This is a genomic window from Pseudomonas sp. NPDC089530 (assembly GCF_050280705.1).
Lineage (GTDB): Bacteria > Pseudomonadota > Gammaproteobacteria > Pseudomonadales > Pseudomonadaceae > Aquipseudomonas.
Window position 1 is genome coordinate 1 of sequence record NZ_JBNNVU010000013.1, and the last position, 55,699, is coordinate 55,699.

Here is a 55,699-nt window from a genome sequence, read left to right on the forward strand (position 1 = left end):
CGGTTGAGCTTGGGAAAGATCGCCTCGATCAGTTCGGCCTGGCTGTCGGCGATACCCTGGGCGCAGCGGTAGACCTCACCGATGCGGTCGTCGCGCTTCAAAGGCATCCTCAACGGTGACTACGACCACCTGCCAGAACAAGCGTTCTACATGGTCGGCGGCATCGAAGAAGCGATCGAGAAAGCCAAGAAACTGTAATCCCGGCGCCCGGCAACGGGCGCTAATTTAGGTTGAGGCAAGCAAATGGCTATGACAGTCCATTGCGATATCGTCAGCGCGGAAGGAGAAATCTTCTCCGGTCTGGTCGAGATGGTGATCGCACACGGCGAGCTTGGGGATCTTGGTATCGCCCTGGGCCACGCTCCGCTGATCACTAACCTGAAACCAGGTCCGATCCGCTTGATCAAGCAGGGCGGGGAAGCCGAGGTGTTCTACATCTCCGGTGGTTTCCTCGAGGTTCAGCCGAACATGGTCAAGGTTCTTGCCGACACCGTGCAACGTGCTGCCGACCTGGATGAAGCCTCCGCTCTGGAAGCCGTCAAGGCTGCCGAGAAGGCCTTGCATGAAAAAGGCTCGGAGTTCGATTACGGCGCCGCTGCCGCACGTCTGGCCGAAGCCGCAGCCCAGCTGCGCACCGTCCAGCAGGTCCGCAAGAAATTCGGCGGCTAAGCCGTGGGATTTCTGCGTGATTGATTAAAAAGGGTAGCCTCGGCTACCCTTTTTCCTTTTTGCAATTCACCCCTTGGTCGCACCGCTGACCCTCCCAGATTGGTAGCCAGTCATGTCTCTTGAAATCGTTATCCTCGCTGCCGGTCAAGGCACTCGCATGCGTTCGTCGTTGCCGAAGGTTCTGCATCCGGTGGCGGGCAACTCCATGCTTGGCCATGTTATCCACAGCGCCCGGCAACTCGATCCACAGCGCATTCATGTCGTTATCGGCCATGGCGCCGATGCGGTTCGCGAGCGCCTGGCGGCGGATGACCTGAATTTCGTACTGCAGGACAAGCAACTGGGGACTGGTCATGCCGTGGCCCAGGCCGTGCCTTTCATTACCGCCGACACCGTGCTGATCCTGTACGGCGACGTGCCGCTGATCGAAGTGGAGACCCTGCAACGCCTGCTCAAGCAGGCAGGGCCTGCGCAACTGGGGCTGCTCACCGTCGAACTGGCCGACCCGACCGGTTACGGCCGTATCGTGCGTGACGCCGCCGGCAAGGTGGCTGCCATCGTCGAGCAGAAGGACGCCAACGAAGCCCAGCGCGCGATTACCGAAGGCAACACCGGTATTCTCGCGGTCCCGGCCAAGCGCCTGGGCGACTGGATGGGCCGGCTGTCGAACAACAACGCCCAGGGCGAGTACTACCTGACTGATGTGATCGCCATGGCGGTGAGCGACGGCCTGCTGGTAGCCACCGAACAACCCCACGATGCGATGGAAGTGCAGGGCGCCAACGATCGCAAGCAACTGGCCGAACTGGAGCGTCATTACCAACTGCGCGCGGCGCGTCGCCTGATGGCCCAGGGCGTGACCCTGCGCGATCCGGCACGGTTCGACGTGCGTGGCGAGGTCAGTGTCGGCCGTGACGTGCTGATCGACATCAACGTGATTCTCGAAGGCCGGGTGGTCATCGAGGACGACGTGGTGATCGGTCCGAACTGCGTGATCAAGGACAGCACCCTGCGCAAGGGCGTGGTGATCAAGGCCAACAGCCACATCGAAGGCGCGGTACTGGGCGAGGGCAGCGATGCTGGCCCGTTCGCCCGCCTGCGCCAGGGCACCGTGCTCGAAGCCCGTGCCCATGTGGGTAACTTTGTCGAGTTGAAGAACGCTCACCTGGGCGAGGGCGCCAAGGCCGGTCACCTGACCTACCTGGGCGACGCGGACATCGGTGCGCGGACCAACATCGGCGCCGGCACCATCACCTGCAACTACGACGGTGCCAACAAGCACCGGACAGTGCTGGGCGAAGATGTCTTCATCGGCTCCAACAACTCCCTGGTGGCGCCTGTGGATATCCAGGACGGCGCGACCACCGCGGCGGGTTCCACCATCAACCAGACTGTGGAAAAAGCTCAACTGGCTGTGGCCCGTGCTCGGCAGAAGAACATCGACGGCTGGAAACGTCCGGTGAAAATCAAGAAGAGCTGAGTTATCCACAGTACGGTGCTCTTTGAGAGTGCTGTTGTGGGCAAGTTGGATCGCCGCCGGTTGATCCGGCTTGCCTGCGCTGTTTGGTCAGATTTTTCTTACTCTGGCTTGACGAAGATTCGCCATTAGGTTTTGATTGCTTCCGTTATCTTTCGAATCGAAACTTAAGTGCTCATGTCGAAACGCAACACCCCCCAACGCCGTCACAACATTCTTGCTTTGCTCAACGAGTTGGGCGAGGTGAGTGTGGACGAGCTGGCCAAACGTTTCGAAACCTCGGAAGTTACGATTCGTAAGGACCTCGCGGCCCTGGAGAGCAACGGCCTGTTGCTGCGACGCTACGGCGGCGCGATCACCATGCCGCAGGAACTGGTCAGCGATATCGGCCATCCGGTGTCCCGCTACAAACAAGCCATCGCCCGCGCGGCGGTGGCGCGGATTCGCGAACACGCCCGCATTATCATCGACAGCGGCAGCACCACCGCGGCCATGATTCCCGAACTCGGCCAGCAGCCGGGCCTGGTGGTCATGACCAATTCGCTGCACGTGGCCAACGCCCTGAGCGAACTGGAGCACGAACCGGTGCTGCTGATGACCGGCGGCACCTGGGACCCGCATTCCGAGTCGTTCCAGGGCCAGGTCGCCGAGCAGGTACTGCGCTCCTACGACTTCGACCAACTGTTCATCGGCGCCGACGGCATCGACCTGGTACGCGGGACCACCACCTTCAACGAGTTGCTCGGCTTGAGCCGGGTCATGGCCGAGGTGGCGCGGGAAGTCGTGGTGATGGTCGAGGCCGACAAGATCGGCCGCAAGATTCCCAACCTGGAGCTGCCCTGGAACAGTATCCATACCCTTATTACCGATGATCGCCTGCCTGCAGAGGCCCGCGACCAGATCCAAGCCCGCGGCATCACGCTGATTTGCGCGGCAATCATCTAGGAGAGAAACCATGTGCGGAATTGTTGGCGCCGTTGCTGAACGGAATATCACCCCCATCCTGCTCGAAGGCCTCAAGCGTCTTGAATACCGCGGCTACGACAGCGCTGGCGTGGCGGTCTTCACCAACGGCGGCCAGCTCGAGCGCATGCGCCGTCCGGGTAAGGTCAGCGAGCTGGAGCAGGCCCTGGTCGGTGAGCCGCTGGTGGGCCGCCTGGGGATCGCCCACACCCGTTGGGCCACTCACGGCGCGCCGTGCGAGCGCAATGCCCACCCACATTTCTCCGGTGATCTGGCGGTGGTGCACAACGGCATCATCGAGAACCATGAAGTCCTGCGCGAGCAGCTCAAGGGCCAGGGTTATGTGTTCACCTCGGACACCGACACCGAAGTCATCGCCCACCTGCTGAACCACAAGCTCAAGGACCTGGGCGACCTGACCGTGGCCCTGAAAGCCACCGTCAAAGAGCTGCATGGCGCCTATGGCCTGGCCGTGATCAGCACCAGCCAGCCGGACCGCCTGGTCGCGGCCCGCAGCGGCAGCCCGCTGGTGATCGGCCTGGGCCTGGGGGAGAACTTCCTGGCCTCCGACCAACTGGCCCTGCGCCAGGTAACCGACCGTTTCATGTACCTGGAAGAAGGCGATATCGCCGAGATTCGCCGCGACAGCGTGCAGATCTGGGATGTCGACGGTAAGGCCGTGGAGCGGGAAACCGTGCAGTACCGCGACGGTGCCGAAGCTGCCGAGAAGGGCGAGTTCCGCCACTTCATGCTCAAGGAAATCCACGAGCAGCCAGCCGTGGTGCAGCGTACCCTCGAAGGCCGTCTGAGCCCGAACCAGGTACTGGTCCAGGCCTTCGGTCCGCAGGCCGCCGAGCTGTTCGCCAAGGTGCGCAATGTGCAGATCGTTGCCTGCGGTACCAGCTACCACGCCGGTATGGTCGCCCGTTACTGGCTGGAAGAACTGGCCGGGATTCCGTGCCAGGTCGAAGTGGCCAGCGAGTTCCGCTATCGCAAGGTGGTGGTGCAGCCGGACACCCTGTTCGTGACCATTTCCCAGTCCGGCGAAACCGCCGACACCCTGGCCGCCCTGCGTAATGCCAAGGAGCTGGGCTTCCTCGCCAGCCTGGCGATCTGCAATGTCGGCATCAGCTCGCTGGTGCGCGAATCCGACCTGACCCTGCTGACCCAGGCCGGTCGCGAGATCGGCGTGGCCTCCACCAAGGCGTTCACCACCCAGCTGGTCGGCCTGCTGCTGCTGACTCTGGCCCTGGGCCAGGTTCGCGGCACCCTGGGCGCCGGCGTCGAAGCCACCCTGGTGGAAGAACTGCGGCGTTTGCCGGCGCGCCTGGGCGAAGCCCTGGCAATGGACGGCACGGTGGAGAAGGTCGCCGAGCTGTTCACCGAGAAGCACCACACTCTGTTCCTCGGGCGTGGCGCACAGTTCCCGGTGGCGATGGAAGGGGCGCTCAAGCTCAAGGAAATCTCCTACATCCACGCCGAAGCCTACCCGGCCGGCGAGCTCAAGCATGGTCCGTTGGCCCTTGTGGATAACGACATGCCAGTGGTCACCGTGGCGCCGAACAACGAGCTGCTGGAGAAGCTCAAATCCAACCTGCAGGAAGTCCGCGCCCGTGGCGGCGAGTTGATCGTGTTCGCCGATGAGAAGGCCGGCATGAGCAACGGCGAAGGCACGCATGTTATCCACATGCCGCATATCCACGACATCCTGTCGCCGATCCTCTACACCATCCCGCTGCAGCTGCTGTCGTACTACGTGGCGGTGCTCAAGGGCACTGACGTCGACCAGCCGCGCAACCTGGCCAAGTCGGTGACGGTGGAGTGAGTTATCCACAACCTGGCTATGCAGGTGTATCCGACGCCTGATTTGCCGGGTCTTGATGGGCTATGCCTGCGCTGGCCCCCAATCGCGTTTCCGTGCTGCTGGCATGGGGGGATTCGAAGGGGATGCCAGCGCCGGTTCGAAGGGTTGCCGTCGCTCTGGCGGCAAGCCCGACGTTCGGGGCGTGGGTTGAGCGACCAGCCTGGCCGCTCGATTCAAGCTGGCGTTACCAGAGAATAAAGGCCGATGCCGTCGTCTGATTCAGGTTGATGTTGCCGACCTCCAGCACTTCATATTCGGCGCGGATACCGATGTTGCGAAACACATCCAGTTCAACACCGGCACCGTAGGTCAGATCCACTCCCGTATCGTCATCGCTGGCATTACCGTCAGCGTCCCAGGCATGCGCGCCGACACTACCGAAAATCCGTACCCGCTCCCCCAGCGGAAAGCCGAGATGGGCACTGGCCTGAACGGATTTACCATCGAAATCAAGATTCTTGTCCTCGAATTGGCCTAGATCCACGAAGGCGCCCTCGAAGGCCAGATAACCGTTGAGGCGATAGCCTGCAAAAACCTTATAGCTGGAGTCTTCATCGCTCAGGTGGGATTTGTCGGTCTCGATGCTGCTTACACCAGCTCCAAGATACAAACCCTTGTCATCGGCGAGTGCCTGAAAAGACAGCAACGAAAGCAGTGAAACGAAGCCAAGGTTTCGAAATAGCATGGGCGGTGGAGTCCTTTTACTGGTTGTCGATTGTGAAGTGCTTATTGAGAACTTGAGCGGTCGCGAAGACGGGGGGAAGTTGCTGCTAGTTATTAGTAGCAGTCAATCAACCAGGCTAACGCCACACCGCATAAATAGGCGGCAAGGCAAAACAAGACTTTCTGTTTGAGCGACAGTGCATTCAATCGATAGCGCATGCTTATCCCCTTGAGTTGGAAATAATCGATGTTGGCAATTCAGGAGGGCGGATGAAAATTATTGATTGTTATTTCTTGAGCCTGGCGCTTATCGAAGGTACTGCGTATGGCGCTAAGCGGTTTTTTCAGGCGTCGATGCCAATGACTCCGGTATAAGCGCCAATGCCGCTGAAAAGACGTATCTATCGCTCGATGGCAAATCCAGGTCTTGAAGTTTGCATGGCGCGACTTTCGCACCAAAGATCGCGGTTTTCTGACGCGTTGGCGCGATGGCCGTGGCATCGAAGGCGCAGTAATCATCGATCGGATAGTCCGTGCAAATCTTATAACTGGACTTTGCGTCGCTCAGCGTCTCGTTGCCGCTTTCAATAGGCGTCAGGTCGGCGCTGTAAAGTTCCTTGTCTTTGGCCAGGGCCTTGAGAGCAAGCACTACCCCAAAGGATAGGGTTGCGAGATTTTTTAGCAGCATTGATATGCACTCCTTATCAAGGATTGTTCAGGCAGAACACGGAATCAGCCGCATCAATGATCAAAGTACGATGAGCGAAAGGTCGAGAATCTCATCGGTAGTGTTTTGCGGCGGGGAAGGAGGGAGAGAATCGATCGCCCCTTCATCGTCATGGCGTTCATTCTCGGAGTAAATTCTAAGTTGCGACAATTTCAGTTTCTGATTCGGAGTCAGTTCTATTTGATAGAGTTCGATCTCCGTACTGCCGGTGGAATATTCATCGTGCGCCAGCGAATAAATGGGCATTGCAGCCAGGGATAGCGCTGCCAGGATCCTGGTTATCATCGATTTGACGACTCGCAAAAAATGTATGTTTTCACCTGGCATCCAGGAGAGTTCTCTGAATGCGCGACTTATGCCGAGTGACGACAGGCACGGCTCCGAGCGCCATGATGGGGAGATCCTGGCGGGGAAGGGACGTCTGATTCAAATCAGTGATTATTATTTTTCTGTCTGAATCGGCGTTAGGGAACAAGGGGCATCGAGCCCTGTGTCCGGCACACACTCATGTGCCGGCCTGGGGATGGTTTAGTGACTCATGCAGCGCAAGCGGCCAAGTTCGTGCACATAAACGCACATGGTGTTTTTATCGGAGGTAGGGATCAGTTCGTAATTCAGAACAGCGCCTTCTTGCAGAACGTATTGGCGTCGGAAAAAAAGATCGGGTGTCTTTTCAATGGCAAACAGCTCGCTGTCCTGGCTGAGTTTGACGTTGCTGACTTTTATCTGAACGTGATGATTGCTTTCCCGGATGACATCCGCCGATATGGTCGCGTTACGAATCTTTCCGTTCAGGCTCTCCAGCGTGGTTTGTGTAAGCCGGCCGTGTCCGATGGTCAGATACTCTTCCGTATTGAGTTGATTCGAATCTTCGAGCCATTGTCGGGTGATTGTTTGATAGCTGGTGTTTTCCATGTAATGGGATGGCGAATAGGTCAGGGAAAAAATACAGGCGGCGTTGATGATCCCAAGCACTATCCAATGAGCAGTCGGCGATATTGCTAGCTTCATAGGGTGGCTTCCAAACATTGGCGGATCATCGGCGCGAGGTCTTTCTGATCGCTGCTCAGTTGCAGGTTTGCAGTGCTCAGATCCGGGCGCACGCACGAAACCGAATAGTTTGATTTGAAGAGATTCAGCCAGACCTGGCCTTTCAAGTTTGGCGAAAGCGATTGCACCTGTTTAACCGAAAGATCCCTCAGGGCTTGAGCCTCGGCGAGGCTGTTGGCGACTGCATGGATGACCAGCTCGTTCTGTTTGATGCTGGAAACTTCTATTTTCTGGGTGTCGAAGCCGGACTGGAAACCGGTGAAAGCGCATACGCCCAAGGTCAAGACATAACCGATCAGCTGGGCTTTTGTTAGGCGAGCCGGTTTTGTGGTTTTTTCCGAAGGCAACACAAGTGGATCATTTCCGCTGGCGGGAAGCTCCTCGATGACGGGCATGGCAGGTTGCGCGGCTTCATCTGCCGGCATCGGCAAGTCTGCCTGGGGATCGACTACATAGTGACGGTTGAAGCAATAGCCTCTTCGCGGAACCGTCATCAGAATCTCGTGATCCCGGCTGTCGTTGAGAATGTTTCGAAGCGAGAAAACAGCCTGATTCAAACTGCCGGAGGCAACGACACGGTCATTCCAGGCGTAGTCGATGATCTCCTCCCGGCTTTTAGTCTGACCCGGTTCCCTAAGCAGCAGGCCCAGTAGACGCGATTCAGCTCTGCCTATCGTGGAGTTCTGAACATCGCCATGAGGTGTGGTGATAGAGAGCAAGGCAGTATCTGGGTCGAAAAGCACCATGGAATCGTTTTTCAACTTGAACGCGTAGCGCATGCGAATCCTCCGTTCAGGTGGTTCTGGCTGAGTATAGGGACGGCCTTGCCGGGCTGGATCTGAGGCGATACATGCTGTCGGGGGAGATGAACGGCTATGCGTGGGCAAGAGCCCAAGGTGCAGAGGGAGTCATTGGACAATGCTGGAACAACCCATCAAAAGTCTCACTGGAATCAAGCAAGGGTAATCCACGGGGTTTTAGACGGCTTGTCATTCAAACACAAGCTTGCGACCCGGCGATATCCGCGCCGTGTATCGAGGCGAAAGGCTGGACACGGAGGCAGGCTGGAGGGAGAAGGGAAGACGGGCATTGCTTCAGGGGGAAGGACGAGCTTACAGGCATTCCAATGCAGTACGTTGGATCGATTCCATCATCTGCATCAAGAATGCCTGCGCCCGGTAAAGGAACGGCTGGATCAAGGCTGAACGTTGTAGCCACGCTGTTGCAGGCAACTGCTGTACACGGAGTTATTGGCAGTGATGTTTTGCTCGGTGGTTTTACGGTCCTGCCTGCGTTCCTGGCGCTGTCTCGATGCACCGACCACTGCGCCAGCCGCCGCGGCGCTGCGGGCATTGTTCTGGCGATAGTCTTGCTTGATATCGTCGTCGACATGGTCATAGACGTTTTCATGTTGCCGGCCCCGAACCTCCGCGGCAGTGGCCCCGGCGACGGCGGCGGTGGTAGCGCCTTTTACCCGGCCACCGGACGGTACGGTGTTTTGTATCGGGAACTGGGCATTGGCCTGCGACTGGCAGGCACTGATGTCTTGCTGGATCGTCTGGGAAGTCTGGCCCTTGAGGGGGACCACCGTTGCCGCCAACGCACCGGAGCTGGCGAGCAATACACAGGCTGATAAGGTAAAGCTCTGTATTTTCATCAAGTCGGACTCTCGTTGGACGTCGTTACGTGGCCTGGCGGTTTGTTGTTGGCAAACGCCGTGTGACGGTCGTTCTGAAACCCAAGTCTTGCGATGCAGTGCAACGTTCGCACTGAGTATCCTGCGGTTGTTACTGCCTGGAAAGCAGTGTCTGCATGTCATTCGTCATGCTTTTGAGGGCGACCTTGAAGTCATTGGCGACTATAGGCTGGCTGGCGTTTTCCAAGGTCTCGCCGAACACCTTGCGTACCATCTTGGCCACCGGCAGACCGGTCTTGGCATCGATCAGGTCGGCTTCCAGATACAGCTCGGCCGTCTGATCGCGATGGCCGGTGGCGGCCTGGGTGGCGCCGATGATTGCGGCGATGGGGACCACCTCGTACCAATGCATGCTCTCGTTGCTGGCGCTGACGTCGGTGATCGCCGCCTGCAGGATCAAGGTCCGCGAATGGGCCGGGGCCTGCTGTGCATTCGAAACGATGGTGTAGGACGGCGCGAAGGCGTTCCTGACGCTGTTACTGGTCATGATCTGCAGGTCTTTCAGGGTTTGCAGGCTGACGCGCTCGGTCGGTTTCGGCGCCGGATACAGCACCACCTGCTTGAACACGACAGTGGCATAGGCGCGTGGATCGAACCCGGGCGCCACCCAGCGCAGCACCTTCTGTTCGCTCGGCGTCGTCTGTTCTTCCAGCCCCTGATAGTTGGCCAGGAAGCCCGAATATTGCTCTTGCTGCGCCACTTTCGAGACACAGCCGACCTGGAATATGCAGCTCAAGGCAATACCCAGGATCCATTTCTTCGACATGCACATGTGTTCTGTTCCCAAGTGATGAAAATTGTCATTCGGGTTCCGACCTGGCCCCCGGCATGACCTGGGCGACGCCACGCAAGTGTCGGTACGTCGCTCGATGCAGGGCGGATGCTGCCCGCGGAGGCTGGATAATCCGAATCAATAATCCTCAATAACGATCAAACCTCAGCGCCAGGGCGCCTCCGGCCCCATGGCAGGGCCCTGCGCGATCGTTATCCAGGGGCAGGCATCCTGGCTCGCAGCCTCCGGTGGCCGAGCCATTGCGGTGGTGGGACGAGATGGCTTGATCGCAATTTTTCGGGCGGTTCGACGGCTCTGGGCAACGGGCCTGTATGGCCTGTTGCCTTATTCCCGGATTGTTCAAAACAATATGATGAAACGATATAGCAACTGATTTGCATCACGAAAAAGGCTGATCTATACCTCCATGCCACACATTGATGAGGTGTGTGGTAGTAAGGGTTCACGGAGCTTGAACCCCTGCATAACAAGGGATAGATACAGCGTTTCAAGGATGATTCAGCCATGCATGCGAATCGGTATTTCGGTCGTTGTACCGTTGTTCAATACAGACAGGACTCCTCGGCCCAGCTTGCTCACGGCAGCGACCGGCAGGCGGTTCGGCCCGACTCCCCCCACACAGGCCCCCAGTGCGGCCCTATCTTTTCTACTCACCGCCCCGCGGTGGCGTTCCGGCGCCAATCGCCAGGCGGTGTGTGGCTTGAAAGGTCCGGATATTCCATCCGGATGACCCCGGGCAACAGCCCGAACGGATCCCGCAAGGGCCATCCGTTGTTCTGAGGCAATCCCGCCTCGAGTGAATTGACGCGAATGCGGACCTGATCGGTTCACCCCTGGGTGATCCGAGGAGGATCCCGTGTAGTCGTTCGTCCAACCTTTTCATGACGCAGTACCCACTTTTTCCAGGATGGAGATTGTTATGACTGTTCTCAGAGTTGGCATCGTCGGCCTGGGCGCGCAGATGCAAGAAAATCTGCTGCCTACGCTTTTGCAAATGCCGGATATCCGTATCGTGGCCGTGTGCGACAGCGACCTGACCCGCGCCGGGCAGATCCACCGTTTCATTTCCGATGTGTCGATCACCGATAACTTCGACGACATGCTCGACACCGCTGCAGTGGACGCAGTGGTCATGGCCTGCCCGCCCCAGGCGCATCGCGACCTCGCCCTCAAGGCCATGGCCAAGGGCGTGCATGTGTTCGTCGAGAAGCCACCGTGCTTCACCCTGTCCGAGCTCGAGTACCTGATCGGCGCGGCCCGCCAGGCCCAGGTCGTCACCGGGGTGGGCATGAACTTCAAATATGCCAAGCCCATGCGCCAGCTGCGCGACATGACCCGTACCGAGCAGTTCGGCAAGGTCGTGCACATCCAGCTCAACCACTATGCGAGCAAACCCACCGCGCCGCTGTGGGGGCTGGATTCCACCCTGCGCTCGTTCCTGCTGGCCCAGGCGATTCACACCATCGATCTGGGCGTGACCTTCGGCGGCGGCGAGTTGCGCGAGATCGAGTCCCGGGTCCAGCGCCACGAGGACTCGTTGCTGGTCAGCCTGGAGCTCGGCTTCAGCTCCGGCGCGACGGTCAGCCTGCTCAGCGGGACCATGTTCCCGTACTTCGAGTTCGACATGAAGATCGTCAGCTCCAACTCGATGATGGTCGAGCTCAACAACCTGTGGAACATCACCGTGCACGAACCGGTGCATGGCACCAGCGCCACCGGTACCGCCAAGCGCTGGCGCGGTGCGTGGCAGCCGGGGCCGCTGGACTCGGGGTATGAGCGCAGCGGGTATTTCGGCGAACTGGAGAAGTTCTTCGACGCGGTACGCAACCGTACGCCTTACGAGGCCAGCTTCGAGAGCCTGTTGCCGACCTTCCGGGTGATCGAGCAGATCTGTCATGCCGACAGCGCCCGCTCCGACGCCCCGGTGATCGCCCTCCACCCGACGCATGCCGCCAAACCCGCCGCCTTTCTCGGAGCCCAGACCAATGTCCTCTAATCTCACCAGCGCCGCCCGCATTACCGTTTCCGACAAATACCGCCCGGTGTATGCCGACGATCTGCTGACCTTGCAAAACACCCTGGAGCGGCCGCTGTCCGGCACCAGCGAAGTGGTGGGCGAGTACGAGACCAAGCTGGCGGCCTGGTTCGAGGCGCGGCATGCGATCGCCCTGTCCTCGGGCGGCGCGGCGCTGAGCGTGGCGATCTACGCCGCCGGCGTCGGTCCCGGCGACGATGTGCTGCTGACGCCGAGCTGCCCGCTGTGCACCATCTATCCGATCATCGCCGCCGGGGCCAACCCGATCTTCGTCGACACCCGCCGTCACGGTTTCGGCGCCGACCCGGCCTCGATCAAGGCCCGTATCACACCGCGCACCAAGGCGCTCATCGATATCCCGATGTGGGGGTACCCGACCGAGGTCGACGAGCTGCAAAGCCTGACCCGCGAGCTCAAGATCAAGCTCATCCTCGACCTGGCCCATTCCCATGGTTCGACCCTCAACGGCCGGCCGCTGTCGGCCTATGGCGACCTGTCGTGCTTCAGCACCCACGAGCGCAAGCCGCTGGCCACCGGGGAGGGCGGCTTCATCCTGACCGACGATGACCCGCTGGCCCAGCGCTGCCGCGACTACAGCCGCTTCGGCAACCTCAACGGCAAGGACTTCGGCCTCAACTACAAGTTGGCCGCGCTGCCCGCCGCGCTGGGCGCCAACCGCCTGGACTCCCTGGCCGCGCAGATCGAGCAGCGCCGGGCCAATGCCGCGTATTTCCTGCAGAAGCTCGACCACAGCAAGGTGCGGGAAAAGGTCATCATCCAGGGCGGCCGGACCAACTATTACTTCCTCAACCTGGAGCTGCACTTCGCCGACAACCGGGCCTTCATCGATTACCTGGACGAGGCGGGCATCCCGTCGGACATCAAGCGCTACGGCTGCAAGGCCCTCTACGAGTTCCCGGCGCTGGCCCGGTACCGCAACGAGTGCCCGAACGCCGAGGCCCTCCTGGCCAGCATGACCACCATTCCGGTGCATCCGGACATCACCCACGCCGAACTGGACTACATGGCCGAGCGGATCAACCAGTACGGAGCGCCATGATGATGGACGCTCCCGATCGTTCGACCCTGGACCGGCATTTCACGGCCTCGGCGTTCGTGTTGAACCCGGACCGCAAGATGCTCCTGCTGCACCACCGCAAGCTGGGGGTCTGGTTGTACCCGGGCGGCCATATCGAACAGGGGGAAACCCCCGATGTGGCGGTGCTGCGGGAAATCTACGAGGAAACCGGGATTCGCGCGGTCCTGCTGGGCGAGCGCGACCTGGAACTGGCCGATGCCGAAACCGATGTCACGGTGCTGCACCAGCCATATCGGATCCTCTGCGAGTACATCGACGACAAGCGCGGGCCGCACTACCACCTGGACCTGATCTACCTCACCGCCACCGACCTGCGGGTTTGCCCGCCGGAGCGCGAGGTGGAGAACGCGCGCTTTTTCAGTCGCCAGGAAACCGCCGAACTGAAGATGTTCCCCAACTTCCGGCGCCTGGTGGACCGGGTGTTCGCCGATGCCGAGGTGTGGGACAGGGTCGGGAAGGTGGCGTCATGAACCAGGCCCTGGCTCCCTCCGCCCGGCTCATCGCGGATAAATGCGCCCACGACACCCCCGACGATGTGCCCGAGTTGCAGCGTGCCCTGGCGACGGGGCTCACCGGCACCTCGCCGATAGTCGAGGACTATGAGACCGCGCTGGCCGTGCTGTACGGCGTGCGTCATGTGATTGCCGTGTCGTCGGGGGCCGCGTCGGTCACCGCGGCCCTGGCCGGCGTGCGGTTCCAGCCGGGGGACGAGGTGATCGTCGCGCCCACGTGCCCGATCTGCACGGTGCTGCCGATCCTGTCGCTGGGCCTGGTCCCGGTGTTCTGTGACGTGGCGCCGGACAGCTTCGGCCTCGACCCGGACGACCTGCAACGCTGCCTCGGCCCGCGGACCTGCGCGATCATCGAGGTGCCGATGTGGGGCTACCCGATCGCCTCGCATGCCACCTGGGCCGTAGCGCAGCAGGCCGGCATCCCGCTGATCCAGGACCTGGCCCACGCGCACATGACCCGGCTGAACGGCACCTGGCTGGCGCACCACGGCGACATCAGTTGCTTCAGTACCCATGACTGCAAGTTCATGTCCACCGGCGAGGGCGGTTTCGTCATGACCGATGACGACGAGCGCGCCAGCCGGATCCGGGCCTACACCCGCTTCGGCAACCTCACCGGCGAAACCCTGGGCATCAACCTCAAGCTCGGCGGCCTGCAGGCGGCCCTTGGACTGGCGCGCTCGCGGCAGCTGGAAAACCGTTTGCACCAGCGCCAGGACAACCGCCGGCGGCTGCTGGAGCGCCTGGACAACCCGGCGATCTGCGAGCTGCCGCTGACCCGCGGCGGCGAGGTCAATGCCTACGCCTTGCTGTTGCAGGCGGTGGGGCACGACGGGCGCGAGCTGGTGCATTACCAGCAGCGCCATGGCATCCCCTCGGACATCGGCAAGTACGACAACCAGCCGCTGTACCAGTTGCCGCTGCTGGCCCGGTACCGCCGCGATTGCCCCAACGCCGCCCGGTTGCTGCGTTCGTTGACCACGGTGCCGCTGCACCCGGGCCTGACGGGCGACGATCTGGCCTACATCGCACAGGTGCTCAATGACTACTCTCCAGCCTGAAACCGCGGCTCGCGGTCGCCATGCCGTGGTCATTGGCGGCAGCGTCACCGGCTGCCTGACCGCGGCCGTCCTGGCGCGGCGTTTCGAGCGGGTTACGGTGATCGAGAAGAGCGACTTCTTCGACGAGACCGGCCCGCGCCAGAGCCTGCCCCAGGAGCATCACGTGCATCTGTTGCTGTTGCGCGGCAAGCAGATCATCGAAGGCATCTTCCCCGGGATCCTGGACGCCCTGGAGCAGGGCGGCGCGCAAGTGGCCGACCTGGGCCACGACGTGAAGTGGTACCAGGGCGGGCGCTGGAAAAACCGCTACCGCAGCGGCATCTACGCCCATTACTGCAGCCGGCGTCTGATCGACAACCAGCTGCGCCGGGCCCTGCTCGGCGTGCTGAATGTCGAGGTGGTGTCCAGCACCCGGGTCACGCGGATCGAGTTCGCCGGGGCCGGGCCGTCCCGCCGGGTCGAGGCCGTGACCGTCGATGACGGGCGCAGCGAGCGCACCTTGCGCTGCGACCTGCTGGTGGATGCCAGCGGGCGTGGCACGCGCTTGCCGACCTGGCTGAAAGAGGCCGGCTTCGGCGAGGTCGAGACCAGCGTGGTCAAGACCGAGCTGGGCTATGCGTCGCGCATCTACCGGCGCATTCCGGCCTATGCCGAGCAATGGCAGGTGCTGCTGGTGCTGCCCAAGGCGCCGTTGCAGCGTTCCATGGGAGTGATCAGCCCGATCGAAGGCGACCGCTGGATGGTCACCACCGGTGGCTGGTTCGGCCATTTTCCCGGCAACGATCCACAGGAGTTCCTGCAGGCGCTGGCGGCGCTCCCGGTGCCGGACATCCACGCCGTGATCCGCGATGCCGAGCCGTTGTCGCCGGTCCACACCTTCAAGATGCCCGGCAGCCGCCGCACGCACTTCGACCGGGTCGAACACTGGCCCGCCGGCTTGCTGGTGGTGGGCGATGCCCTGAGCAGCATGAACCCGCTGTACAGCCAGGGCATGACCATCGGGGCGCTGGAAGCCGACTGCATCGACCGCCAGATCGATGAGGTACTGCGCGGCGGCCAGAGCTTCCGCCAACTGCAGGGCCAACTGTGCGGGGTGGTCGATGGCGCCTGGAACATGGCCACCACCGAGGACTTCCGATTCCCCGAAACCGTCGGCGAGCGCAGTTGGCGCACGCGTTTCCATCACTGGTACGGCGCCGGCCTGGGCCAGGTGTCGGCGAGCAACCGCCGGGCCCTGGAAACCCAGATCGGCGTGACCAACCTGGTGATGGACCCTAGCCGGCTCTACACACCGGCGATTGCCTCGCGCATCGCCCTCAATGCCCTTCTTGCGGAGAAAACCCGACCATGATGGACGATCGACTGCACTTCTCGGGTATCAAACACCTGGTTTTCGACTGGAACGGCACACTGATCGACGACATCGCCCTGGCGGTGAGCGCGGTCAATCGTTGTGGCGAGCGCTATGCGGTGCCGCCCATCGATACCGCCCGTTATCGTGCGCTGTTCGACTTTCCGATTGCCGACTTCTACGCCGCCCTCGGCTTCGACCTGCAGCGCACACCCTTTGCGAAAATCGTCGAGCACTACCTGGAGCACTTCGACAGGAATGTCGCCCACTGCCCGTTGCACGACGGCGTCTTCGAGGTCCTGGAAGCCGCGCGGGAGGCGGGTATCGGGGTCTCCATCGTCTCCGCCTCGCATTGCGACGTGCTGCTCCACACCCTAGACGCCAAGGGCCTGTACGGGCGCTTCGAACATGTCGTGGGGTTGAGCCACAACCAGGCCACCAGCAAGACCGCCGAGGCCGTGTTGCTGCAGAAGCGGCTGGGCACGCCGGCCAACCGCACCCTGTTCATCGGCGACACCCTGCACGACTACGACGTGGCCCGGGCCGTGGGCTGGAAGCCACTGCTGGTCAGCACCGGGCATCAGGATGCCAGCCGCCTGCAGCGGGCCGACGCCCCGGTGTTCGGCAGCCTGGGCGAGCTGCTGGGGTATTACGCCAGCGATACGCGACGCTGCGTCGCTCATGAGGAGGTCTGATCATGGATACGGCCCATGGAGTCCTGCTCGGGCTGGTTGTGCTGTCGTTGCTGCTGCGGGCGCTGGTGACCTTCTATTACCGGGATACGCAGCGGGTGTTGCGCCTGCTCAAACTGATGCCGCGCCTGGACGGTCGGCGGGAGCATTACTACCGCCCGCTGGATGCCTGGCTCGCGCCGCTGCCCTTTGTCTGGACCTGGCTGGACATAGTCGCCGCGGTGCAGGCGGCTTCGCTCTACTCCTCGCCGCTGGCCTGGCTGGCGGTGCTGCTGTGGAGCGGCGGGCGCATGCGCGCGCTGCAGGAGTTCGGGCACAACGCGGTGCACTTCGCCCTGTGTCGCCACCATGGCTGGCAGTGGTGGCTGAGCAACGTGTTCTACCAGTTCCCGATGTTCAAGCGCGACATGCGCAGCCGGCACCAGACCCACACCCTGGAGCACCATCGCCATCCCAACCATCCGCAACTCGATCCCAACCGGGCCCGGGTGCAGGCCGGCGGCTATGTGGCCGGCCTGTCGCCGGGCAGCTTCTACGGCCTGTTGCTGTACCCGCTGACCCCCCGCGGAGCCTGGGTGAATCTCACCACCCTGGTGCGCAGCAGCCTGCTCAACCATTCCCGCCTGACCACAATGGTGCGCTGTGTGTGCGTGGTGGCGGTGGCGGCGCTGCTGTATGCCTTCGGCGGCTGGAAAGGCGTGCTGTTCGGCTGGGTGCTGCCGTTGCTGAGCTCCTATCCGGTCTTTGCCTGGGTCTCGCTGCTGACCGAACACCGCTGGTTCATCGAAGGCAGCCCGCGCGACCGGCGCGACCTGGAATACCTGGCGGGCCGGCCCACCGATTACTTCGGGGTCTCCGGCTGGCTGGTGCGGGTGTTCATCGCCCCCACCTCCGACGCCTATCACCTGGCGCATTCCCTGTACCCCGGCGTGCGCTGGAACTACCTGCCGGCGATCGATCGGCACCTGAAGATTCACGAACCGCGCTACAGCACCAATGCCAGCGAGGGGCTGCTGCTGCCTCGCGGCAATGCGCCGACCGCTTTGTCCGAGCTCTATGAGCGCCTGGTGCGCACCGAACACGAACCCTCCCCCCTGAAGACGCGAGGTAGCCTGTGACTTTGTCCAATCCATCCCAGCACGTTCAACGTATCGGCATCATCGGCGGCAGTGGCCTGCAACAGCTGCCGGGTCTCGAAGACGTGCATCAGGTCGAGTGCGCCACCGCCTTCGGCACACCGTCGTCGCCGCTGACCCTGGGCACGCTCAATGGCGTGCCGGTGGCCTTTGTCCAGCGGCATGGCGTGGGCCACGTGATTCCGCCGGCCTCGATCAATGTCCGGGCCAACATCGCCGCGTTGCGCAGCGTCGGCTGCACCCAGCTGCTGTCGGTCAGCGCGGTGGGCAGCCTGACGCACGACGCGCCGCCGGGCAGCTTCGTGCTGATCGACCAGTACATCGACCGCACCATCCAGCGCGAAAAGACCTTCTTCGGGCCCGGGCTGGTCGGCCACGTGCCCTTCGGCGAACCGGTCTGCGCGCGCATGCGCGGGGTCCTGGCCGAGAGCGCCGAGGCCAGTGATATCCAGGCGCGCAACGGCGGCACCTACGTGGTCATGGAAGGCCCGCAGTTTTCGACCCGCGCCGAGTCCCACCTGTATCGCCAGTGGGGCGGCACGGTGATCGGCATGACCGCGATGCCCGAAGCCAAGCTGGCCCGCGAGGCCGAGCTTTGTTACGCGATGATCGCCATCCCGACCGATTTCGACTGCTGGCACGAATCCCACGAACCGGTGAACGCCACGCTGGTGGCGCAACGCATGGCGGACACCTTCAACCTGACCCGGCGCCTGGTGACCGAAGCGGTGACCCGCCTGGGCCGGCATGCCGGGGCCTGTCCCTGCGGTTGCGACCGGGCCCTGGACACAGCGGTGATGACCGCGCCCGAGCAGCGCGACCCGCGCATGGTGGAGCGCCTGCTGAGTGTCGCGCCCAATGCCACCCATCTGGCCGGGAACAGGGAGTGACGCGATGAACCAGGCCATCCTCACCAGGGACCGCGTGCGGATCCAGCAGGTCGAAGTGCTCTCGGACAACTGGTACGTGCTGCGCAAGACCACCTACGACTTTCAGGGCCGCGACGGCGTCTGGCGCACCCTCGATCGGGAAACCTACGACCGGGGCAATGGCGCCACCATCCTGCTGTACAGCAAGGCCAAGCAGACGGTGGTGCTGACCCGGCAGTTCCGCTTTCCGGCCTTCGTCAACGACCACGACGGCATGCTGATCGAAACCTGCGCCGGCCTGCTGGACAAGGACGATGCGCGCACCTGCATCCACAAGGAGACGGAAGAGGAAACCGGCTACCGCATCCGCGAAGTGCGCAAGGTGTTCGAAGCGTTCATGAGCCCGGGCTCGGTCACCGAGCGCCTGCACTTTTTCGTCGGCGAATATTTCGATGAAGACAAGCAGGGCGAGGGCGGCGGCCTGGCCCACGAAGGCGAGGAAATCGAAGTGCTGGAGCTGCCGATCGACCGAGCCCTGGCGATGATCGACAGCGGCGAGATCTGCGACGGCAAGACCATCATGCTGCTGCAATACGCCAAGCTGCATCAGTTGCTGGAGGTCGCCAATGACTGAGCTCCTGGCCATCAGCTCGATGGAACACGCCGAGCTGGCCGAATTCATCGCCGGCATCGGCCAGCACATCGGCATGCCGGTGCGCCTGACCCGCTGCTCCACGTCGGAGCTGGTCGAGCGGTTGCACCACGGCAATGCCGGCGCCTGGGACCTGTTGCTGGGCACGGCGGCCACCGCCTTGCTCGATCCGGCGCTGGCCTGGCAGTTGATGCCGCTGACGGCCATGGATTTCTCCAGCCTGCCGGGCCCGGCGGTGGCCACGGACCGCCGCTGGTTCGCCGCCTCGGGTTTCGTCCCGGCCTTCTGCTACGACCCCGAGGTCCTCGCGGGCGAAGGCCTGGCGGTGCCGGGCAGTTGGCAGGAACTGGCGGACCCGCGGTGGGCCGGGCGCATCGCCTTGCCCGACCCCGGGCGTTCCGGCGCCGGCTACCTGCACCTGGCGGCGCTGCTCGAACACTACGGTGAAGCGGCCTGGCCGCTGCTGGCGCGGATCGCCGGGCAAGGGGGCGAGGTCAGCGGTTCCTCCACGGCGCCGATCGAGGCGCTGGTGCAGGGCCGGGCCTGGCTCGGGGTGACGGTGTCGACCGCCGCCACCCGCGCCGCCGAACAGCACCCGCAGTTGCGCTGGTGCGTGCCCGAAGATGCGCGGTGCTACGAGGACGAGGTTTTTGCCTGCCGGGCCGGCTCGCCCAATGCCGCCCAGGCGCAGCAGGCCCTGCAATGGATGCTGACGCCCGCGGCGGCGGCGATCAGCCAGCGCTATGGCAAGGTCGTGCCGGGGCAGGCCCATCCGGTCGGTGCGCTGCGGCCCCTGCCAGCCTTGCCGGCCAGCCGGGACAAGGCCGAGCGCTGCCGGCAATGGCAGGCGCTGTTCACCCGGGAGGCCGCCCATGACTGAAGCGACCCCTGGCCAGGCGCTGGCGCATGAGGCTCAGGCCAGTGAGGCGCGGCCGTGGTTTCTTTACCTGCTGTTCGGGTTGTTCGGCGCCCAGCAGGGCTTGCTGGGCCCGATCATGCCGTTCCTGCGTGAAACCCTGGCCCTGGACCTCAGCTGGGCCGGCCTGCATTTCGCGGCCTATGCCGCGGGCCTGGCGCTGATCGGCTGGCCCTATCGCTGGCTCGAGCGGCGGCTACGGACCACGAGCATGGCCACTGTCGCCTGTGCTTCGGTGATAGTCGCCAGCAGCTTGCTGGCCCTGGCCGGGTACTGGTCGCTGACCTTGCTCGCCGCCGGGGCCATGGGCCTGTCCGGCGGGTTTGTGATGGCGGTGGGGCAGGCGGCGCTGGGCGAGCGTTATCGCGAACAGGCCGCGTCCAGGCTGGTGGAGGCGCACATAGTCGCGGGTTTGTGCGTACTCGGTGGCGCCTTGCTGGTGGGTGGGATCACCGGCCTGGGACTGTCCTGGCGCCTGGTGCCGGCCAGCATCGCCGCAGTCGCGGTCCTGCTGACCTTGCTGGCGCTGCGCCGGCGAGAGGCGCCGTCGCTCCAGGCCCTGGCGAACCCGCTGGACCACAACCGCCCTCCATCCATGACCCGGCGCCTGCAGGCGAGCCTGTGGGCGTTGGTCCTGCTGGGGATCGCGGCGGAATGGGGCGTCGGGTTCTGGGGCGCGGAATACCTGACCGTGCATGCCGGGGTCAGCGCCTCGACCGCCGCGACCCTGATGAGCCTGTATTTCGCCGGCACGGTGTGCGGACGCCTGGCCAGCCGCTACGCCTTGAGCCGAGTCCGGCCGTTGCTGCTGCTGGTCGGCGTGATGTTCGGCGCCATCGCCACCCTGCTGGTGCTGTTCTTCAGCGAAACCCGGCTGCTCACGGCCCTGTTCATCTTTGTGCTGGGGGCCTGCCTGGGCAATTTCTTTCCATTGATCCTGGGTTCGGCGATGCAGGTCGCCCCCGGCGCCAGCTCGGCCATCAGCGCCCAGGCCTCCCAGGCGGTAGGCGTGGCCCTGCTGTTGGCGCCGTTCCTGCTGGGGCTGCTGTCCTCACGGATCGGCGTGGAAGCCGCCTTCAATCTGTTGCTCGTCTATCCCTTGCTCATGCTGCCGATCGCGCGCGGCCTGCATCACCCTGGAGTACGCCCTTGAAGCTTTCTGCCCTGCTGTTCGATCTCGACGGCACCCTCATCGATACCGACGACCTGCACCTCAACGCCTACAACCAGTTGCTGGCCGGCTGGGGCCGGTCGATGACCCTGGAGTACTACAAGGCTCACGTGATGGGATTTCCCGACGACATGATTTTCTCCGGCCTGTTTCCCCAGGTGCCGGCGGTGCACTACCAGGAGCTGGCGGCGCAGAAGGAGGCGATGTTTCGCGCCCAACTGCGGGAGACCCACCCGGTGCCGGGTGTGCTGCGGATCCTGGAGTTCGCCCAGATCGCCGGCATCCCCACGGCGGTGGTGACCAACGCCCCCCGGGAGAACGCCGAGGCCATGCTCCAGGGCCTGGGGATCGACGAGCGCTTCGATGCCCTAGTGATCGGCGGCGAATTGGAACGGGGCAAACCCGATCCGCTGCCCTACCTGACGGCCCTGGCGCTGCTGGACGCCAGGGCCGACCGGGCGCTGGCTTTCGAGGACTCGCTGGCGGGCGTGCGCTCCGCGGCCGCGGCGGGTATCCATACCTTCGGCATGTTATCCGGGTTGCAGGAAACCCAGCTTCGCGAGGCGGGCGCCCGGAGTATCATCCGGGACTTCAACGACGAGGCCTTGTGGCAGCGACTCCAGGTCCCTGCCTGAGCCCGGGCGGTCCATGGGGGACGGTGCCGGCGCAGGCCAAGGACCGCCATGGACCGATTCCAGGAAATGCAGGTGTTCATCAGCGTCGCCCAGGAGCAGGGTTTCGCTGCCGCGGCGCGGCGCCTGGGGCTGTCCGCGCCCAGCGTGACCCGGGCGGTGGCGGCGCTGGAGCAGCGGATCGGCACGCAGTTGCTGACCCGCACCACGCGCAATGTGCTGCTGACGGAAGCCGGCCAGCGCTACCTGGAAGACAGCCGGCGCATCCTCGCCGAACTGCAGGACGCCGAGGCCTCGGCCGCCGGCATCCATGCCCGGCCCCGGGGGCAACTGACGGTCACCGCCCCGGTGCTGTTCGGCGAGCTGTTCGTGACCCCGCTGATGGTGGATTACCTGGAGCGCTTTCCCGAGGTCAGCATCAACGCCCTGCTGGTGGATCGGGTGGTGAGCATGGTCGAGGAGGGCGTGGACGTCGCGGTGCGCATCGGCGAGCTGCCCGACAGCGGCCAGCATGCGATGCGGGTGGGCGAGGTGCGGCGGGTCGTCTGCGCCTCCCCGGCGTTTCTCGCCCGCCATGGCCGGCCACGGCATCCCCAGGAATTGCGCCAGGCGCCGGTGATCGCCCCGTCGTCCATTGGCCAGCCCCGAAGCTGGTTGTTCGACGATGGCGGCACGCCCTTGAACGTGCGTCCGGAACCGCGGCTGGTGGTCACCGCCAACCAGGCGGCGATCAGCGCCGCGTGCCGGGGCCTGGGCCTGACCCGGGTGCTGTCGTACCAGGTCGCGGGCAAGGTGGCGGCCGGCGAGCTGGAGATCGTGCTGGCGGCATTCGAACTGCCGCCGCTGCCGATTCACGTGGTGTATCAGGGCGGGCGCAAGGCGCCGGCGCGGGTGCGCAGCTTCGTCGATTTCGCGGTGCAGGCGCTGCGCGAGCATCCGGCGTTGCAGCCTGCGTTGTAACCGGAGGATGGATCATTGCGCTGGCTGAAATGATGGATTGTGTTTTCTGGTGATTCTGTTGTTTTGCCCCGAGGGGGAAGATGGCCTCCGTCAGTGCGGCTCCTGGGAGCCGCACCCCTGCCAGCGGAGCCTGCCATGCACACCATCAAGGTCTACAGCTTCCCCCGTTCCGGTCATGCCCATCGCGTCGAACTGATGTTGTCGCTGCTGGGGCGACCTTTTGAGTTGATCTTCGTCGATCTGGCGAAAGGCGAGCACAAACAGCCGGACTTCCTGGCGTTGAACCCGTTCGGCCAGGTGCCGGTGATCGACGACCAGGGCGTGGTGCTGGCCGATTCCAACGCGATCCTGGTGTACCTGGCGCAGAAGTATGGCCAGGGCCGCTGGCTGCCCAGCGATCCGCTCGGCGCGGCGCGGGTCCAGCGCTGGTTGTCGGTGGCGGCGGGACCGATTGCCTTCGGCCCGGCGGTGGCGCGCCTGATCACCGTATTCGGCGCGCAGCGCGACGCCGAGGAGGCCATCACCCGCTCCCACGCGTTGCTCAAGGTGGTCGAGCAGGAACTGACGGCCAGCCCTTACCTGGCGGGCAGCGAACCGACCATCGCCGACATCGCCGGCTACAGCTATATCGCCCACGCCCCCGAGGGCAACGTGTCGCTGGCGGATTATCCACAGGTCCGCGCCTGGCTGGCGCGCATCGAAGCCTTGCCCGGTTTCATCGGCATGCCGCGCACCCCGGTGGGCCTGCAAAGCGCCTGAGCCTGTCGAATGCTGCGTCGGCGACGCAGGGGAGAAAGCAACATGAGTACCCATTCCCCCTGGCATGCGGGCGAAAGACGTTTGCAGGCCCATATTGGCGTCGCCGAGCGCATGGAGGCCTTCGGCCGCAAAGTGATCCGCGGCGAGATGCCTGAGCAGCACCGGCAGTTTTTCCAGCAACTGCCGTTCATGCTGCTGGGGGCTGTGGATAACCAGGGCAACCCCTGGGCCAGCCTGCTCGAAGGGGTGATCGGTTTCGCCCATTCGCCGAGCCCCGGGCTGTTGCGCCTGGACAGCCTGCCGGCGGCCGAGGACCCGGCCCGAATCGCTCCGGACGCGGCCGTCGGCCTGCTGGGCATCGAACTGCACACGCGGCGGCGCAACCGCCTCAACGGGCGCATCCTGCAGTTGGACGAGCGTGGCTTTGTCCTGGGCGTCGAGCAGTCCTTCGGCAACTGCCCGCGTTATATCCAGTTGCGCCAGTTCGAGTCGGTGCCCCTGGCGGCGAACCGGCCGGTGCAGCGTCTGAATGCGCTGGATGAGGCGGCCAGGGCCATGATCGGCGATGCCGACACGTTTTTTGTCGCCAGTTATGTGGAGGTCGAGGGACGGCGCTGGGTCGATGTTTCCCACCGGGGCGGCCCGGCCGGTTTCGTGCGGGTCGAGGGCAACCGGCTGAGCATTCCGGATTTTGCCGGCAACCTGCACTTCAACACCCTGGGCAACCTGCTGCTCAACCCCCGCGCCGGCCTGTTGTTCATCGACTTCAGCCGCGGCGACCTGCTGCAGCTCAGCGGCCGCACCGAAATCGTCCTCGACGGCCCGCAAATCGCGACCTTCCCCGGCGCCGAGCGCCTGTGGCATTTCGAGGTAGAGCATCTGGTGCGCCGGCCCGCGGCGCTGGCCCTGCGCTGGCACCCGGCGTAAACCAATCGTTCACGCAATTGTAGGAGCGAGGCTTGCCCGCGATAGGGCCGTGTCTGACCCACCGCGGTGCTTGCATCGCGAGCAAGCTTCGCTCCTACAAGGTGCTGCCGTGTTCACGGAAATGCAGGAGTGAGCTGCGTCAGGCGTAGGACAGGGCCTTTTCCTCCAGCAGCTCCTGATACAGCGCGTTCCACTTGCGGCCCATCTCGTCGGCGGTGAACAGCTGCCGATAGCGGGCTTCGGCCTTGAGCCCCATTTGCGCGGCCTGTTCGGGGTTGTCCCAGAGCTGGCCCATGGCGGCGCGGAAGGCCGGGGGATCGCTGGGCGGCACCACCAGGCCGGTTTCGCCGTGGATATTGATGTAGCTGGTGCCGGTACCGATTTCGCTGGAGATCATCGGCTTGCCGTACATCGCGCCTTCGAGCAAGGAGATGCCGAACGCCTCGGAGCGCAGGTGCGAAGGGAAGACGATGGCATAGCTCAGTTGCAGCAGGGCCACCTTGTCTTCATCCCCCAGGCGCCCGAGGAAATGCAGGTTGCGCAGGCCCAGCGCCGCGGCCTGGGCATGCAGCTCGGCTTCGAGCGGGCCGGCGCCGACTATCACCACCGGGTAGTCCACGCCCTTGAGGGCGTCGAGCAGGATGTGCAGGCCCTTGTAGTAGCGCATCACCCCGACGAACAGGAAAAACCGTTCGCCCAGGCGCTGGCGCCAGTGAGCCATGCGCTCGCTGCCGGGCTGTGGATAACCGGCCTTGTCCAGGCCGTAGGGGATGACCCGAGTCTTGTCCCGGAAGCGTTGCAACACATCGCTGGTGTGCAGGTAGTTCGGCGAGGCGGCGACGATCCGGTCGACGCTGCCCAGGAAGCGGATCATCAACGGCCGGTACGGCTTGAGCAGGTGGCGTTGGCGGATGATGTCGGAGTGGTAGGTCGCCACGCAGGGCTTGTTCATGCCACTGATGAAATGCACCAGGTCCATGAACGGCCAGGGGAAGTGGTAATTGACCACATCGGCCTCGGCGGCCATTTCGCGAAACTGCTTGAACACGCTGTAGGAAAAACCGGTGGAGGCGAACTGGATGTCGAGCTTGGCCCGGTGCACCTCATGTTGGCCGAGCTGGAGCACCGCGGGGTGCGGGTCGGCGCTCAGAGTCAGCACCTGGCCTTCGGTGCCGTGCTGGATACCGCTTTCGCACAGTTGGAAGATGACCTGTTCGATACCGCCGACCGAGTCAGGCAAGTAGGTCTTGAAGAAATGTAGGACCCGCATTCAGCCTCCTATGGCCTGGCGGTAGGCGCGCGCGGTGATCTGCGCGCAGTGCCTCCAGGAAAACAGCCCGGCCCGTTGCAATCCCGCCTCGCGGCATACCTGCCAATGGGGCTCATCGTCAATCAAGCGCAGCATCGTGTTGTACAAGCCATCCAGGTCGCCGGGCTCGACATAGTTGCCCGCGTCCCCCGCGACTTCCGGCATGGCCGAACGCCGGGTCAGCACCACCGGGGTGCCGCTGGCCATGGCTTCCAGGACCGGCAGGCCGAACCCTTCGTACAGCGATGGAAAAACCAGGGCCCTGGCTCCGGCCACCAGTTGCGCCACCTGCTCGTCCGGCAGGTAGCCCAGCAGGCGCACATGGCCGCTGGCCAAGGCCTTGTGCAAGACGTCGCTGAACTGTCCCTGTTCCCAGCCCGCCATGCCGGCAATCAGCAACGGATAGTGCTGGCGCAGCGCGGCCGGCAGCCGTTGGTGCGCCTCCAGCGCCTGGGACAGGTTCTTGCGTGGCTCCAGCGTACCGACGCAGAGGAAATAGCCGCGAGGTTGCAGGCCATGGGGGGCGAGGCTGGGCGCCAGCTCGGCGGGCTGCCGTGGATGGAAGCGCGGGGCGAACCCCAGGGGCGCCACCACGAAGCGATCGCGGGGCAGGCCGAAATAGTCCTGGGCTTCATCGGCGACGAACTGCGAATCCGTCAGGATCAGCCGCGCCTGCTCCACGCCTGCGCCCAGGCGCCGCTCGATTTCCCGCAAGCGTGCCGCCGGCTGAGTGCCGGGGTAATGCAGGTGAGTCAGGTCATGCAGGGTGATCACGGTCGGGCCGTCGAATTCCAGCGGCCACAGGCTGGGTTCATGGTAGAGGTCGATTGCCGGGTCCTGCCCGCGGTCGAAGCGTCGCTGCTCCAGCCAGCGCCGGGCCTGATAGGCCCCGGGTATCCGGCGCAGCCAGGGGGCCAGCCGGGAATAGCCCGGCATGGCCGCCGCCGGCAGTTCGCGGCTCCAGCCCCAGCCATGGAACAGCGACAGCTCAAGTTCCTGTTCGTCCGCCAGGGCCGCGGCCAGTTCGGCCACGTACTGGCCAATGCCGGTCCGGGGGGCCTGGAGAATGCGTGCGTTAAGGGCTATCCGCATCGTGCGTCTCCATGACCGCGGGGGCGTGGTGGCGGTGATGCGTGATGCGCTCGACCAACTGGGTACTGGCTTCGCGCCAACCCAGCCAGCGCCACTCATCGACATGCCGGGCCGCGGGGAACACGCCGCTGGTTTCATGCCGGATGACCAGGTCGGCCAGGCTTTGCGGGTCGTCCAGCTCGAAGTACGCCATGAACTCGCCGCCGATTTCGCGGAACACCGGGATGTCGCTGCCCATGGCGGGCAGGCCACGCTGCATGGCTTCCACCAGGGGCAGACCGAAGCCTTCGACATAGGACGGGAACACCAGCGCCGTGGCCTTGGAATAGGCGTACTCCAGGCTGTTGTCGTCCAGGCTGTTGAACATGAACAGGCGCCGGTTCAACTCCGGGTGCCGGCGAATCCGCTCGATCAGCGCCTCGCACTTCCAGCCGATGCGCCCGGCGATGCACAGCCGGGCCGGGGAGCCGCTGGCCCAGACGCGCTCGAAGGCATCGATCAGGTAACCGTGGTTCTTGCGCGGCTCGATGGTGCTGACCATCAGGAAGACCGCTGCCGGGTCCTTGAACAGCTGCGCCAGGTCCGGGTCGATCCGCGGGTTTGCGTTGCACTGGTCGAGTTCCGAACCCAGGTGGAAATAGTCGAACCAGCGTTGTGCCACCTGGTCGCGACCGACCCGGCGCAGCATCTCGTCGCGAACCTGGTCGCGGATGGTCGCGGAAATGGCGATATAGCCGTCGGCGGTGCGTGCGATCCAGTCGAACCAGTGGTTGAACACCCGGACCAGCCCGGCGTCGCAGAACTGCGGGTGGGTCAGGGGGATCAGGTCGTAGATCACCGAGACGATGCCCACGCCGTCGCGCTTGAGCTGTTCGGCCAGGGGGAAGAAGTCGGCGTGCCAGGACGAGTCCAGCAGCACCAGCTGGTCCCCTGGCCGATGTTGCAGCGGTGCGCAGCGCTGGGGGATTTCGTCCACGTTCACCAAGCGGTTGCACAGGCGCAGGGGAATGCTGAGAAAGGCGAAGGCTGCCAGGCGGCACGCCACATAGAGCAAGCGCCGCAGGATGGCTGAATCGGCAAAGGGCTGGCGCCGCTCCAGGGTCCGGTGGCGCAGCCAGAAGACATGGGCCATCTGTTCCAGGCGCACCCGCAGCCCCATCAGGTTCCAGCGTTTGGTTTTCAACGGCTTCAGGCTCAATACCCGGTAGAGCTTGCCCTTGAGCATGACCACCGGGATGCATTCCACCCAGGCATCGGCCGCGGGCAGTTCCCGGATCACGTTGCGCACCACCCTCTGGATGCCCGAGTTGGTCTCGGGGTGTTCGAACACATAGGTGCATTCAATCAACAGTCGGGTCATGGCGCTGCTCGCCGAGTCATGGATCGGGTGGGCTGCCGGGGCGAGCGCTCGATACGGGTCTTGGCCTGCAGCCAGGAGCAGCCGACGAAGTCTTCCTGACGGTTGTTGATGACATGGAACACCAGGCCGTAGTCGCGCCATTCGAAGTTGCGGTCCAGGTGCGAGTCCAGCCGCGACAGGCTCAGTGCCACCGAGTAGTTGCCCTTGCCCAGGCCCATGGTGAAGGCAAAACGGAAGGTGACCCGTTCACCGGCGCCCAGGTCGGTCAGGGCCTGGTCCAGGCGATGGGTGTTGATGCCATACATGGGCTGGCCGAGACGGTCCTTGATCATGAAGCCCAGTACCAGCCGCTCGATGTCCTGGCGCACCTCGACCTGCACCTCCAGCACTACTGGCTGGCCGACTTCGGCCACCTCGATCGAACGCTCGCGCTCGTCGCGCAGGTGCACACTGAGGATCCCGGCTTCGCCGGTGCCGGAAATGGTCCGTACCTGACCGTTGGCCAGCATTTCCTGGCGTACCGTCTGGCCTTCGCGCTCGGCGAGCATGGCGTTGTAGTAGTCCATCACTTCTTCCGGCTTGCCGTGCATGGCCACGCGGCCCTGTTCCAGCAGGATCGCGGTGTCGCAGATCGACTGGATCGCCGAGCGGTCATGGGACACGATCAGCAGGGTGGTGCCGGCACGGCGGAAGCTGCGGATACGCTCGAAACTCTTGTGCTGGAAGTAGGCGTCGCCCACCGACAGCGCTTCATCGACGATCAGGATGTCCGGGCGCCGTGCCGTGGCCACGCTGAACGCCAGGCGCATCTGCATGCCGCTGGAATAGGTGCGCACCGGCTGGTCGATGGCCTCGCCGATTTCGGCGAAGGCTTCGATGTCCGGCATCAGGCCTTCGATGTCCTCCACCTGCATGCCCAGCAACTGGCCGGCCATGACCACGTTCTGGCGCCCGGTGAAGTCCGGGTGAAAGCCCATGCCCAGTTCCAGCAGGGCCGCGACCCGGCCCCGCAGCTGGATCTCGCCGCAGGTGGGCTGGGTGGTGCCGGTGATCATTTTCAGCAGGGTGCTCTTGCCGGCGCCGTTGACCCCGACTATGCCCACGGCCTGGCCCGGTTCGATCGCGAAGTCGACGCCCTGCAGCACCCAGTGCAGTTGATGGCGCGGTCTGGAAAACGGGATCAGCCACTCGAACAGCCGGCTCCAGCGGTTCGGGTACTGCTTGTAGGCCTTGCCCAGGCCGGTGACGCGTATCTGTCCCATCAGAGCTCATCCACCATTTCACCGACGCGCTGGCGGAATAGCCGCAGCCCCATGCCACAGAACAACAGGCTGATCACCAGCATCGGGATCAGCGAACTCCACTGCGGCCACTGGCCGTACAGGAACAGGTTCTGGTAGCTGTGCATCAGCGCGGTCAGCGGGTTGAGCGCCAGCAGGCGCTGGATCGCTTCGGGCAGGATGCCGATGGGGTAGACGATGGGCGTCAGCCAGAACCAGAACTGCAGGACGATGCCGTAGAACTGCGCGACATCGCGGAAGAACACGTTCAGCACCCCGAGAATCATCCCCAGGCCGGCGCAGAACAGCACCTGCAACAGCAGCAGGGGCACCAGCGCCAGCAGGGCCAGGCCCGGCAGCCGCCCGGTGATCAGCAGGAAGCCGAGGAACAGGCCGAGGATGATCGCGAAGTTGATGCCGGCGTTGAGCAGCACGATCACCGGCAGGCAGATGCGCGGGAAGCTGATCTTCTTCAGCAGGTTGGCGTTTTCCAGGAACATGCTCTGGCTGCGCAGGGTCAGCTCGGAAAACAGGCCCCAGGTCAGCAGGCCGGCGCACAGGTAGACGCTGTAGGCCAGGCCGTCCTCCACGCCCGGCAGGCGAGCGCGCATCACCTGGGAAAAGATCACCGTGTAGACGACGATCATCGACAGCGGGTTGAGCACCGTCCACAGGGCGCCGAACAGCGAGTTGCGATAACGCGCCTGGAACTCGCGCTGCACGCTGCCGAGGATGAAGCCCCGGTAGCTGCGCAGCGAGCGGTACAGATTGAGCAGCATCAGGCCGTCCTGCCGTATTGGTCTTCGAAGCGGACGATATCGTCCTCGCCCAGGTATTCGCCGCTCTGCACTTCGATGATGACCAGGTCGATCACCCCGGGGTTCGCCAGCCGGTGCTTGTGCCCGGCGGCGATGAAGGTGGATTCGTTGCTGTTGACCAGATGCGAGCCATCGCCGTTGTTGGTGACCATGGCCGTGCCCTTGACCACCACCCAGTGTTCGTTGCGGTGGTGGTGCATCTGCAGCGACAGCGCCGCGCCCGGCTTGACCACGATCTTCTTGATCTTGAAGCCCGGGCCTTCCTCCAGCACGGTGTAGCTGCCCCAGGGCCGGCTGACCGTGCGGTGCAGGCGGTAGGCTTCGTGATTGCGGTCCTTGAGCTGGCGGGCCACCTGGCGCACGTCCTGGGCGCGGTCGGCGTGGGCCACCAGGATGGCGTCGGCGGTTTCGACCACGATCAGGTTGTCGACGCCCACCGTGGCGATCATGCGGCCTTCGCTCTGCACGAAGTTGCCGTGGCTGTCGATGAACAGCGCTTCGCCGCTGGCGCGGTTGTCCTGGGCATCGGCGTCCACCAGGGCACTGATGGCGCCCCAGGAGCCGATGTCGCTCCAGTCGAAGCGGGCCGGAACGACGGCCACCTGGTCCGATACCTCCATCAACGCGTAGTCGATGGATATATCCGGCATTTCGGCGAAATGCTCCGCCGACAACTCATGCTGGGTAATGCGGCCGGTCTCCACTGGCGTGCTCGCGGCCAGGCAGGCGCGTCCCTGCTCCAGCAGCTCGGGGGCATGCTGTTGCAGCTGGGCCAGCAGGGTGGCGACGGTGAAACAGAACATGCCCGAGTTCCACAGGAAGCGGCCGCTTTCCAGGTAACCCAGGGCGGTCTTCAGGTCGGGTTTTTCCACGAAGCGCAGCACCCTGGCGGCGCCGCGGTCGTCGAGGGCGGAGCCCGATTCGATGTAGCCGAAGCCGGTCTCCGGTGCGTCCGGGGTGACGCCGAAGGTGACCAGGTGCCCGGTTTCGGCCAGTTGCGCGGCATGGGCGACCGCGCTTTTGAAGGCCTCTTCGTGGCGGATCAGGTGGTCGGCCGGCATCACCACCAGGGTCGCCTGGTCGCCGTACCGGGCCTGCATGGCCAGGGCCGCGACGGCGATGGCCGGGGCCGTATTGCGGCCCGAAGGTTCGAGAATGAAATGCCCGTGGTGCCGATCCAGCCTGGCGGCCTGGAAGTGATCCTTGCTCTGAAAGTAGTGGTCGCGGTTGGTCACGGTGACGATGTCGCCGCTACCGGCCAGCAACATGGCGGCGCGGCGGTAGGTCTTGCCCAGCAGGCTCTGCCCGTCGGGCAGGGTCATGAAGGGCTTGGGATGGCCTTCGCGCGATACCGGCCACAACCGGGTCCCGGCACCGCCGGAAAGAATCACTGGAATCAGCATGCCTCACTCCTTGGCGACACGTTTCATATCCGCATCCATCATCATGCGGATCAGGGTTTCCAGATCGGTCCTGGGTTTCCAGCCGAGCACCCGCTGGGCCTTGGCCGGGTTACCCAGCAGCACGTCGACTTCCGCGGGGCGGAAGAACGCCGGATCGATCTTCACGTAGTCACGGTAGTTCAGGCCGACGTGTTCGAAAGCGATCCGGCACATCTCGCGCACGGTGGTGGTCACCCCGGTGGCGACCACGAAGTCATCGGCCTTGCTCTGTTGCAGCATCAGCCACATGGCTTCGACATAGTCACCGGCGAAGCCCCAGTCGCGCTTGGCGTCGATGTTGCCCAGGCGCAGTTCCTGCTGCTTGCCCTGTTTGATCCGGGCGGCGGCGTCGGTGACCTTGCGGGTCACGAACTCGATGCCGCGCAGGGGCGATTCGTGGTTGAACAGGATGCCGCTGCTGGCGTGCAGGCCGAAGCTCTCGCGATAGTTCACGGTGATCCAGTGCCCGTAGAGCTTGGCCACGCCGTAGGGGCTGCGCGGGTAGAACGGGGTGTTCTCGTCCTGTTGCTCGGCCTGGATCAGGCCGAACATTTCACTGGTGGAGGCCTGGTAGAAGCGGGTCTGCGGGCTGAACTGGCGGATTGCCTCGAGCAGATGGGTGACCCCCAGCCCGTCGACGATGCCGGTGGTCACCGGCTGGTCCCAGGAGGCGGCGACAAAGCTTTGCGCCGCCAGGTTGTAGACCTCGTCGGGGGCGGCCTTGATCACGGCCCGCTGCACGGAGCAGGCGTCGGCCATGTCCCCGTCCAGGTAGCGGATCTCGCCCTCGATCCCCATTTCGCGCAGGCGCCAGCGCGAGTCGCTGCTGCGCCGTGCCACCAGCCCGTGGACCTGATAGCCCTTGTCCAGCAGCAACTTGGCCAGATACGCGCCGTCTTGCCCGGTAATCCCCGTGATCAGTGCACTTTTTGTCATTCTTGTCGTACCCGTGACTCCCAGTCGGACAGGATCGCCCGCAGGGATTGTTCCAGTGTGGTTTCAGGCGTCCATCCGGTGACCTGTCGCAGCCTGGCATGGCTGCCGCGGACTCGCCGCTGTTCTGCCCGTCGCAGACGGGCGGGGTCTTGCACCAGTTGCATGTCGACCTGGGCGATATCGGCCAGCTGTTGGATCAGGCTGCGAATGCTGTGCTCCTGGCCGGAGCAGATGTTGTAGACCTGGCCCGGGGCGCCGCTGCGCAGCAGCGCCAGGTAGGCGTTCACCACGTCGGCGACATCGAGGAAGTCGCGGGTGACGTCGATATCGCCCACTTCCAGCCGGGGTGCCTGCAGGCCAAGCTTGATCCTGGCGATCTGCCGTGCCGCGCTGGCCACGGCGAAGCTGTCCAGCTGTCCGGTACCGATATGGTTGAACGGCCTGGCCACCATCACCGGCCAGCCTTCGCTCATGCCCCATTGCAGGCACAGCAGTTCGGCCGCGACTTTGCTCACCGCATAGGGATTACGCGGGCAGGGCGGCTGGTGCTCGTCGATGGGCAGGGCGCTTTCGTCGACCTGGCCGTAGACGTCGCCGGAGCTGATGTACAGGAAGGTGCCGTTGAAGCCGCGGGCCTTCAGGGCCTGCAACAGGTTGAGGGTGCCCAGCAGGTTGACCTGCAAGGTCCTGGCGGGATCGCGGAAGGCTTCGGGGACGAAGGTCTGGCCGGCCAGGTGAATCACCGCATCCGGCAACTCGGGCCACAGGTCTTGCAGGCTTTGCGGTTCGGTCAGGTCGAAGGGGGAGGCCGGCAGCAGTTCCCACCCTGAATCGGCAGCGCTCAAGCGAGATCGCAGATGACGTCCCACGAATCCACTCAGGCCCGTTACAAACAGACGCTTCTTCAAGCTGCAGCCTCTTGAAAGGAGACTTCGGCAATATCTCGACACACTAATCGTGTGAAAAGTGCGAAAACTCGGCTATATGCCAAGAACTTTCCTATTGACGAAGTTTGTTGTAGTTGTTTGGCGCTCAATCTGTGCCAATCGCGTTTGAATTTCAACAAGTCCTACCGTGACCGGTAAGTTCTCGTTTTTTAGCTTAGGAAATATCTGGTCGAGAGGTTCCCGAATCTTCAAAGGATGTGTTTAGAATGCCCCTCGTCTCGACCCAAACGATCAGAAACGGCTGCCTTCGAGCCGGCAAAAACTGACCATTAGAACAAGAACGTAGACGGGCATGAGAACGATGGACGCACGCCCTCCGGCTGGGTGTGGCCATGGCTCTACCGTCATTGTGTGAGGGTGCCAGGATGGCAGCTTCATCGTGAGATGCCATGAATTTCATTCTTTACTCGGATGTTAACGACGGCTCCATCAGTCAGAGCCTCGGGCGTCCCGAATACAGCTACTACTTCGTCCTCAAGGCCTATCGCCCGGTGCTGGAAAGCCTTGGGCGCGTGCATGTGGTGCAGGCGCCCGGCGAGGTCGACCGGCTGTATCACGAGCTGCGGCTCAAGGGCGAAGACTGCCTGTTCCTTTCGTTCACCCCACCCCAGAAAACCCCGCTCGACCTGGACTGCCCGACCCTGTGCGTGGTGGCCTGGGAGTTCGATTCGATCCCCGACGAGCACTGGGACAACGACCCGCATCAGGACTGGAGCCGTACCCTGGGCCGCCATGGCCGGGTGATCACCCTGTCCAGCCATACGGCCCGGGCGGTGCGCCGGGTGCTGGGCGAGGACTTTCCGGTGCTGGTGCTGCCCACTCCGCTGTGGGAGCGCTTCGACGCTGTTCGCGGGCAATACCCCAATGTTCCGGTCAACGCCGGCAGCACCCTGCAGATCAAGGGCTGCATCATCGACAGCCGGGTACTGGGGCTGTCCGCCGACGGCCTGATTGCGCCGGTGCTGCTGGAGGAGCCAGCCCCTGCGCCGCCCGTGGAAATCCAGAGCGCCGAAGCGCCGCCGCTGACCGTCAGGCGCCGCTTGTTCATCGCCAAGCACTATCTGCGCGAGTGGCTCAGGGCGCTGAGCGGCGGCGAATGGCGCCGGCCGCTGTTCATCAGCAAGCACTATGTCCGCGAATGCTATCGCGAGGGGCTGCGGGACCTGGTCCCCGAACGCCTGCAGGCGCTGATGGCCAAGAGGCGTCCGCCTGTTGCGCTGCCGGAGCCTGTGCCCGCGACGGAGCCGGAACACCCCCAGGCCAGCCTCCCGGCCACCGACCAGCAGGTGGAGTGCCAGGTCGATGGCGTGGTCTATGTCAGCGTGTTCAACCCCGACGACGGGCGCAAGAACTGGCATCAACTGATTACCGCGTTCTGCTGGGCGATGCGCGACACCGAAGACGCCACCCTGGTGTTGAAGATGACCCAGAACGACCTGTCGACCTACTACGTCGAGATCCTGACCCTGCTCTCGCAGCTGGCGCCCTTCAGCTGCCGGGTCGTGGCCCTGCACGGTTACCTGGACGACGAGCGGTTCGCCCGGCTGTACGGCGCGGCGAGTTTCTACGTCAACGCCTCGCGTTGCGAGGGCCTGTGCCTGCCGCTGATGGAGTTCATGGCCTGCGGCAAGCCGGTGATCGCGCCGCTGCACACGGCCATGGAGGATTACCTCGACGACGAGGTGGCTTTCGTCGTCAAGTCCAGCCAGGAGCCGGCGATCTGGCCCCAGGACTCGCGCATCCTGTTCCGTACCCTGCGTCACCGCCCGGACTGGGGCTCGCTGAAGACCGCCTACCAGGACAGCTACCGCCTGGCCAGGGAAAACCCCGAGGGGTACCAGGCGATGTCCCGGGCCGCGGCCCGGCGCATGCAGGAGTACAGCAGCTTCGCCAACGTACAGGGGCGCCTGCGGGACTTCCTCGCGCAGGCCCCGTCGACCGAGGCCGGCGGCGCCTCTTCCCTGGCTGTCGCGGGTAACGCCTGATGCTGATCCTCATCCATTCGGAAACCAACAAGAGCAACATCCGGCAGAACCTGGGCCGCCCCGAGTACAGCTACTACTTCGTGCTCAAGGAGTTCCGGCCGGTGCTGGAGCGCCTGGGCCAGGTACTGGAAGTCAGCCACCCCGACGAGCTGGTGGACCGCCTGTATTTCGACTGCCGGAGCCGGGGCGAGGACTGTATTTTCCTGTCGTTCTCGCCGCCCCATCGCACGGCCGAGCATTACGCCTGCCCGACCATCCCGGTGTTCGCCTGGGAGTTCAGCACCATCCCCACCGAAAGCTGGCAGGGCGAGCCGCGCCACGATTGGCGGCGGGTCCTGGGGGCTTCGGGGGCGGCGATCACCCACTCCAGTTTCACTGTGCAGGCGGTGCGCGACGCAATGGGCGAGGACTATCCGATCTGTGCCATTCCCGCCCCGGTCTGGGATCGGTTCGCCCACCGTGGGCAACAACTGGGCAAGCAGGCGCGGGCGTCCCGGGTGACCCTCAACCTGCGCGGCCTGTTGCTCGACAGTCGGACCCTGGACCTGCGCCCCTACGGCCCCGACGCGCTGCGCGAAGGCACGCCGGTGGCGTTCGACGCCCCGCCCCGGGATTGCCAGCTGGAGCTCGACGGGGTGATCTACACCTCGGTGTTCAACCCCTACGACGGGCGCAAGAACTGGCAGGACATGATCAGTGCCTTCTGCACCACCTTCCGCGACTGCGAAGACGCCACGCTGGTGCTGAAACTGACCCACCACGATATCGGCAACGCCCTGGGCGACATGCTGCACCACCTCTACAAGAACCAGTCCTATCGCTGCCGCATCGTGCTGATCCACGGTTTCCTGGCCGATGCGGACTACGAGCGGCTGGTGGAGGCCACCAGCTACGTGGTGAACTCCTCGTTCGGCGAAGGGCAGTGCCTGCCGCTGATGGAATTCATGTCCTGCGGCAAGCCGGCGGTAGCGCCGTGCAACACGGCGATGGCTGACTACATCGACCCGGACAACAGCTTCATCGTCGACTCCACCGATGAACTGACCGCCTGGCCCCACGATCCCCGGGCCGCCTACCGGACCCTGCGCTACATCACCAACTGGGATTCGCTGTGCGCAGCCTATCGCGCCAGCTACGACGTCGCCCTGCAGGATCCTGAGCGTTATGCGCGGATGTCGGACCACGCGATCGCAAGCCTGCAGCGTTTCTGCAGCCAGGCCACGGCCGAACAGCGCCTCGGCGAGTTTTTCCGCCAGGTGCTGGAGCAGCGCCTGGCGCCTGCCGCCTCCGGGCAGCCGGCGTGATGCGGGCGTTTCTGCGACGTTTGCGCCGGGGCGCGCCATTGCCCGCGCCGTTGCCGGCCGAGCCGCCCAGGCCGGTGTCCCCCCGGGATTGCGGCTTGCGCGACGCCATGCTCGATGGCTGGTTCCGCTCCGAGACCGGCGAGCTGCTCAAGGGTTTTGCCATCGGCCCCGAGGACACCCTGCTCGATGTCGGCTGCGGCGAAGGCGTGGCGACCCTGTTCGCCATGCGCCAGGGCGCCTCGGTGATTTTCACCGACAGCGAATGGGACAAGGTGCGCGACCTGGCCCGGCAGGTCGACGAGCAATCGGACGTCACGGCCCTGGGGCTGGTCAGCAACAGCCTGCCGTTGCCGCTGGCGTCGGGTTGCGCCAGCAAAGTGGTGTGCATGGAGGTGCTGGAACACATCGAACAGCCCGAGCCGTTCCTGGCCGAGCTGGTGCGCATGGGGCGCCCGGGCGCGCAGTACCTGATCAGCGTCCCGGACCCGGTGGGCGAGCATTTGCAGAAGGGCATCGCGCCGCCCGGCTACTACCGCGCGCCGAACCATGTGCAGATCTTTTCCCGCGAGGGCTTTGGCCAGATGCTCGAGGATGCCGGGCTGGTCATCGAACACCGGCAGGCCACGGGCTTTTTCTGGGTCATGGGCATGATCTTTTTCTGGGCCAGCGAACGGGCCGCCGGACGGGAGCCGCCGGGCGCGGTGCGCGACCGCATCCAGGCGCCTTACCCGGCGCTGATGGAAGGCTGGGCGCGAACCTGGGAAGAGCTGCTGGCGCAACCCGACGGGCTGGCGATCAAGCAGGTGCTGGACGGCTTCATGCCGAAGAGCCAGGTCATCATCGCCCGCAAACCGCTGGCTGAGCCGTCTTGAACCACAAGCGGATCGTGGACATCGAGCTGCTGCGGGGCATCGCCGTGCTGGGGGTGGTGTTCCACCATCTGCAGGGCAATCTCTTTCCCGGCGGTCTCGCCTGGCTGGGCGATATCGCGGCCTATGGCCAGTTCTGGTGGGGCGTGGACCTGTTCTTCGCCATTTCCGGTTTTGTCATCGCCCGTAGCCTGATCCCGCAATTGCGCGCCTGCACCAGCGGCCAGCAGTGCTGGCAACGGACCCGCGACTTCTGGATTCGCCGCGCCTTTCGCCTGTTGCCCTCGGCGTGGTTGTGGCTGCTGCTGATGCTGCTGGCCAGCCTGTTCCTCAACCGCTCCGGGGCTTTCGGCAGCCTGCACGCCAACCTGTGGGCGACCCTGGCCGGTGTGCTGCAATTTGCCAATTTTCGGTTTGCCGAGAGCTTTTTCCACTACGAGTACGGCGCCAGTTTCGTCTACTGGAGCCTGGCGCTGGAGGAGCAGTTCTATCTGCTGCTGCCGTTGCTAGTGCTGCTGTGCCGCAAGTATCTGGTCTGGGTGTTGCTGGCACTGGTCGTCGTGCAACTGTTCACCTTGCGTTCGGTGCTGTTGATGTTCGTCCGTACCGATGCCATGGCCCTGGGCGTGTTGCTGGCGCTGTGGACGGCGCGGGCCAGCTACCGGCGCTGGGAGCCGAGGCTGCTGGGGCGTCCGGGGCTCGGCCCGCTGCTGTTGGTCCTGGGCTGCCTGGGCATGGGCTGGCTGGCGACCGATGGGTTCAATGTCACCCACTACCGGGTCGGCGTCCTGGCCGTGCTCTGCGCGGCGCTGGTGTGGATCGCTTCCTACGACCGCGACTACCTGCTGCCCCGCGGCGCGTTGAAAAGCCTGCTGGCCTGGGTCGGCAGCCGTTCCTACGGGATTTACCTGATCCATATCCCGGCGTTTCTGCTGATCCGCGAAGCCTGGTTCCGCCTGGGGCCCCTGGGGAGCACCCCGAGCGACCAGCCGCTGCTGGCCCTGGCCGGCGCCGTGGGCCTGCTGCTGGCGCTGAGCGAACTCAACTACCGCGGCATCGAGCTGCCCCTGCGCAACCGAGGGGCCGAGCTGGTGCGGCGCCTGGGCACATCCCGCTCTTCCGTTCCTTCCCCTGGAGTCACCTCATGCTGAGCCTTCTGAAAAAACTCACGGCGAGCGCTCCCGCGGCCGTGACCCCCGACGCACCGCCGCCGGCCAAGGTCGACCCGTACATGCTGGGTTTGCAGGACGCCACGCTCAGCGGCTGGTTCAACCAGGAAACCGGCGAGTTGTTCACCGGCTTTGCGGTGACGGCCGAGGACACCCTGCTCGACGTCGGCTGCGGCGACGGCGGCAACGTGCATTTCTGCGGGATGCGCGGGGCGAAGATCATCATTGCCGATATCGATGCGGCCAAGGTCGAGGCCACGCGCCAGCGCCTGAGCGATACCCCGGCCCGCAGCGTCGAATGCCATGTCACCGACTGCAATCCGCTGCCGATTGCCGATGGCACCGCCAGCCGCGTGGTGTCCACCGAAGTCATCGAGCATGTGGACGACCCGGCGCAGTTTCTCTCCGAGCTGGTGCGGGTCGGCCAACCGGGCGCGCTGTACCTGTTGAGCGTGCCGCACCCCAGCTCCGAGGCGCTGCAAAAGGACATCGCCGCCCCCGAGTATTTCCAGAAACCCAACCACATCCGCATCATTGGCGAAGAGCAGTTCAAGCAGATGGTCGGCGATGCCGGGCTGGAGGTGCTCAGCCATAGCCAGTACGGCTTCTACTGGTCGTTGTGGATGCTGTTGTTCTGGGAAGCCAAGGTCGACTTCAGCAACCCCGACCACCCGTTGCTCGAGCACTGGGCCAACACCTGGCGGGCCGTCCTCGACTCGCCGCGCGGCGCGCAGATCAAGCAGGCGCTGGACGCCGTGGTTGCCAAGAGCCAGGTCATCATCGCCCGCAAGCCAGGTTAGGCACGTCCCTGTAGCCGCTGCCGAGCAACGCGAGGCTGCGATCGCGGCCGCAGGACGCGCCAGGTTTCAACACCGCTGAGGCCCCGCGGGCCTTACGCAGCCTGCGGCAGCGGCTACAGGGCTCGCTTCAGGCTTGCTGGACGAAGGTCAGGCGCAGGGCGAAGCCGATCAGCAGGCTGCCGAACAGCCATTGCTGGACCCGCTGGGCGGTGTGGTTGTGCGCCAGCCAGCGGCCGATCCTGGCGCCGGCCAGGGCGTAGGCGCAGTCGAACAGCAAGCCCACCAGCACCAGCAGCAGGCCAAGGCTGGCGAACTGCGCGGCCACGGGGCCGGCCTGCGGGTCGACGAACTGCGGCAGCAGCACCGAGCAGAACAACAGCGCCTTGGGGTTGAGCAGGTTGGTCAGCAGGCCGCGGCGGACCGCTTCGCGCCAGCGCAGGGTGCCGGCCACCTGATTGCCCTCCAGGCTGGGTAGCAGGTTCGAGCGCAGGCACTGCACGCCGAGCCACAGCAGGTACGCGGCGCCCCCCAGGCGTACCACCTCGAAGGTCCAGGGCGCCGCCTTGAACAAGGTGGCCAGGCCCAGCGCCGCCAGCGCCACGTGGCAACCCCGGGCCAGCGCCAGGCCCGCCGCGGTGGCCAGCGCCAGGTTCTTGCCCTGACGGGCGCCGGTTTGCAGCAGCAGGATCATGTCGGGGCCGGGCAGCAGATAAACCACCGCCAGAGCCAGGAAAAACACCCAGAGTTGCGCCACCTTGCCACCCCTTTCGTTGTCGAGTCGGTGCAGGAATTCTAGGGCCGAAGGGCAGGGCAGGTGCTTGCGTAGTCAGCCCGCATCCGGGCTGAAATTGGCATAATCTTTCTCTTTGACCTGGAGTGGCTATCGGAATATGCCAAAAATGAAACTGGACGCTTACGACCGCAAGATCCTCGCCGCCCTGCAGCGCGATGGCCGCCTGAGCAATGTGCAACTGGCGGAGGAGATCGGCCTGTCCGCCTCGCCCTGCCTGCGCCGGGTGCGGATGCTGGAAGAGGCCGGGGTGATTCGCGGTTACCAGGCCAACCTCGACCGCGACGAAGTCGGCCTGGGGCTGACGGTGTTCGTCGGGGTCAAGGTCGAGCGCCATACGGACGAGCATTCCGAGGCCTTTCACCGGGCGGTGACGGCGCTGCCGGAAGTGCTTTCGGCGTTCCTGGTGTCCGGCGAGTCGGACTTCCTGTTGCAGGTGGTGGTGCCGGACCTGCGCGCCTATGACCACTTCCTGACTGGCAGCCTGTTGAAACTGCCGGGCGTCAGCGATATCCGCAGCAATTTCGCGATCCACACGGTGAAAACCCCGGGGCCGTTGCCATTGGGGCATCTGCCGACCTGAAGGGTCTAGATCTGCGTCGCCATCCCTTCCACGTTCATCGCCGCCTGGCGCAAGGCTTCGGAGCGGGTCGGGTGGGGGTGGCAGGTCAGGGCGATGTCTTCGGCCGAGGCGGAAAACTCCATGGCCACGCAGTATTCGCCGATCATTTCGCTGACGCTCGGTCCGACTAAATGCACGCCGAGGATTTCATCGGTCTGGGCGTCCGCCAGGACCTTGGCGAAACCTTCGGTCTCGTGGTTGATCTTGGCCCGGCTGTTGGCCGTGAAAGGGAATTTGCCCACCTTGTAGGCCCGGCCTTCGGCCTTGAGCTGCTCCTCGGTCTGGCCGACGCTGGCCAGCTCCGGCCGGGTGTAGATCACGCTGGGGATCAGCGCGTAATTGACCTCGCCGGCCTTGCCGACGATCTGCTCGATACAGGCCATGGCCTCGTCTTCGGCCTTGTGGGCGAGCATCGGCCCGGAGGTGACGTCGCCGATCGCCCAGACTCCGGGCGCCTCGGTGCGGTGCTGGCGGTTGGCGAGCATGCCGCGGGGGTCGGTGCTCAGGCCGACATTCTCCAGGCCCAGGCCGGAGGTATAAGGCCGGCGCCCGATAGCCACCAGCACATAGTCGGCTTCCAGCAGCTCCGCGCTGCCGCCCGCCGCCGGTTCCAGGCTCAACTGCACACCGTCGGCCGAGCTGCTGGCGCGGGTGACCTTGGTGCCGAGCCTGAAGGCGATCCCCTGCTTGCCCAGGGCCCGCTGCAGGGTCTTGCCAGCCTCGGCGTCGACCCCGGGGCAGATCCGGTCGAGGTACTCGATCACCGTCACTTCGGCGCCCAGGCGCCGCCACACCGAGCCCAACTCCAGGCCGATCACCCCGGCGCCGATCACCACCAGATGCTTGGGCACTTCGCTGAGGGACAGCGCGCCGGTGGAGTCGAGGATGCGCAGGTTGTCGATCTCCACCCCGGGCAACGGCGTCGGCTCGGAGCCCGTGGCGATCACGATGTCCTTGGCCTGCAAGCGGGTCTTGCCCCCGGCGCTGTCGGTCACCGTGACCAGGCCCGGGCCGTCGATATGGCCCCAGCCCTTGATCCAGTCGACCTTGTTCTTGCGCAACAGGAACTCGACGCCTTTGGTCAGGCCCGCCACGCTGTCGTCCTTCTGCTTCATCATCTGGGCGAGGTTGAGGCGGGGCTGGACCTCGATGCCCAGCTCGGCGAATGCCTTGCCCGTGGCCGCCTCGTACAGCTCCGAGGCATGCAGCAGGGCCTTGGACGGCATGCAGCCGACGTTCAGGCAGGTGCCGCCGAGGGTGTCGCGGCCTTCCACGCAAGCGGCCTTGAGCCCCAGCTGGCCGGCGCGAATGGCGGCGTTGTAGCCACCGGGACCTCCACCGAGGATGACGACGTCGTAGCGGCTCATGGCTTGTTCTCCTGCTGTCGGAAAGAAGATTTCAAAGGAAGTCGAACAAAAAATTATGACCGTAATATGAGCGCGCAAAGTAGCACTGGTCAAGCAGGAGAGTGCACGCCCCTGTGTAGGAGCGAAGCTTGCTCGCGATCCGCGCAGCGGCCATTGATTGCGGTGGTCGGTCTGGCGCTATCGCGAGCAAGCTTCGCTCCTACAGGGGGTGGAGGGTGTTCAGGTCCACCAGTAGCGCACCAGGTGGAAGAAGATCGGCGCGGCGAAACACACTGAGTCCAGGCGGTCGAGCATGCCGCCGTGGCCTTCGATCATGTGGCCCCAGTCCTTCACCCCGCGGTCGCGCTTGATCGCCGACATGACGATGCCGCCGGCGAAGCCCAGCAGGTTGATCAGCAGGGCGATCAGGAACGACTGCCAGAGGCTGAACGGGGTGATCCACCACAGCGCGCCGCCGATCAGCGAGGCCAGCAGGATGCCGCCGACAAAACCTTCCACGGTCTTGGACGGCGAGAGCCGCGGGGCGATCTTGCGTTTGCCGAAGAGTTTTCCACAGACGTACTGCAGCACGTCCGACATCTGCACCACGATCACCAGGTAGGCGATCAGCAGCAGGTTGCGCCCTTCGTAGCCGGGAATGTCCAGGGTCAGCAGCGCCGGCACGAACGACACGCAGAACACCGCGATCATCAGGCCCCACTGGACCTTGGAGGCGCGCTCCAGGAAGTGCGTGCTGTCGCCGCCCAGGGACGCGAGGATCGGCAGCAGCAGGAACACATAGACCGGGATGAAGATCGAGAACAGCCCGTACCAGTCGAAATAGATCAGCAGGTACTGCAGGGGCAGGGCCAGGTAGAACGCCGCCACCAGCGCCGGGTAGTCGCTGCGCCGGGTCGGCATCAGGGTCAGGAACTCGCGCAGGGCATAGAAGGACACCGCGTAGAACAGCAGGATCACCGCGCTGGTGCCGAGCCAGAAGGCGACGCCGATCACCAGCACCATCACCCACCAGGCGTTGATGCGCGCGTTGAGGTTGTCGATCACCGAGTTCTCTGCGCCCCGGGTGCGCAGTTTCAGCAGCAGGCCGATCAGCGAGGCGAGCAACAGTACGGCGCCGATCCCGCCGAACAACATCAGGGTTTGCCTATCCATTTCAAGCATGCTCCGGGGCCAGGGCCAGCAGCGCCGCACGGCTGCGTTCGAGGAATTGTGTCTTGTCTTCGCCCTCTTCGAGGATCAGCGGGGCGCCAAAGCTGGTGGTGCACAACAGGGGCAGCGGCAGGAAGCGGCCCTTGGGCATCACGCGGTTGAGGTTGGCGATCCACACCGGAATTACCTGGGCCTGTGGATAACTCTTAGCCAGGTGGTAGAGGCCGCTCTTGAACGGCAGCAGGCCGTCTTCCTCCAGATTGCGCGTGCCCTCGGGGAAGATGATCAGCGAGTCGCCGTCGGCCAGGGCGTCGAGCATCGGCTGCAAGGGGTTATCCACAGGCTCCTTGCGCTCGCGGTCGATCAGCACGCCGTTGAACACGCGGTTGATGATGTAGCGGCGCAGCGGGTGGGCCTGCCAGTAATCGGCGCCGGCCACCGGCCGCGTCATCTTGCGCAGGGCGGGGGGCAGCGAGGCCCAGAGCAGCACGAAGTCGCCGTGGCTGCTGTGGTTGGCGAAGTAGATGCGCTGCACCGGCTGCGGCCCGCAACCGAGCCACAGGCTGCGGGCGCCGGTGATGGTGCGGGCGGCGGAGGTGATGAGGGTGGCGACCAGGGGTTCGAGCATGAGAATTCCTTATCCGGCGATGGCCAGCCAGGGGCTGGCCAGGATGAAGCCCAATGTCAGCAGTACTTGCGCCGCCAGCAGCCAGGCCTGGCGCCGCAGCAGGTCGAGCGCGCCACGGCTGCGCTGCGGCCACGGGCGGCCGCCGGCGTTCGCCGGTTGCAGGCCGAGGGCGCTCAGCGCCTGGTCCAGCTCGCGGCTGCGTTCGGCGAGCGGCAGCGGACTGTCCGCCACCCGCTGGAACAGCTCGGCATCGAAGGCCACCCGCAGCGCCCAGTACTTTTGCAGCACGCCCAGTACCAGCAGGGCGACGCTCAGGGCCGTGACCCAGGGGGCGGACAGGCCCAACAGCCATTGGCCGAGGCCGAGCAGGGCGCCGAGCAGCGCCAGGCCTGTGGATAACAGGTCCAGCCCATGCCCGCGGCGCAACAGGCTCGCCACCGCATGCAATTCCATATCAGTGGCCATGGCCGCTCCCCAGGGTTGTGGATAACGGCTCCAGGGCCAGACGGTGCGCGGCGTGCAGGACGATCTGCGGGCGTGCGCGGCGGATCTGCACCAGGGCCGCGTCGACGCTGGCGGCGCGGCCTGTGGACAACAGCCAGGCGGCCACGGCGGTGGCGCTGCGCGAATAACCCAGGGCGCAGCAGACCAGCAGCGGCCCGTGTTTGCGCAGGTGTTCGATGGCTTGCGCGGCCTCGCGGCATTGCAAGGGGGTGGGGGCGGTCAGGTCGAGCACCGGCAGGCTGCGATAAGCCAGGTGGCGACCGTCCAGGGACAGTTCGGCACACAGGTCGAGCACCGCGCTGAACCGGCTGTCCTGCAGCTCGCCGGGGGTGGGGATGCGTCCCAGCCAGACGTTATCCACAACCTCGTCGGGCTGTGGATGGCGACGGGTCCACAGCCGGGAGTTGATCCAGGCCGCCGCCAGATAGGGCGCCAGCAGCCAGCGCGCGGCGCTGCCGAGGCGGCCGTCGGTACCTTTCTGGAAGCCCGGGGCATCGAACAGCCCGTAGTTCAGCGCCACCACCAGCAGCGCCACCGCCGGCCACAGCAGCCACAGCCAGGCGCCGCCCAGGGCGAAGGCCGGGATCGCCAACGCTAGCGCTCCCAGGGTGTAGCGCAACGCCAGGCGCCAGCGTTGGCGATCGCCAGCCAGCCGCAGGTTCTGCAGCAGGCCGGGACGGTCCAGCGGCCACAGCCAGACGCACAGCCAGCCGGCCAGGGCGCCGGTGGGCAAGTCGATAAAGTGGTGTTGATAAGTGGTCAGCACCGACACCCCGATCAGGGCGAACCAGCCGTGCACCAGCCAGCGCCAGGCGCCCTGGATATGCCGCGCATAGCACACCCAGAGCACCACCAGCAGCGCGATATGCAGCGACGGCGCCTGGTTGAACGGCTTGTCGAAACCGGCCAGCACGTCGAACAGCCAGCCGAACAGGCCATCCAGCTCCGGCCGCTGGAAGGTGAAGCGCAACGGCCAGAGCAGGAAGCAGCTGACGGCGATGACCTGGGCGGTCAACAGGCGCAAGGCATGGCGCTTGAGCTCCGCGCGGCTGTTGGGCAGCAGCAGGGAAAAGCCGTACAGCAGGTCGATCGACCAGTAGGGCACGATGGTCCAGGCCCAGAACGGCATGTGCCGCTCCCAGTCGAACACCAGGCTGCCGACTTCGGCGCGCTGCGCGGTGACCCAGGTGGCGAAGCCATAGGTGCCGAAGAACAGCGGCGCCAGCAGCAACAACCAGAGCACCGCGGGCTTCAGCAGGCCGGGCTCGCGGGTGGCGATGGCGGCGACGGTCATCATTGCACCCGCTGCGCCAGGGACACGCTGAAGATGCCCCATTGATCGACCCGCAGGGTGATCCGGCGAAAGCCTGCGGCTTCCACCAACTGGTCCATCTCCGCCTGGGTGCGGCGGCGCATGACCCAGGCCTGCCCCGCGCGGTGGCTGGTCAGGGCGCGGGCGATCAGCTCCAGCTGCGGGTGCCACGGCTGCCCGGTGTAGACCAGGTAGCCGCCCGGTTCCACGGCGGCGGCCAGGCCGGCCAGGGAGTCGCCGACCATCTGGTTGTCGGCGAAGAGTTCGTACAGGCCGGAGACCACCGCCAGGGTCGGTTTGGGGTCCAGGGCCGCGAGGTCGTTGCGGTCGAAGGCATCGCCTTTGACGAACCGGGCGATCTGCCCCAGGCCCTTCTCGGTGATCAGCGCGCTGCCGTCGCGCACGTTGATGTCGCTGTAGTCGCGCAGCAGGATCGACTCGGGCAGCGGGTTGACGCCCTGCAGGGCTTCGAGAATGTAGCGCCCGTGGCCGGCGGCGATATCGACGATGCGCACCTCGCGGCCCTGGTCGCGGAGTTTCTCCATGGCCAGGCGCAACAGTTCTTCCACGTGCAACTTGCGCTGGCGAATGCCGCGCCAGCCGATGGAGTTCAGGTAGTTGCGGTCGATCGCCCGGCCCACGGGCGAGGTGCCGGTGGGCTGGTTGCGGTACACGTAGTCCAGGGTGCTGCCGGAGTCGAAGCCGGTGTCGAAACCCAGCTTGACCCCGGCCGAGAGCTGGCTGCCCAGGCGCATGCTGGCGCGGGTCAGGCGCCAGTAGAGGTCGCGCGGCGAGTTGTGCGGCAGGGGCGCCGCCAGCGCTTCGGACTCGGCGCAAGTGGCGCCCAGGCGGTCGGCGTCGAGCAGGGCAGGGCGGTTCAGCGGCCGGGCGAAATTCTGCAGGATGAAGCGCCGGGCACTGGCGACGGCCGGCCCTCGGGCCTGCTCGCCAAGGGTGTCGTGGAAGAAGCCCGGCAGGATGTGTTTCTCCTTGTGCAGGCTGCCCAGGCGGTCGAAGAACTGTTCCTGGGGCTTGCGATGCACGACGAAGTCGGCGCCGGAGATCAGCAGCTGGGTCGGCACCTGGATCGCCTGGGCATCGGCCACCACCCGTTCGGCGGCTTCGTACAGGCCCAGCAGCACGTTGACCGAGATCGCCTTGGTGATCAGCGGGTCGCTGTCATAGGAGGCCACGCGCGCCGGGTCATGGCTGAGGAAGCGCGCCTTGACGTAGCTGTTGACGAAGAAGTTGCCGCGAAAGCGCCGCAGCAGCGCCAGGCCCGGACGGGCGAAAGGCACGTAGAGCTTGACCTTGAACGCCGGCGACGCCAGCACCAGGGCGCGGATGCGCGGCGCGTAATCGTGGACCCAGGTGGCGGCGATCACCGCGCCGACGCTCTGGGCCACCACCGCCATGTGTTCTTCGTCGATGCCGTGGCTGCTGCGCAGGTGATCGCAGAAGGTCTGCACGTCGCGCACGCTGGTGGCGAAGCTCGGGCTGTCGCCCCGGGCGCCGGGCGACTGGCCGTGGCCTCGGGCGTCCCAGGCGAAGAAATCGAATGCCGGCAGGTCCAGTTCGTCCACCAGGTGGGCGATCCGCGCGGAGTGTTCATGGCCGCGGTGGAACAGCAGCACGGCCTGGCGTGGTGTGTCCGGCGAGACGGCGGTGGCCGGCCAGTGGCGGTAGAACAGCTCGACGCCGTCGTGGGTGGTGAAGGTCTGGTGTTGAGCTTCGCGCATGGCAACTTCCTTATTCTGTGGGGGCGTTTTGCTGTGCTTCTTCTTGCTTGCGTACTTCGAGCAAGCCCTGGCGTACCCGGTTGATCAAGGTGTAGACCAGTAGCGCGGCGACCAGCGCCAGCGCGCCGTTGATCCAGGCGGCGCCGAGCCAACCCAGGGCGACGCCGGTGGCCAGGACGCCGAGCACGAACGCCCGGTCGCTCTTGCCCATGGGGCCGTCGTAGCGGCGCGAGGCACCGACCATCGGCCCCAGCACGCCGGCGTATTCGCTGAACAGCGCCAGCAATGCCAGCAGCACCACCAGCAGCGGGCTGACACCGGGGATCAGCGCAAAAGGCAGGATCAGCGCGCTGTCGGCGACCACGTCGCACAACTCGTTGAGGTAGGCGCCCAGGCGCGACTGCTGGCCGAATTCCCGGGCCAGCATGCCGTCGATGGCGTTCAGCGCCATGCGCAGGATCATCCACAGCGGGATCAGGATGAACAGCCAGAGATGGCTGGCGAAGCTGCCGATCAGCACGCCGACCAGCACGGAAACCGCCCCCGCCAGCAGGGTGATCTGGTTGGCCGTGGTGCCGTTGTCGTACAGGCGCTGGACAAGGGGCCGCAGCAGGTTCTGGAAGCGCGGTTTGAGCTGGTAGATCGAGGGCATGGCTGGACGTTTCCTTGTCACGAAGAGAGGCGACCGAATTATGGTCACAGATGCCGCGGGCTGGCATCAGCGCCGCGCCGGTTTTCCCTGGCTTTGTGACGCGCTCATGGCAAATAAAGGCATAGGTCGGCGACGAAAATTTCACTACTATCGTTATATCGTAACGATTTGTGGCGAGTGCAATGGCCTGCCGGAGGTGTTATCCACAGGCCGCAATGGGTTAACGAGCAACGTCGGGGTGCTATGCAAGTCGATCTTGAGACTGAAGAGGCGGGGCTCGAAGCCTTGCCCAGGTTTCAGCGCGCGGCCTTTCACGAGCGCCGTCTGAAGCGTTGGGGCATTGGCCTGGCGGGGCTCGCCGGGGCCGGGCTGGTGGTGGCGTTCTTCGTCGAACTGTTTGCCCCGCAAGCGTTATGGCCGGCGTTGCTGGTCAACCTGGCCGCGGCCTTGCTGGTGCTGGTCGGTGGCTTGCAGGCGGCGGGCTGGGTCAGCGCCTGGCGCGCGGCGGCCCTGCTGCAGGTGCCCGACGCAGCCTCCAGCCCGCCTCCGTTGGCGGAGGAACCGCCTCCCGATCAAGGTTGGTATGACCGTCTGCTGGAAGGCCTCGGCCGGCGTGGCGCCGGCCTGCTGGCCCAGATCGGCGCACCGACCCTGTGGCTGGGGGGCTGGGCCCTGCTGGTGCTGTTGGCCGTGGAGCAGGTGTGGAACCTCGGCCTGCCGGCCGCGCCCCTGGGCCTGGCGGGTAATGTCGGCGCGGCGCTGGCGCTGTTGCTGGCCTTCGGCTTGCTGGTGTTCGAGCGCCAATTGAGTCAGGAACATCCCGGCGAATGGCCGGAGGCCGCGGCGCTGGCGCAACTGGCGCGGGTGGCGATCATCTGCCTGGTGCTGGCGGCGTTGTGCCTGTTGTTCAGCAGCGACACGGCGTTGTGGCCGGTGCGCCTGGGCGTGCTGATCGGTGCCTTGCCGGCGCTGGTGGCGCTGGAGTTCCTGCTGCGCGCGCTGTTGTCGTTGTTCAGCCCGCGTCGTGAGCAGTTGGAACCGCGGATGCTGGCCCACAGCGTGGTTGCCGATCTGCTGCGCTGGCCACCGCGGCCGTTGCTGGCCTTGCAGCACGAATTGCACAACCGCTTCGGCATCGACCTGCGGCAGATCTGGGCCTTCACCTATATGCGCCGGGCGTTCCTGCCGGTGCTGCTGGTGGTGCTCGGCCTGGGCTGGCTGCTCACCGGGCTGCATGAAGTGCCGTTGCAGGGGCGGGGTATCTACGAACGTTTCGGCAAGCCGGTGGCGGTCTTCGGGCCGGGGTTGCACGCGGGCCTGCCGTGGCCGCTGGGCCGGGTGCTGAGTGTCGAGAACGGCGTGGTGCACGAACTGGCCACCAGCGTCGGCGAGGCGCCTGCCGCGATCGAACCGGCCTCGGCGGAAGGTCCGCCACCGGCGGTGGCCAACCGTCTGTGGGACGCCAGCCACGTCAACGACAAGTCCCAGGTGATCGCCAGCGGCAACGCCGACAAGCAGAGCTTCCAGATCGTCAACATGGACGTGCGCTTCGTCTATCGCATCGGCCTGAGCGATCAGGCGGCGCTGGCGGCGACCTATAACAGCACCGACATCCCGCAACTGATCCGCAGCACCGCCAGCCGCATCCTGGTGCACGACTTCGCCGCGCGCACCCTCGACGGTCTGCTGGGCGCAGACCGCACCCGCCTGGCCGAGGACATCGGCCGGGCGGTGCAGACCGACCTGCAACAGCTCGACAGCGGGGTGGAAATTCTCGCCACCGTGGTCGAAGCCATCCACCCGCCGGCGGGCGCCGCGAATGCCTATCACGGCGTGCAGGCAGCGCAGATCGGTGCCCAGGCGCTGATTGCCCGCGAGCGCGGCGCGGCCCGCGAGCAGACCAACCAGGCGCAGTTGCAGGCCAGCATCGCCCAGGACCAGGCCCAGGCCACGGCCCATGAAACGCAGGCCACGGCGCAGGCGGCCGACCTGCGTTTCGGCGCCGAGCAGAAGGCCTATGCCAGCGCCGGCCAGGCCTTCGTGCTGGAGCAGTACCTGAGCCAGCTGGCCCAGGGCCTGGGCAATGCCAAGTTGCTGATCCTCGACCATCGCCTGGGCGGCGCCAGCGCGCCGACCCTCGACCTGCGTACTTTCACGTTGCCGACCGAGCCTTCGGTGCCGGGTAAAACCGTTCAGCCAGGAGCCGTCCATTGAGCCAGTCCCATTCCCACGATCATTCGGATCACGCCGGCCACGATCACGGCCACGGTGGGCATCACCATCACGGACACCACCATCATCACCATGGCGCGCCGGAAGAGGCGGGGCCTTTCCCCTGGCGTCGCATGACCTGGGCCCTGCTGCTGGTGTTGTTCGCGGTCGCGGCGGCGAGCCTGGTGCAAGTGCGCTCCGGCGAAGCCACGGTGATCACCCGGTTCGGCAACCCGGCCCGGGTACTGCTGGAGCCGGGCCTCGGCTGGCGTTGGCCGGCGCCGTTCGAGGCGGCGATCCCGGTGGACCTGCGCCTGCGCACCACCTCCAGCGGCTTGCAGGATGTCGGTACCCGCGACGGCCTGCGCATCATCGTCCAGGCCTATGTGGCGTGGCAGGTGCAGGGCGACCCGGACAATGTGCAGCGCTTCATGCGCGCGGTGCAGAACCAGCCGGACGAAGCGGCGCGGCAGATCCGCACCTTTGTCGGCTCGGCCCTGGAAACCACCGCCAGCAGTTTCGACCTGGCCAACCTGGTGAACACCGATGCCAGCAAGGTGCGCATCGCCGATTTCGAAGCTCAGCTGCGCAAGCAGATCGAACAACAGTTGCTCAGCACCTACGGGGTGCGGGTGCTGCAAGTCGGTGTGGAACGCCTGACCCTGCCGTCGGTGACCTTGACCGCCACCGTCGACCGCATGCGCGCCGAGCGTGAAACCATCGCCACCGAACGCACCGCCATCGGCAAGCGCGAGGCGGCGCAGATCCGCTCCGCCGCCGAGCGCGATGCGCGCATTGTCCAGGCCGATGCCACGGTGAAAGCCGCCGACATCGAAGCCCAGTCCCGGGTGCAGGCGGCCCAAATCTACGGCCGTGCCTACGCCGATTCGCCGCAGCTGTACAACCTGCTGCGCTCGCTGGACACCCTGGGCTCCGTGGTGACGCCTGGCACCAAACTGATCCTGCGCACCGATGCGGCGCCGTTCCGTGTGCTGGTGGACGGGCCGCCGACACTCGGCAATAAAGCCGCCGGGTCGCAACCATGAGTGTGGTTCCACGTGGAACACTCGAGCCCGCGAGCCCCTGGATTCAGGCCGGGCGCCTGGCCTTTCTCGCCCTGTATGGGGTGACTGTACTGGCAGCGCTGGCCTGGGCCTTTTCCAATGTGCGGCAGATCGATCCGCAGAACCGCGCGGTGGTGCTGCACTTCGGCGCGCTGGAGCGGATCCAGAATGCTGGCCTGCTACTGGCCTGGCCGCAGCCGTTCGAACAGGTGGTGCTGTTGCCGGCCGCGGACCGGGTGATCGAACGTCGGGTGGAAAGCCTGCTGCGTTCCGATGCGGCCCTGAAAGGCGACAAGGTGGCGAGTTTCGCCGTGCCCCTGAGCGATGCCCTGGCCGGTTCCGGTTACCTGCTGACCGGCGATGCCGGGGTGGTGCAACTGGATGTGCGGGTGTTCTACAAGGTCACCGAACCCTATGCCTTCGTGCTGCAGGGCGAGCATGTGCTGCCGGCCCTGGATCGGCTGGTGACCCGTAGCGCCCTGGCCCTGACCGCCGCGCGGGATCTCGACACCATCCTGGTGGCGCGTCCGGAACTGATCGGCGCCGACAATCAGGCCGCCGAGCGTCGCGAGCGGTTGCGCGGGGACCTGGTGCAAGGCATCAACCAGCGCCTGGCGGACCTGGCGGCGACCGGGCAGGGGATCGGCATCGAGGTGACCCGGGTCGATGTCCAGTCCAGCTTGCCGGAGCCGGCGGTCAGCGCGTTCAACGCGGTGCTGACCGCCAGCCAGCAGGCCGACAAAGCGGTGGCCAACGCCCGCACCGACGCCGAGAAACTCACGCAGAGCGCCAACGAACAGGCCGACCGCACCTTGCAGGTGGCCCATGCCCGGGCCGGCGAGCGCCTGGCCAAGGCCCAGGCCGACACCGCCACCATCCAGGGGTTGGCCGCGGCGCAGCGCAACGGCACCGACCCGGAAATGCTCCTGCGTATTTACCGTGAGCGGCTGCCGAAGATTCTCGGCCAGGCCGGCTCGGTGACCACGGTCGATCCCAAGGACGATTCCCGTCTGATCATTCAGGGAGCCCAACCATGACTGCTCACTCCCATGCCGCGCCGGCGAGCATGCTGACTTCCGCTGAACAACGCAGCGCCGCGCGCCAACTGACCCTGGCCATGCTGGCGCTGGGGCTGCTCGGCCTGGGCCTGGTCTGGCGCTGGCTGGCCCCGGAGCAGGGTGGCGTCAGCCAGTTGCTGCTGGGGTTCGCCTCGTTGCTGGTGGTGCTGCCGGTGATGCGCTCGGCCTGGTACAGCCTGCGTTACCCGAGCCTGCATGGCATCACCGACCAGTTGATCGCCCTGGCCATGCTCGGCGCCTGGGCCACCGGCGATCTGCTGACCGCCGCGCTGCTGCCGATCATCATGATCTTCGGCCATGTGCTGGAGGAGCGCAGCGTCATCGGTTCCCAGGAGGCGATCCATGCCCTGGGCCGCCTGACCCGTAGCCATGCGCGCCTGGTGCAGGCCGACGGCAGCGTCCGCGAGGTGGACAACGCCAGCCTCAAGGCCGGCGATATCGTCGAAGTGCGTGCCGGCGACCGGGTGCCCGCCGACGGCCTGGTGCTGTCCGGGCAGGCCAGCCTCGATACCGCGCCGATCACCGGCGAGTCGGTGCCGCTGGAGGCCGCTGTCGGCATGCAGGTATTCGGCGGGGCGATCAACCTCGACGGCCTGTTGCGCCTGGAGGTGACCCGCACGGGTCATGAGTCGACCCTGGGCAAGGTCATCGCGCTGATGCAGAGCGCCGAGCGGGCCAAGCCGCCGATCACCCGTTTGCTCGAACGTTACGCCGGCAGCTACATGGTGCTGGTGTTGCTGCTGGCGGCAGTCACCTGGTTCATCACCAACGATGCCCAGGCGATGCTCGCGGTGCTGGTGGCGGCCTGTCCCTGTGCCCTGGTGCTGTCCGCGCCGGCCACGGCGATTGCCGGGATCGCTGTGGCGGCGCGCCACGGCATCCTGATTCGCAGTTCGGCGTTCCTCGAGGAACTGGCGGACCTGAGCTCGCTGGTGGTGGACAAGACCGGCACCCTGACCTTCGGCACCTTGCGCCTGCAAGCCATCGACAGCCCGCGGGAGGATCGCCAGGGCTTGCTAACGCTGGCGGCCAGCCTCGGTTCGGCCAGCAGTCACCCGGTCAGTCGGGCGCTGGCCGCGCTGGTGGCCCAGGAGCATTTCCTGCTGCTGTCGGATATTCGCGAGCGCCAGGGCCTGGGGGTGGTCGCGCGGACCGCCCAGGGCGAGGCGGCCCTGGGCCGCCCCGAGTTGTTCGCTCAGTTGGGCATCGTCACCACGGCGGTGCCCGAACATGACGGGCCGATTGCCGGGCTGGCGCTGAACGGCGAGTTTCTCGCCTGGCTGCTGCTGGCCGACAGCGTCAAGCCGGAAGCGCGCTTTGCCCTCGACGAGCTGCGCGAGCTGGGCCTGGGTCGCCAGTTGCTGCTGACCGGCGACCGGCAGAGTGTGGCCGAGCGCCTGGCCCTGGATGTGGGCATCGGCGACGTCGAAGCCCAGGCGCTGCCGGAAGACAAACTCCAGCGCGTGCTGGGGGAAATCGACAAGGGTTTCCGGCCGATGGTGGTGGGCGACGGGATCAACGATTCCCTGGCGCTCAAGGCCGGCGTGGTCGGTGTGGCCATGGGCGCGGGCGGGGCGGACATCGCCCTGGCGTCGGCCGATATCGTGCTGATCGGCAGCGACCTGCGGCGCCTCGGCACCTGTGTGCGCCTGAGCCGCCAGTGCCGCCAGACCCTGCAGGCGAATGTGGTCATCGGCCTGGGCTGGACCCTGGCCATCGTCGCCTTTGCCGCGTTCGGCTGGCTCGGCGCGGCCGGGGCGATGATCGCCGCCGTGCTGCATAACCTCAGCACCTTGCTGGTGCTGGGCAACGCCGGGCGCCTGCTGCGGTTCCAGGAACCGTTGCTCAAGCTCGATGACAACCTGTCGTTGGCGGTGCAGGAGCCGCCGCTCGACGCTCGATAGCTGGTGGTGACGGACAGGGGAAATGTGCCCGCTCAGAGGGGCTGAAACGCTGTCGAACTGTGCGCCGGGTTGGCGGTCATCTGTGAAGAGGACCCGGCGCAATACTCAGGTGCAACCGGGATTGTTGCAGCGCTGGCACTGATGAATCTCAGCTATCAGATCGATAGCCTGCTATTTTTTCAGTATGGTCTAACCTCACTCAGACGTCTGAAACAAGGGGGGATAATCCATGCTCGCGCAACTTCCACCGGCCTTACAGAATCTGCAATTACCGCTGCGTCTGCGACTCTGGGACGGCCATGAATTCAACCTGGGACCAGCGCCCAGCGTCACCATTGTGGTCAAGGACCCGCAACTGGTCACCCAGTTCACCCATCCCACTCTCGACTCGCTGGGGGCGGCGTTCGTCGAGGGCAAACTGGAACTGGAAGGTTCGATCAGCGAAGTCATCCGGGTCTGCGACGAACTGAGCCAGGCACTGCTGGCGGGCGAGGAAGACGTTCTTCCGGTGCGCTCCCAGCACGACAAGGCGACCGACGCAGCGTCTATCTCTTACCACTACGACCTGTCCAACGACTTCTACCAGCTGTGGCTCGACAGCGACATGGCCTATTCCTGCGCCTATTTCGAGACCGGCAGCGAAAGCCTGGAACAGGCCCAGCAAGCCAAATTCCGCCACCTGTGCCGCAAGCT

General features: G+C 65.1%; 53 protein-coding genes and 1 pseudogene (1 of these 54 cut by a window edge). 31 read left to right on the forward strand and 23 right to left on the reverse strand.

The window, feature by feature from the left end; all coding sequences use genetic code 11:
- Window positions 1-96 precede the first annotated feature (96 nt).
- The 5 genes and pseudogenes from ACQKQA_RS07605 to glmS all read left to right on the forward strand — a co-directional run.
- Window positions 97-198, forward strand: a pseudogene (locus ACQKQA_RS07605) (hypothetical protein); the annotation flags it as partial.
- A gap of 45 nt (window positions 199-243) precedes the next feature.
- The gene (locus tag ACQKQA_RS07610) at window positions 244-669 is read left to right on the forward strand and encodes a F0F1 ATP synthase subunit epsilon (protein WP_427555111.1); all 426 of its coding nucleotides are present in this window, start codon (window positions 244-246) and stop codon (window positions 667-669) included.
- 112 nt (window positions 670-781) lie between these two features.
- Window positions 782-2,149 (forward strand): bifunctional UDP-N-acetylglucosamine diphosphorylase/glucosamine-1-phosphate N-acetyltransferase GlmU, encoded by a 1,368-nt coding sequence (gene glmU, locus ACQKQA_RS07615; protein ID WP_427555113.1) that lies wholly within the window; start codon window positions 782-784, stop codon window positions 2,147-2,149.
- 174 nt (window positions 2,150-2,323) lie between these two features.
- Complete coding sequence (locus ACQKQA_RS07620) at window positions 2,324-3,091, forward strand: DeoR/GlpR family DNA-binding transcription regulator (RefSeq protein ID WP_427555115.1); 768 nt, start codon at window positions 2,324-2,326, stop codon at window positions 3,089-3,091.
- Between the two features lie 10 nt (window positions 3,092-3,101).
- Window positions 3,102-4,934, forward strand: coding sequence for a glutamine--fructose-6-phosphate transaminase (isomerizing) (gene glmS / locus ACQKQA_RS07625; RefSeq protein ID WP_427555117.1), 1,833 nt, complete (start codon window positions 3,102-3,104; stop codon window positions 4,932-4,934).
- A 223-nt stretch (window positions 4,935-5,157) separates the two neighbouring features.
- Here glmS and ACQKQA_RS07630 read toward each other — a convergent pair whose 3' ends face one another.
- The 7 genes from ACQKQA_RS07630 to ACQKQA_RS07660 form a co-directional block, all read right to left on the reverse strand.
- A complete protein-coding gene (locus ACQKQA_RS07630) occupies window positions 5,158-5,658 on the reverse strand; it encodes an outer membrane beta-barrel protein (protein WP_427555119.1) in 501 nt (166 codons plus the stop codon).
- 309 nt (window positions 5,659-5,967) lie between these two features.
- Entirely contained in the window at window positions 5,968-6,324 is a 357-nt protein-coding gene (locus ACQKQA_RS07635; protein ID WP_427555121.1) for a hypothetical protein, read from the reverse strand.
- A gap of 60 nt (window positions 6,325-6,384) precedes the next feature.
- Window positions 6,385-6,690: a hypothetical protein gene (locus ACQKQA_RS07640; protein WP_427555122.1), complete on the reverse strand. Its 306-nt coding sequence runs from the start codon at window positions 6,688-6,690 to the stop codon at window positions 6,385-6,387.
- Window positions 6,691-6,891: 201 nt separating this feature from the next.
- The gene (locus ACQKQA_RS07645; protein ID WP_427555124.1) at window positions 6,892-7,374 is read right to left on the reverse strand and encodes a hypothetical protein; all 483 of its coding nucleotides are present in this window, start codon (window positions 7,372-7,374) and stop codon (window positions 6,892-6,894) included.
- Entirely contained in the window at window positions 7,371-8,192 is an 822-nt protein-coding gene (locus ACQKQA_RS07650) for a winged helix-turn-helix domain-containing protein (RefSeq protein ID WP_427555126.1), read from the reverse strand. Before ACQKQA_RS07650 ends, ACQKQA_RS07645 begins: the two co-directional genes overlap by 4 nt.
- A gap of 416 nt (window positions 8,193-8,608) precedes the next feature.
- Window positions 8,609-9,070, reverse strand: coding sequence for a hypothetical protein (locus ACQKQA_RS07655; protein WP_427555128.1), 462 nt, complete (start codon window positions 9,068-9,070; stop codon window positions 8,609-8,611).
- Window positions 9,071-9,200: 130 nt separating this feature from the next.
- A complete protein-coding gene (locus tag ACQKQA_RS07660) occupies window positions 9,201-9,881 on the reverse strand; it encodes a DUF3313 domain-containing protein (RefSeq protein WP_427555130.1) in 681 nt (226 codons plus the stop codon).
- Window positions 9,882-10,821: 940 nt separating this feature from the next.
- Between ACQKQA_RS07660 and ACQKQA_RS07665 the strand changes: the two genes are divergently transcribed.
- From ACQKQA_RS07665 to ACQKQA_RS07735, 15 genes are all read left to right on the forward strand, one after another.
- Window positions 10,822-11,898, forward strand: coding sequence for a Gfo/Idh/MocA family protein (locus tag ACQKQA_RS07665; protein ID WP_427555132.1), 1,077 nt, complete (start codon window positions 10,822-10,824; stop codon window positions 11,896-11,898).
- Window positions 11,888-12,997: a DegT/DnrJ/EryC1/StrS family aminotransferase gene (locus tag ACQKQA_RS07670; RefSeq protein WP_427555134.1), complete on the forward strand. Its 1,110-nt coding sequence runs from the start codon at window positions 11,888-11,890 to the stop codon at window positions 12,995-12,997. Before ACQKQA_RS07665 ends, ACQKQA_RS07670 begins: the two co-directional genes overlap by 11 nt.
- Complete coding sequence (locus tag ACQKQA_RS07675; RefSeq protein ID WP_427555136.1) at window positions 12,997-13,506, forward strand: NUDIX hydrolase; 510 nt, start codon at window positions 12,997-12,999, stop codon at window positions 13,504-13,506. The genes ACQKQA_RS07670 and ACQKQA_RS07675 overlap by 1 nt, the downstream gene beginning before the upstream one ends.
- Entirely contained in the window at window positions 13,503-14,609 is a 1,107-nt protein-coding gene (locus ACQKQA_RS07680) for a DegT/DnrJ/EryC1/StrS family aminotransferase (RefSeq protein WP_427555138.1), read from the forward strand. The genes ACQKQA_RS07675 and ACQKQA_RS07680 overlap by 4 nt, the downstream gene beginning before the upstream one ends.
- The gene (locus ACQKQA_RS07685; protein WP_427555140.1) at window positions 14,590-15,960 is read left to right on the forward strand and encodes an FAD-dependent oxidoreductase; all 1,371 of its coding nucleotides are present in this window, start codon (window positions 14,590-14,592) and stop codon (window positions 15,958-15,960) included. The genes ACQKQA_RS07680 and ACQKQA_RS07685 overlap by 20 nt, the downstream gene beginning before the upstream one ends.
- Complete coding sequence (locus ACQKQA_RS07690) at window positions 15,957-16,655, forward strand: HAD family hydrolase (RefSeq protein WP_427555142.1); 699 nt, start codon at window positions 15,957-15,959, stop codon at window positions 16,653-16,655. The genes ACQKQA_RS07685 and ACQKQA_RS07690 overlap by 4 nt, the downstream gene beginning before the upstream one ends.
- A gap of 2 nt (window positions 16,656-16,657) precedes the next feature.
- A complete protein-coding gene (locus tag ACQKQA_RS07695) occupies window positions 16,658-17,770 on the forward strand; it encodes a fatty acid desaturase family protein (protein ID WP_427555144.1) in 1,113 nt (370 codons plus the stop codon).
- Window positions 17,767-18,678 carry an S-methyl-5'-thioadenosine phosphorylase gene (gene mtnP / locus ACQKQA_RS07700; protein ID WP_427555146.1) on the forward strand — a complete coding sequence of 304 codons (912 nt, stop codon included), beginning with the start codon at window positions 17,767-17,769 and terminating at the stop codon, window positions 18,676-18,678. The genes ACQKQA_RS07695 and mtnP overlap by 4 nt, the downstream gene beginning before the upstream one ends.
- Window positions 18,679-18,682: 4 nt before the next feature.
- On the forward strand, window positions 18,683-19,291 hold the full coding sequence (nudK, locus tag ACQKQA_RS07705; RefSeq protein WP_427555148.1) for a GDP-mannose pyrophosphatase NudK: 609 nt from the start codon (window positions 18,683-18,685) through the stop codon (window positions 19,289-19,291).
- Window positions 19,284-20,189: an ABC transporter substrate-binding protein gene (locus tag ACQKQA_RS07710; RefSeq protein ID WP_427555150.1), complete on the forward strand. Its 906-nt coding sequence runs from the start codon at window positions 19,284-19,286 to the stop codon at window positions 20,187-20,189. The genes nudK and ACQKQA_RS07710 overlap by 8 nt, the downstream gene beginning before the upstream one ends.
- A complete protein-coding gene (locus ACQKQA_RS07715; protein WP_427555152.1) occupies window positions 20,182-21,378 on the forward strand; it encodes an MFS transporter in 1,197 nt (398 codons plus the stop codon). The genes ACQKQA_RS07710 and ACQKQA_RS07715 overlap by 8 nt, the downstream gene beginning before the upstream one ends.
- A complete protein-coding gene (locus ACQKQA_RS07720; protein WP_427555154.1) occupies window positions 21,375-22,031 on the forward strand; it encodes an HAD family hydrolase in 657 nt (218 codons plus the stop codon). Before ACQKQA_RS07715 ends, ACQKQA_RS07720 begins: the two co-directional genes overlap by 4 nt.
- 48 nt (window positions 22,032-22,079) lie before the next feature.
- Window positions 22,080-22,988, forward strand: a complete 909-nt coding sequence (locus ACQKQA_RS07725) for a LysR family transcriptional regulator (RefSeq protein WP_427555156.1) — start codon at window positions 22,080-22,082, stop codon at window positions 22,986-22,988.
- 135 nt (window positions 22,989-23,123) lie between these two features.
- The gene (locus tag ACQKQA_RS07730) at window positions 23,124-23,747 is read left to right on the forward strand and encodes a glutathione S-transferase family protein (RefSeq protein ID WP_427555158.1); all 624 of its coding nucleotides are present in this window, start codon (window positions 23,124-23,126) and stop codon (window positions 23,745-23,747) included.
- A gap of 42 nt (window positions 23,748-23,789) precedes the next feature.
- Entirely contained in the window at window positions 23,790-24,674 is an 885-nt protein-coding gene (locus ACQKQA_RS07735) for a pyridoxamine 5'-phosphate oxidase family protein (protein ID WP_427555159.1), read from the forward strand.
- Window positions 24,675-24,813: 139 nt separating this feature from the next.
- On the opposite strand, the gene ACQKQA_RS07740 is transcribed toward ACQKQA_RS07735, so the two are convergent.
- The 8 genes from ACQKQA_RS07740 to ACQKQA_RS07775 are packed head-to-tail and all read right to left on the reverse strand — an operon-like array spanning window position 24,814 to window position 33,819.
- Complete coding sequence (locus ACQKQA_RS07740; protein ID WP_427555161.1) at window positions 24,814-25,944, reverse strand: glycosyltransferase family 4 protein; 1,131 nt, start codon at window positions 25,942-25,944, stop codon at window positions 24,814-24,816.
- Window positions 25,945-27,075 carry a glycosyltransferase family 4 protein gene (locus ACQKQA_RS07745; RefSeq protein WP_427555163.1) on the reverse strand — a complete coding sequence of 377 codons (1,131 nt, stop codon included), beginning with the start codon at window positions 27,073-27,075 and terminating at the stop codon, window positions 25,945-25,947. It abuts the gene before it with no gap.
- Window positions 27,059-28,435, reverse strand: a complete 1,377-nt coding sequence (locus ACQKQA_RS07750) for a glycosyltransferase family 4 protein (protein ID WP_427555164.1) — start codon at window positions 28,433-28,435, stop codon at window positions 27,059-27,061. The genes ACQKQA_RS07745 and ACQKQA_RS07750 overlap by 17 nt, the downstream gene beginning before the upstream one ends.
- Window positions 28,432-29,697, reverse strand: coding sequence for an ABC transporter ATP-binding protein (locus ACQKQA_RS07755; RefSeq protein ID WP_427555166.1), 1,266 nt, complete (start codon window positions 29,695-29,697; stop codon window positions 28,432-28,434). Before ACQKQA_RS07755 ends, ACQKQA_RS07750 begins: the two co-directional genes overlap by 4 nt.
- Window positions 29,697-30,494 (reverse strand): ABC transporter permease, encoded by a 798-nt coding sequence (locus ACQKQA_RS07760; protein ID WP_427555168.1) that lies wholly within the window; start codon window positions 30,492-30,494, stop codon window positions 29,697-29,699. Before ACQKQA_RS07760 ends, ACQKQA_RS07755 begins: the two co-directional genes overlap by 1 nt.
- On the reverse strand, window positions 30,494-31,936 hold the full coding sequence (locus ACQKQA_RS07765; RefSeq protein WP_427555170.1) for a mannose-1-phosphate guanylyltransferase/mannose-6-phosphate isomerase: 1,443 nt from the start codon (window positions 31,934-31,936) through the stop codon (window positions 30,494-30,496). The genes ACQKQA_RS07760 and ACQKQA_RS07765 overlap by 1 nt, the downstream gene beginning before the upstream one ends.
- A gap of 3 nt (window positions 31,937-31,939) precedes the next feature.
- Window positions 31,940-32,911 (reverse strand): GDP-mannose 4,6-dehydratase, encoded by a 972-nt coding sequence (gmd, locus tag ACQKQA_RS07770; RefSeq protein ID WP_427555172.1) that lies wholly within the window; start codon window positions 32,909-32,911, stop codon window positions 31,940-31,942.
- Window positions 32,908-33,819, reverse strand: coding sequence for a GDP-mannose 4,6-dehydratase (locus tag ACQKQA_RS07775; RefSeq protein ID WP_427555174.1), 912 nt, complete (start codon window positions 33,817-33,819; stop codon window positions 32,908-32,910). The genes gmd and ACQKQA_RS07775 overlap by 4 nt, the downstream gene beginning before the upstream one ends.
- Window positions 33,820-34,247: 428 nt before the next feature.
- On the opposite strand from ACQKQA_RS07775, the gene ACQKQA_RS07780 reads away from it, so the two are divergent.
- Genes ACQKQA_RS07780 through ACQKQA_RS07800 form a run of 5 tightly spaced genes read left to right on the forward strand, consistent with a single transcriptional unit; the run spans window position 34,248 to window position 39,985 of the window.
- Window positions 34,248-35,843, forward strand: a complete 1,596-nt coding sequence (locus ACQKQA_RS07780; RefSeq protein ID WP_427555176.1) for a glycosyltransferase — start codon at window positions 34,248-34,250, stop codon at window positions 35,841-35,843.
- Window positions 35,843-37,147, forward strand: a complete 1,305-nt coding sequence (locus tag ACQKQA_RS07785; protein ID WP_427555178.1) for a glycosyltransferase — start codon at window positions 35,843-35,845, stop codon at window positions 37,145-37,147. Before ACQKQA_RS07780 ends, ACQKQA_RS07785 begins: the two co-directional genes overlap by 1 nt.
- Complete coding sequence (locus tag ACQKQA_RS07790; RefSeq protein ID WP_427555180.1) at window positions 37,147-38,019, forward strand: methyltransferase domain-containing protein; 873 nt, start codon at window positions 37,147-37,149, stop codon at window positions 38,017-38,019. The genes ACQKQA_RS07785 and ACQKQA_RS07790 overlap by 1 nt, the downstream gene beginning before the upstream one ends.
- A complete protein-coding gene (locus ACQKQA_RS07795; RefSeq protein WP_427555181.1) occupies window positions 38,016-39,167 on the forward strand; it encodes an acyltransferase family protein in 1,152 nt (383 codons plus the stop codon). The genes ACQKQA_RS07790 and ACQKQA_RS07795 overlap by 4 nt, the downstream gene beginning before the upstream one ends.
- On the forward strand, window positions 39,161-39,985 hold the full coding sequence (locus ACQKQA_RS07800) for a class I SAM-dependent methyltransferase (protein ID WP_427555183.1): 825 nt from the start codon (window positions 39,161-39,163) through the stop codon (window positions 39,983-39,985). The genes ACQKQA_RS07795 and ACQKQA_RS07800 overlap by 7 nt, the downstream gene beginning before the upstream one ends.
- A 127-nt stretch (window positions 39,986-40,112) precedes the next feature.
- On the opposite strand, the gene ACQKQA_RS07805 is transcribed toward ACQKQA_RS07800, so the two are convergent.
- A complete protein-coding gene (locus ACQKQA_RS07805; RefSeq protein ID WP_427555185.1) occupies window positions 40,113-40,739 on the reverse strand; it encodes a LysE family translocator in 627 nt (208 codons plus the stop codon).
- Window positions 40,740-40,884: 145 nt separating this feature from the next.
- On the opposite strand from ACQKQA_RS07805, the gene ACQKQA_RS07810 reads away from it, so the two are divergent.
- The gene (locus tag ACQKQA_RS07810) at window positions 40,885-41,358 is read left to right on the forward strand and encodes an Lrp/AsnC family transcriptional regulator (protein WP_427555187.1); all 474 of its coding nucleotides are present in this window, start codon (window positions 40,885-40,887) and stop codon (window positions 41,356-41,358) included.
- A gap of 5 nt (window positions 41,359-41,363) precedes the next feature.
- Here ACQKQA_RS07810 and lpdA read toward each other — a convergent pair whose 3' ends face one another.
- From lpdA to ACQKQA_RS07845, 7 genes are all read right to left on the reverse strand, one after another.
- Window positions 41,364-42,764 (reverse strand): dihydrolipoyl dehydrogenase, encoded by a 1,401-nt coding sequence (gene lpdA, locus ACQKQA_RS07815; RefSeq protein ID WP_427555189.1) that lies wholly within the window; start codon window positions 42,762-42,764, stop codon window positions 41,364-41,366.
- Window positions 42,765-42,983: 219 nt separating this feature from the next.
- On the reverse strand, window positions 42,984-43,916 hold the full coding sequence (locus ACQKQA_RS07820; RefSeq protein WP_427555191.1) for a phosphatidate cytidylyltransferase: 933 nt from the start codon (window positions 43,914-43,916) through the stop codon (window positions 42,984-42,986).
- A gap of 1 nt (window position 43,917) precedes the next feature.
- On the reverse strand, window positions 43,918-44,541 hold the full coding sequence (locus tag ACQKQA_RS07825) for a lysophospholipid acyltransferase family protein (protein ID WP_427555193.1): 624 nt from the start codon (window positions 44,539-44,541) through the stop codon (window positions 43,918-43,920).
- 9 nt (window positions 44,542-44,550) lie between these two features.
- Entirely contained in the window at window positions 44,551-45,006 is a 456-nt protein-coding gene (locus ACQKQA_RS07830) for a hypothetical protein (protein WP_427555195.1), read from the reverse strand.
- Complete coding sequence (locus ACQKQA_RS07835; RefSeq protein WP_427555197.1) at window positions 44,996-46,339, reverse strand: phosphatase PAP2/dual specificity phosphatase family protein; 1,344 nt, start codon at window positions 46,337-46,339, stop codon at window positions 44,996-44,998. Before ACQKQA_RS07835 ends, ACQKQA_RS07830 begins: the two co-directional genes overlap by 11 nt.
- On the reverse strand, window positions 46,339-48,096 hold the full coding sequence (locus tag ACQKQA_RS07840) for a bifunctional alpha/beta hydrolase/class I SAM-dependent methyltransferase (RefSeq protein WP_427555199.1): 1,758 nt from the start codon (window positions 48,094-48,096) through the stop codon (window positions 46,339-46,341). The genes ACQKQA_RS07835 and ACQKQA_RS07840 overlap by 1 nt, the downstream gene beginning before the upstream one ends.
- A 10-nt stretch (window positions 48,097-48,106) precedes the next feature.
- Window positions 48,107-48,748, reverse strand: coding sequence for a CDP-alcohol phosphatidyltransferase family protein (locus tag ACQKQA_RS07845; protein ID WP_427555201.1), 642 nt, complete (start codon window positions 48,746-48,748; stop codon window positions 48,107-48,109).
- Window positions 48,749-48,991: 243 nt separating this feature from the next.
- On the opposite strand from ACQKQA_RS07845, the gene hflK (ACQKQA_RS07850) reads away from it, so the two are divergent.
- From hflK (ACQKQA_RS07850) to cfaB, 5 genes are all read left to right on the forward strand, one after another.
- Window positions 48,992-50,962: a protease modulator HflK gene (gene hflK / locus ACQKQA_RS07850; protein WP_427555203.1), complete on the forward strand. Its 1,971-nt coding sequence runs from the start codon at window positions 48,992-48,994 to the stop codon at window positions 50,960-50,962.
- Window positions 50,959-52,005, forward strand: a complete 1,047-nt coding sequence (gene hflC / locus ACQKQA_RS07855; protein WP_427555205.1) for a protease modulator HflC — start codon at window positions 50,959-50,961, stop codon at window positions 52,003-52,005. The genes hflK (ACQKQA_RS07850) and hflC overlap by 4 nt, the downstream gene beginning before the upstream one ends.
- Complete coding sequence (gene hflK, locus ACQKQA_RS07860) at window positions 52,002-53,060, forward strand: protease modulator HflK (protein ID WP_427555207.1); 1,059 nt, start codon at window positions 52,002-52,004, stop codon at window positions 53,058-53,060. Before hflC ends, hflK (ACQKQA_RS07860) begins: the two co-directional genes overlap by 4 nt.
- Window positions 53,057-55,006 carry a cation-translocating P-type ATPase gene (locus ACQKQA_RS07865; protein WP_427555209.1) on the forward strand — a complete coding sequence of 650 codons (1,950 nt, stop codon included), beginning with the start codon at window positions 53,057-53,059 and terminating at the stop codon, window positions 55,004-55,006. Before hflK (ACQKQA_RS07860) ends, ACQKQA_RS07865 begins: the two co-directional genes overlap by 4 nt.
- A gap of 229 nt (window positions 55,007-55,235) precedes the next feature.
- Window positions 55,236-55,699, forward strand: the 5' portion of a protein-coding gene (gene cfaB, locus ACQKQA_RS07870; RefSeq protein WP_427555211.1) for a C17 cyclopropane fatty acid synthase CfaB. Its footprint extends 724 nt past the window's final position; 464 of the gene's 1,188 nt are visible here — the first part of the coding sequence; the start codon lies at window positions 55,236-55,238; its stop codon lies off the right edge, out of view.

What these genes read in the sequence shown, in the direction of transcription:
- ACQKQA_RS07610 (WP_427555111.1), top strand. Translation starts at nt 244, where the DNA reads ATGGCTATGACAGTCCATTGCGATATCGTCAGCGCGGAAGGAGAAATC.
- glmU (WP_427555113.1), top strand. Translation starts at nt 782, where the DNA reads ATGTCTCTTGAAATCGTTATCCTCGCTGCCGGTCAAGGCACTCGCATG.
- ACQKQA_RS07620 (WP_427555115.1), top strand. Translation starts at nt 2,324, where the DNA reads ATGTCGAAACGCAACACCCCCCAACGCCGTCACAACATTCTTGCTTTG.
- glmS (WP_427555117.1), top strand. Translation starts at nt 3,102, where the DNA reads ATGTGCGGAATTGTTGGCGCCGTTGCTGAACGGAATATCACCCCCATC.
- ACQKQA_RS07630 (WP_427555119.1), bottom strand. Translation starts at nt 5,658, where the DNA reads ATGCTATTTCGAAACCTTGGCTTCGTTTCACTGCTTTCGTTGCTGTCT.
- ACQKQA_RS07635 (WP_427555121.1), bottom strand. Translation starts at nt 6,324, where the DNA reads ATGCTGCTAAAAAATCTCGCAACCCTATCCTTTGGGGTAGTGCTTGCT.
- ACQKQA_RS07640 (WP_427555122.1), bottom strand. Translation starts at nt 6,690, where the DNA reads ATGCCAGGTGAAAACATACATTTTTTGCGAGTCGTCAAATCGATGATA.
- ACQKQA_RS07645 (WP_427555124.1), bottom strand. Translation starts at nt 7,374, where the DNA reads ATGAAGCTAGCAATATCGCCGACTGCTCATTGGATAGTGCTTGGGATC.
- ACQKQA_RS07650 (WP_427555126.1), bottom strand. Translation starts at nt 8,192, where the DNA reads ATGCGCTACGCGTTCAAGTTGAAAAACGATTCCATGGTGCTTTTCGAC.
- ACQKQA_RS07655 (WP_427555128.1), bottom strand. Translation starts at nt 9,070, where the DNA reads ATGAAAATACAGAGCTTTACCTTATCAGCCTGTGTATTGCTCGCCAGC.
- ACQKQA_RS07660 (WP_427555130.1), bottom strand. Translation starts at nt 9,881, where the DNA reads ATGTGCATGTCGAAGAAATGGATCCTGGGTATTGCCTTGAGCTGCATA.
- ACQKQA_RS07665 (WP_427555132.1), top strand. Translation starts at nt 10,822, where the DNA reads ATGACTGTTCTCAGAGTTGGCATCGTCGGCCTGGGCGCGCAGATGCAA.
- ACQKQA_RS07670 (WP_427555134.1), top strand. Translation starts at nt 11,888, where the DNA reads ATGTCCTCTAATCTCACCAGCGCCGCCCGCATTACCGTTTCCGACAAA.
- ACQKQA_RS07675 (WP_427555136.1), top strand. Translation starts at nt 12,997, where the DNA reads ATGATGGACGCTCCCGATCGTTCGACCCTGGACCGGCATTTCACGGCC.
- ACQKQA_RS07680 (WP_427555138.1), top strand. Translation starts at nt 13,503, where the DNA reads ATGAACCAGGCCCTGGCTCCCTCCGCCCGGCTCATCGCGGATAAATGC.
- ACQKQA_RS07685 (WP_427555140.1), top strand. Translation starts at nt 14,590, where the DNA reads ATGACTACTCTCCAGCCTGAAACCGCGGCTCGCGGTCGCCATGCCGTG.
- ACQKQA_RS07690 (WP_427555142.1), top strand. Translation starts at nt 15,957, where the DNA reads ATGATGGACGATCGACTGCACTTCTCGGGTATCAAACACCTGGTTTTC.
- ACQKQA_RS07695 (WP_427555144.1), top strand. Translation starts at nt 16,658, where the DNA reads ATGGATACGGCCCATGGAGTCCTGCTCGGGCTGGTTGTGCTGTCGTTG.
- nudK (WP_427555148.1), top strand. Translation starts at nt 18,683, where the DNA reads ATGAACCAGGCCATCCTCACCAGGGACCGCGTGCGGATCCAGCAGGTC.
- ACQKQA_RS07710 (WP_427555150.1), top strand. Translation starts at nt 19,284, where the DNA reads ATGACTGAGCTCCTGGCCATCAGCTCGATGGAACACGCCGAGCTGGCC.
- ACQKQA_RS07715 (WP_427555152.1), top strand. Translation starts at nt 20,182, where the DNA reads ATGACTGAAGCGACCCCTGGCCAGGCGCTGGCGCATGAGGCTCAGGCC.
- ACQKQA_RS07725 (WP_427555156.1), top strand. Translation starts at nt 22,080, where the DNA reads ATGGACCGATTCCAGGAAATGCAGGTGTTCATCAGCGTCGCCCAGGAG.
- ACQKQA_RS07730 (WP_427555158.1), top strand. Translation starts at nt 23,124, where the DNA reads ATGCACACCATCAAGGTCTACAGCTTCCCCCGTTCCGGTCATGCCCAT.
- ACQKQA_RS07735 (WP_427555159.1), top strand. Translation starts at nt 23,790, where the DNA reads ATGAGTACCCATTCCCCCTGGCATGCGGGCGAAAGACGTTTGCAGGCC.
- ACQKQA_RS07740 (WP_427555161.1), bottom strand. Translation starts at nt 25,944, where the DNA reads ATGCGGGTCCTACATTTCTTCAAGACCTACTTGCCTGACTCGGTCGGC.
- ACQKQA_RS07745 (WP_427555163.1), bottom strand. Translation starts at nt 27,075, where the DNA reads ATGCGGATAGCCCTTAACGCACGCATTCTCCAGGCCCCCCGGACCGGC.
- ACQKQA_RS07750 (WP_427555164.1), bottom strand. Translation starts at nt 28,435, where the DNA reads ATGACCCGACTGTTGATTGAATGCACCTATGTGTTCGAACACCCCGAG.
- ACQKQA_RS07755 (WP_427555166.1), bottom strand. Translation starts at nt 29,697, where the DNA reads ATGGGACAGATACGCGTCACCGGCCTGGGCAAGGCCTACAAGCAGTAC.
- ACQKQA_RS07760 (WP_427555168.1), bottom strand. Translation starts at nt 30,494, where the DNA reads ATGCTGCTCAATCTGTACCGCTCGCTGCGCAGCTACCGGGGCTTCATC.
- ACQKQA_RS07765 (WP_427555170.1), bottom strand. Translation starts at nt 31,936, where the DNA reads ATGCTGATTCCAGTGATTCTTTCCGGCGGTGCCGGGACCCGGTTGTGG.
- gmd (WP_427555172.1), bottom strand. Translation starts at nt 32,911, where the DNA reads ATGACAAAAAGTGCACTGATCACGGGGATTACCGGGCAAGACGGCGCG.
- ACQKQA_RS07780 (WP_427555176.1), top strand. Translation starts at nt 34,248, where the DNA reads ATGAATTTCATTCTTTACTCGGATGTTAACGACGGCTCCATCAGTCAG.
- ACQKQA_RS07785 (WP_427555178.1), top strand. Translation starts at nt 35,843, where the DNA reads ATGCTGATCCTCATCCATTCGGAAACCAACAAGAGCAACATCCGGCAG.
- ACQKQA_RS07790 (WP_427555180.1), top strand. Translation starts at nt 37,147, where the DNA reads ATGCGGGCGTTTCTGCGACGTTTGCGCCGGGGCGCGCCATTGCCCGCG.
- ACQKQA_RS07800 (WP_427555183.1), top strand. Translation starts at nt 39,161, where the DNA reads ATGCTGAGCCTTCTGAAAAAACTCACGGCGAGCGCTCCCGCGGCCGTG.
- ACQKQA_RS07810 (WP_427555187.1), top strand. Translation starts at nt 40,885, where the DNA reads ATGAAACTGGACGCTTACGACCGCAAGATCCTCGCCGCCCTGCAGCGC.
- lpdA (WP_427555189.1), bottom strand. Translation starts at nt 42,764, where the DNA reads ATGAGCCGCTACGACGTCGTCATCCTCGGTGGAGGTCCCGGTGGCTAC.
- ACQKQA_RS07820 (WP_427555191.1), bottom strand. Translation starts at nt 43,916, where the DNA reads ATGGATAGGCAAACCCTGATGTTGTTCGGCGGGATCGGCGCCGTACTG.
- ACQKQA_RS07825 (WP_427555193.1), bottom strand. Translation starts at nt 44,541, where the DNA reads ATGCTCGAACCCCTGGTCGCCACCCTCATCACCTCCGCCGCCCGCACC.
- ACQKQA_RS07830 (WP_427555195.1), bottom strand. Translation starts at nt 45,006, where the DNA reads ATGGCCACTGATATGGAATTGCATGCGGTGGCGAGCCTGTTGCGCCGC.
- ACQKQA_RS07835 (WP_427555197.1), bottom strand. Translation starts at nt 46,339, where the DNA reads ATGACCGTCGCCGCCATCGCCACCCGCGAGCCCGGCCTGCTGAAGCCC.
- ACQKQA_RS07840 (WP_427555199.1), bottom strand. Translation starts at nt 48,096, where the DNA reads ATGCGCGAAGCTCAACACCAGACCTTCACCACCCACGACGGCGTCGAG.
- ACQKQA_RS07845 (WP_427555201.1), bottom strand. Translation starts at nt 48,748, where the DNA reads ATGCCCTCGATCTACCAGCTCAAACCGCGCTTCCAGAACCTGCTGCGG.
- hflK (WP_427555203.1), top strand. Translation starts at nt 48,992, where the DNA reads ATGCAAGTCGATCTTGAGACTGAAGAGGCGGGGCTCGAAGCCTTGCCC.
- hflK (WP_427555207.1), top strand. Translation starts at nt 52,002, where the DNA reads ATGAGTGTGGTTCCACGTGGAACACTCGAGCCCGCGAGCCCCTGGATT.
- ACQKQA_RS07865 (WP_427555209.1), top strand. Translation starts at nt 53,057, where the DNA reads ATGACTGCTCACTCCCATGCCGCGCCGGCGAGCATGCTGACTTCCGCT.